The 54,077-nt window shown below is 67.4% G+C and carries 56 protein-coding genes, 2 tRNA genes and 1 riboswitch (2 of these 59 only partly in view); of the genes, 34 read left to right on the top strand and 24 right to left on the bottom strand.

Annotated features, from left to right (window positions below):
* The 3 genes from C2U31_RS10015 to C2U31_RS10005 form a co-directional block, all read right to left on the bottom strand.
* On the bottom strand, positions 1 to 540 hold the 5' portion of the coding sequence (locus C2U31_RS10015; RefSeq protein WP_103272715.1) for a ParA family protein. It extends 336 nt beyond the left edge of the window; only the first 540 of its 876 coding nucleotides appear in the window; its start codon is at positions 538 to 540; the stop codon falls past the left edge of the window.
* 42 nt (positions 541 to 582) lie between these two features.
* Positions 583 to 795 carry an AlpA family transcriptional regulator gene (locus C2U31_RS10010; RefSeq protein ID WP_011347600.1) on the bottom strand — a complete coding sequence of 71 codons (213 nt, stop codon included), beginning with the start codon at positions 793 to 795 and terminating at the stop codon, positions 583 to 585.
* A 118-nt stretch (positions 796 to 913) separates the two neighbouring features.
* Positions 914 to 1,669 (bottom strand): hypothetical protein, encoded by a 756-nt coding sequence (locus tag C2U31_RS10005; RefSeq protein ID WP_103272714.1) that lies wholly within the window; start codon positions 1,667 to 1,669, stop codon positions 914 to 916.
* 29 nt (positions 1,670 to 1,698) lie between these two features.
* On the opposite strand from C2U31_RS10005, the gene C2U31_RS30480 reads away from it, so the two are divergent.
* Positions 1,699 to 1,839: a hypothetical protein gene (locus C2U31_RS30480; protein ID WP_158658331.1), complete on the top strand. Its 141-nt coding sequence runs from the start codon at positions 1,699 to 1,701 to the stop codon at positions 1,837 to 1,839.
* 711 nt (positions 1,840 to 2,550) lie between these two features.
* On the opposite strand, the gene C2U31_RS10000 is transcribed toward C2U31_RS30480, so the two are convergent.
* Entirely contained in the window at positions 2,551 to 3,549 is a 999-nt protein-coding gene (locus C2U31_RS10000) for a GntR family transcriptional regulator (protein ID WP_158658330.1), read from the bottom strand.
* A gap of 196 nt (positions 3,550 to 3,745) precedes the next feature.
* On the opposite strand from C2U31_RS10000, the gene C2U31_RS09995 reads away from it, so the two are divergent.
* From C2U31_RS09995 to C2U31_RS09935, 13 genes are all read left to right on the top strand, one after another.
* On the top strand, positions 3,746 to 4,429 hold the full coding sequence (locus C2U31_RS09995) for an amino acid ABC transporter permease (protein ID WP_103272712.1): 684 nt from the start codon (positions 3,746 to 3,748) through the stop codon (positions 4,427 to 4,429).
* A gap of 43 nt (positions 4,430 to 4,472) precedes the next feature.
* Positions 4,473 to 5,117: an amino acid ABC transporter permease gene (locus C2U31_RS09990; RefSeq protein ID WP_103272711.1), complete on the top strand. Its 645-nt coding sequence runs from the start codon at positions 4,473 to 4,475 to the stop codon at positions 5,115 to 5,117.
* Between the two features lie 34 nt (positions 5,118 to 5,151).
* On the top strand, positions 5,152 to 5,880 hold the full coding sequence (locus C2U31_RS09985; protein WP_103272710.1) for an amino acid ABC transporter ATP-binding protein: 729 nt from the start codon (positions 5,152 to 5,154) through the stop codon (positions 5,878 to 5,880).
* A 39-nt stretch (positions 5,881 to 5,919) separates the two neighbouring features.
* On the top strand, positions 5,920 to 6,717 hold the full coding sequence (locus C2U31_RS09980) for a transporter substrate-binding domain-containing protein (protein WP_103272709.1): 798 nt from the start codon (positions 5,920 to 5,922) through the stop codon (positions 6,715 to 6,717).
* Between the two features lie 21 nt (positions 6,718 to 6,738).
* Complete coding sequence (locus C2U31_RS09975; RefSeq protein ID WP_103272708.1) at positions 6,739 to 8,292, top strand: UxaA family hydrolase; 1,554 nt, start codon at positions 6,739 to 6,741, stop codon at positions 8,290 to 8,292.
* Between the two features lie 29 nt (positions 8,293 to 8,321).
* Positions 8,322 to 9,248, top strand: a complete 927-nt coding sequence (locus tag C2U31_RS09970) for a dihydrodipicolinate synthase family protein (protein ID WP_103272707.1) — start codon at positions 8,322 to 8,324, stop codon at positions 9,246 to 9,248.
* 172 nt (positions 9,249 to 9,420) lie between these two features.
* Complete coding sequence (locus C2U31_RS09965; protein WP_103272706.1) at positions 9,421 to 11,631, top strand: TonB-dependent siderophore receptor; 2,211 nt, start codon at positions 9,421 to 9,423, stop codon at positions 11,629 to 11,631.
* A 23-nt stretch (positions 11,632 to 11,654) separates the two neighbouring features.
* Complete coding sequence (locus C2U31_RS09960; RefSeq protein WP_103272705.1) at positions 11,655 to 12,338, top strand: Fe2+-dependent dioxygenase; 684 nt, start codon at positions 11,655 to 11,657, stop codon at positions 12,336 to 12,338.
* A 238-nt stretch (positions 12,339 to 12,576) separates the two neighbouring features.
* A tRNA-Gly gene (locus tag C2U31_RS09955) sits at positions 12,577 to 12,652 on the top strand.
* A gap of 54 nt (positions 12,653 to 12,706) precedes the next feature.
* A tRNA-Cys gene (locus C2U31_RS09950) sits at positions 12,707 to 12,780 on the top strand.
* Between the two features lie 101 nt (positions 12,781 to 12,881).
* Entirely contained in the window at positions 12,882 to 13,220 is a 339-nt protein-coding gene (locus C2U31_RS09945; protein WP_369869784.1) for a hypothetical protein, read from the top strand.
* Position 13,221: 1 nt separating this feature from the next.
* Complete coding sequence (locus C2U31_RS09940) at positions 13,222 to 13,848, top strand: DUF2946 family protein (protein ID WP_103272703.1); 627 nt, start codon at positions 13,222 to 13,224, stop codon at positions 13,846 to 13,848.
* Positions 13,845 to 14,276 carry a hypothetical protein gene (locus C2U31_RS09935; protein WP_103272702.1) on the top strand — a complete coding sequence of 144 codons (432 nt, stop codon included), beginning with the start codon at positions 13,845 to 13,847 and terminating at the stop codon, positions 14,274 to 14,276. The genes C2U31_RS09940 and C2U31_RS09935 overlap by 4 nt, the downstream gene beginning before the upstream one ends.
* Before the next feature lie 3 nt (positions 14,277 to 14,279).
* Here the strand turns inward: C2U31_RS09935 and C2U31_RS09930 are convergent, their stop codons facing one another.
* Positions 14,280 to 14,681, bottom strand: coding sequence for a DoxX family protein (locus C2U31_RS09930; RefSeq protein ID WP_103272701.1), 402 nt, complete (start codon positions 14,679 to 14,681; stop codon positions 14,280 to 14,282).
* A gap of 130 nt (positions 14,682 to 14,811) precedes the next feature.
* On the opposite strand from C2U31_RS09930, the gene C2U31_RS09925 reads away from it, so the two are divergent.
* The 5 genes from C2U31_RS09925 to C2U31_RS09905 are packed head-to-tail and all read left to right on the top strand — an operon-like array spanning position 14,812 to position 18,986.
* Entirely contained in the window at positions 14,812 to 15,741 is a 930-nt protein-coding gene (locus tag C2U31_RS09925; protein ID WP_233772717.1) for a LysR family transcriptional regulator, read from the top strand.
* A 10-nt stretch (positions 15,742 to 15,751) separates the two neighbouring features.
* Positions 15,752 to 16,333 carry an NUDIX hydrolase gene (locus tag C2U31_RS09920; RefSeq protein WP_103272700.1) on the top strand — a complete coding sequence of 194 codons (582 nt, stop codon included), beginning with the start codon at positions 15,752 to 15,754 and terminating at the stop codon, positions 16,331 to 16,333.
* Complete coding sequence (gene aat / locus C2U31_RS09915; protein WP_103272699.1) at positions 16,330 to 17,100, top strand: leucyl/phenylalanyl-tRNA--protein transferase; 771 nt, start codon at positions 16,330 to 16,332, stop codon at positions 17,098 to 17,100. Before C2U31_RS09920 ends, aat begins: the two co-directional genes overlap by 4 nt.
* Positions 17,101 to 17,153: 53 nt before the next feature.
* Positions 17,154 to 17,891: an arginyltransferase gene (locus tag C2U31_RS09910; protein WP_103272698.1), complete on the top strand. Its 738-nt coding sequence runs from the start codon at positions 17,154 to 17,156 to the stop codon at positions 17,889 to 17,891.
* Positions 17,892 to 17,939: 48 nt separating this feature from the next.
* Positions 17,940 to 18,986, top strand: coding sequence for a quinone-dependent dihydroorotate dehydrogenase (locus C2U31_RS09905; protein WP_103272697.1), 1,047 nt, complete (start codon positions 17,940 to 17,942; stop codon positions 18,984 to 18,986).
* Positions 18,987 to 19,165: 179 nt separating this feature from the next.
* Here the strand turns inward: C2U31_RS09905 and phaP are convergent, their stop codons facing one another.
* Complete coding sequence (phaP, locus tag C2U31_RS09900) at positions 19,166 to 19,744, bottom strand: TIGR01841 family phasin (RefSeq protein WP_103272696.1); 579 nt, start codon at positions 19,742 to 19,744, stop codon at positions 19,166 to 19,168.
* 378 nt (positions 19,745 to 20,122) lie between these two features.
* Here phaP and C2U31_RS09895 point away from each other — a divergent pair, with 378 nt between their 5' ends.
* Positions 20,123 to 21,100: a tripartite tricarboxylate transporter substrate binding protein BugD gene (locus C2U31_RS09895; protein ID WP_103272695.1), complete on the top strand. Its 978-nt coding sequence runs from the start codon at positions 20,123 to 20,125 to the stop codon at positions 21,098 to 21,100.
* Between the two features lie 116 nt (positions 21,101 to 21,216).
* Here the strand turns inward: C2U31_RS09895 and C2U31_RS09890 are convergent, their stop codons facing one another.
* From C2U31_RS09890 to C2U31_RS09880, 3 genes are all read right to left on the bottom strand, one after another.
* Positions 21,217 to 22,080: an IclR family transcriptional regulator gene (locus C2U31_RS09890; RefSeq protein ID WP_103272694.1), complete on the bottom strand. Its 864-nt coding sequence runs from the start codon at positions 22,078 to 22,080 to the stop codon at positions 21,217 to 21,219.
* A gap of 167 nt (positions 22,081 to 22,247) precedes the next feature.
* Entirely contained in the window at positions 22,248 to 23,063 is an 816-nt protein-coding gene (locus C2U31_RS09885; RefSeq protein WP_103272693.1) for a molybdopterin-binding protein, read from the bottom strand.
* A gap of 50 nt (positions 23,064 to 23,113) precedes the next feature.
* Complete coding sequence (locus C2U31_RS09880) at positions 23,114 to 23,914, bottom strand: EI24 domain-containing protein (RefSeq protein WP_103272692.1); 801 nt, start codon at positions 23,912 to 23,914, stop codon at positions 23,114 to 23,116.
* A 64-nt stretch (positions 23,915 to 23,978) separates the two neighbouring features.
* Here C2U31_RS09880 and C2U31_RS09875 point away from each other — a divergent pair, with 64 nt between their 5' ends.
* Positions 23,979 to 24,362: a thioredoxin family protein gene (locus tag C2U31_RS09875; RefSeq protein WP_103272691.1), complete on the top strand. Its 384-nt coding sequence runs from the start codon at positions 23,979 to 23,981 to the stop codon at positions 24,360 to 24,362.
* A 130-nt stretch (positions 24,363 to 24,492) separates the two neighbouring features.
* Here C2U31_RS09875 and C2U31_RS09870 read toward each other — a convergent pair whose 3' ends face one another.
* The 3 genes from C2U31_RS09870 to C2U31_RS09860 form a co-directional block, all read right to left on the bottom strand.
* Entirely contained in the window at positions 24,493 to 25,953 is a 1,461-nt protein-coding gene (locus C2U31_RS09870; protein WP_103272690.1) for a DEAD/DEAH box helicase, read from the bottom strand.
* A 392-nt stretch (positions 25,954 to 26,345) separates the two neighbouring features.
* Positions 26,346 to 26,681 carry an AzlD domain-containing protein gene (locus C2U31_RS09865; RefSeq protein ID WP_103272689.1) on the bottom strand — a complete coding sequence of 112 codons (336 nt, stop codon included), beginning with the start codon at positions 26,679 to 26,681 and terminating at the stop codon, positions 26,346 to 26,348.
* Positions 26,678 to 27,382, bottom strand: coding sequence for an AzlC family ABC transporter permease (locus C2U31_RS09860; RefSeq protein WP_103272688.1), 705 nt, complete (start codon positions 27,380 to 27,382; stop codon positions 26,678 to 26,680). The genes C2U31_RS09865 and C2U31_RS09860 overlap by 4 nt, the downstream gene beginning before the upstream one ends.
* Before the next feature lie 344 nt (positions 27,383 to 27,726).
* Between C2U31_RS09860 and C2U31_RS09855 the strand changes: the two genes are divergently transcribed.
* The 4 genes from C2U31_RS09855 to C2U31_RS09840 all read left to right on the top strand — a co-directional run bounded on the left by C2U31_RS09855 (position 27,727) and on the right by C2U31_RS09840 (position 30,540).
* A complete protein-coding gene (locus tag C2U31_RS09855) occupies positions 27,727 to 28,647 on the top strand; it encodes a branched-chain amino acid transaminase (RefSeq protein WP_103272687.1) in 921 nt (306 codons plus the stop codon).
* A gap of 86 nt (positions 28,648 to 28,733) precedes the next feature.
* Positions 28,734 to 28,955 (top strand): zinc-finger domain-containing protein, encoded by a 222-nt coding sequence (locus C2U31_RS09850; protein WP_103272686.1) that lies wholly within the window; start codon positions 28,734 to 28,736, stop codon positions 28,953 to 28,955.
* 43 nt (positions 28,956 to 28,998) lie between these two features.
* On the top strand, positions 28,999 to 29,421 hold the full coding sequence (locus C2U31_RS09845) for a nuclear transport factor 2 family protein (protein WP_103272685.1): 423 nt from the start codon (positions 28,999 to 29,001) through the stop codon (positions 29,419 to 29,421).
* An 18-nt stretch (positions 29,422 to 29,439) separates the two neighbouring features.
* Positions 29,440 to 30,540, top strand: coding sequence for a YheT family hydrolase (locus C2U31_RS09840; RefSeq protein ID WP_103272684.1), 1,101 nt, complete (start codon positions 29,440 to 29,442; stop codon positions 30,538 to 30,540).
* Here the strand turns inward: C2U31_RS09840 and C2U31_RS09835 are convergent.
* Positions 30,537 to 32,045, bottom strand: a complete 1,509-nt coding sequence (locus tag C2U31_RS09835; protein WP_369869759.1) for a M48 family metalloprotease — start codon at positions 32,043 to 32,045, stop codon at positions 30,537 to 30,539. The genes C2U31_RS09840 and C2U31_RS09835 overlap by 4 nt on opposite strands.
* Before the next feature lie 72 nt (positions 32,046 to 32,117).
* Between C2U31_RS09835 and galU the strand changes: the two genes are divergently transcribed.
* Positions 32,118 to 32,969, top strand: coding sequence for a UTP--glucose-1-phosphate uridylyltransferase GalU (gene galU / locus C2U31_RS09830; protein ID WP_103272682.1), 852 nt, complete (start codon positions 32,118 to 32,120; stop codon positions 32,967 to 32,969).
* A gap of 49 nt (positions 32,970 to 33,018) precedes the next feature.
* On the opposite strand, the gene C2U31_RS09825 is transcribed toward galU, so the two are convergent.
* From C2U31_RS09825 to C2U31_RS09805, 5 genes are all read right to left on the bottom strand, one after another.
* Complete coding sequence (locus tag C2U31_RS09825; RefSeq protein ID WP_103272681.1) at positions 33,019 to 33,888, bottom strand: cytochrome c oxidase assembly protein; 870 nt, start codon at positions 33,886 to 33,888, stop codon at positions 33,019 to 33,021.
* 97 nt (positions 33,889 to 33,985) lie between these two features.
* On the bottom strand, positions 33,986 to 35,101 hold the full coding sequence (locus C2U31_RS09820) for a porin (RefSeq protein ID WP_103272680.1): 1,116 nt from the start codon (positions 35,099 to 35,101) through the stop codon (positions 33,986 to 33,988).
* Positions 35,102 to 35,150: 49 nt separating this feature from the next.
* On the bottom strand, positions 35,151 to 37,949 hold the full coding sequence (gene mgtA / locus C2U31_RS09815) for a magnesium-translocating P-type ATPase (RefSeq protein WP_103272679.1): 2,799 nt from the start codon (positions 37,947 to 37,949) through the stop codon (positions 35,151 to 35,153).
* A 501-nt stretch (positions 37,950 to 38,450) separates the two neighbouring features.
* Positions 38,451 to 38,783 carry a hypothetical protein gene (locus C2U31_RS09810; RefSeq protein WP_103272678.1) on the bottom strand — a complete coding sequence of 111 codons (333 nt, stop codon included), beginning with the start codon at positions 38,781 to 38,783 and terminating at the stop codon, positions 38,451 to 38,453.
* 504 nt (positions 38,784 to 39,287) lie between these two features.
* Positions 39,288 to 40,292: a sodium:calcium antiporter gene (locus tag C2U31_RS09805; RefSeq protein ID WP_103272677.1), complete on the bottom strand. Its 1,005-nt coding sequence runs from the start codon at positions 40,290 to 40,292 to the stop codon at positions 39,288 to 39,290.
* 97 nt (positions 40,293 to 40,389) lie between these two features.
* Positions 40,390 to 40,540: riboswitch (yybP-ykoY riboswitch) on the bottom strand.
* 192 nt (positions 40,541 to 40,732) lie between these two features.
* Here C2U31_RS09805 and C2U31_RS09800 point away from each other — a divergent pair.
* Positions 40,733 to 42,076, top strand: a complete 1,344-nt coding sequence (locus tag C2U31_RS09800; RefSeq protein ID WP_103272676.1) for an aminopeptidase P N-terminal domain-containing protein — start codon at positions 40,733 to 40,735, stop codon at positions 42,074 to 42,076.
* A 9-nt stretch (positions 42,077 to 42,085) separates the two neighbouring features.
* Here C2U31_RS09800 and C2U31_RS09795 read toward each other — a convergent pair whose 3' ends face one another.
* Entirely contained in the window at positions 42,086 to 42,550 is a 465-nt protein-coding gene (locus C2U31_RS09795; RefSeq protein WP_103272675.1) for a TM2 domain-containing protein, read from the bottom strand.
* Positions 42,551 to 42,621: 71 nt separating this feature from the next.
* On the opposite strand from C2U31_RS09795, the gene C2U31_RS09790 reads away from it, so the two are divergent.
* From C2U31_RS09790 to ruvA, 6 genes are all read left to right on the top strand, one after another.
* Complete coding sequence (locus C2U31_RS09790) at positions 42,622 to 43,785, top strand: UbiH/UbiF/VisC/COQ6 family ubiquinone biosynthesis hydroxylase (protein ID WP_103272674.1); 1,164 nt, start codon at positions 42,622 to 42,624, stop codon at positions 43,783 to 43,785.
* A 125-nt stretch (positions 43,786 to 43,910) separates the two neighbouring features.
* Positions 43,911 to 44,936 (top strand): tRNA dihydrouridine synthase DusB, encoded by a 1,026-nt coding sequence (gene dusB, locus C2U31_RS09785; protein ID WP_103272673.1) that lies wholly within the window; start codon positions 43,911 to 43,913, stop codon positions 44,934 to 44,936.
* A 36-nt stretch (positions 44,937 to 44,972) separates the two neighbouring features.
* The gene (locus C2U31_RS09780; protein ID WP_006217670.1) at positions 44,973 to 45,212 is read left to right on the top strand and encodes a helix-turn-helix domain-containing protein; all 240 of its coding nucleotides are present in this window, start codon (positions 44,973 to 44,975) and stop codon (positions 45,210 to 45,212) included.
* A gap of 105 nt (positions 45,213 to 45,317) precedes the next feature.
* Complete coding sequence (gene purH / locus C2U31_RS09775) at positions 45,318 to 46,907, top strand: bifunctional phosphoribosylaminoimidazolecarboxamide formyltransferase/IMP cyclohydrolase (protein ID WP_103272672.1); 1,590 nt, start codon at positions 45,318 to 45,320, stop codon at positions 46,905 to 46,907.
* Entirely contained in the window at positions 46,907 to 47,452 is a 546-nt protein-coding gene (ruvC, locus tag C2U31_RS09770; protein ID WP_103272671.1) for a crossover junction endodeoxyribonuclease RuvC, read from the top strand. Before purH ends, ruvC begins: the two co-directional genes overlap by 1 nt.
* A 96-nt stretch (positions 47,453 to 47,548) precedes the next feature.
* The gene (gene ruvA / locus C2U31_RS09765) at positions 47,549 to 48,121 is read left to right on the top strand and encodes a Holliday junction branch migration protein RuvA (RefSeq protein WP_103272670.1); all 573 of its coding nucleotides are present in this window, start codon (positions 47,549 to 47,551) and stop codon (positions 48,119 to 48,121) included.
* 27 nt (positions 48,122 to 48,148) lie between these two features.
* Here the strand turns inward: ruvA and C2U31_RS09760 are convergent, their stop codons facing one another.
* The 5 genes from C2U31_RS09760 to C2U31_RS09740 all read right to left on the bottom strand — a co-directional run bounded on the left by C2U31_RS09760 (position 48,149) and on the right by C2U31_RS09740 (position 53,753).
* The gene (locus C2U31_RS09760; protein WP_103272669.1) at positions 48,149 to 49,060 is read right to left on the bottom strand and encodes a complex I NDUFA9 subunit family protein; all 912 of its coding nucleotides are present in this window, start codon (positions 49,058 to 49,060) and stop codon (positions 48,149 to 48,151) included.
* Between the two features lie 81 nt (positions 49,061 to 49,141).
* Positions 49,142 to 50,119 (bottom strand): threo-3-hydroxy-L-aspartate ammonia-lyase, encoded by a 978-nt coding sequence (locus C2U31_RS09755; RefSeq protein WP_103272668.1) that lies wholly within the window; start codon positions 50,117 to 50,119, stop codon positions 49,142 to 49,144.
* Between the two features lie 86 nt (positions 50,120 to 50,205).
* The gene (gene ruvB / locus C2U31_RS09750) at positions 50,206 to 51,279 is read right to left on the bottom strand and encodes a Holliday junction branch migration DNA helicase RuvB (protein ID WP_103272667.1); all 1,074 of its coding nucleotides are present in this window, start codon (positions 51,277 to 51,279) and stop codon (positions 50,206 to 50,208) included.
* 87 nt (positions 51,280 to 51,366) lie between these two features.
* Positions 51,367 to 52,902 (bottom strand): ATP-binding protein, encoded by a 1,536-nt coding sequence (locus C2U31_RS09745; RefSeq protein WP_103272666.1) that lies wholly within the window; start codon positions 52,900 to 52,902, stop codon positions 51,367 to 51,369.
* 149 nt (positions 52,903 to 53,051) lie between these two features.
* Positions 53,052 to 53,753, bottom strand: coding sequence for a response regulator (locus tag C2U31_RS09740; protein WP_103276329.1), 702 nt, complete (start codon positions 53,751 to 53,753; stop codon positions 53,052 to 53,054).
* A 229-nt stretch (positions 53,754 to 53,982) separates the two neighbouring features.
* On the opposite strand from C2U31_RS09740, the gene C2U31_RS09735 reads away from it, so the two are divergent.
* Positions 53,983 to 54,077, top strand: partial view of a fimbrial protein gene (locus tag C2U31_RS09735; protein ID WP_103272665.1) — the 5' portion only. 1,243 nt of this gene lie beyond the right edge of the window; the window shows 95 of its 1,338 coding nt (coding positions 1-95); the start codon lies at positions 53,983 to 53,985; its stop codon lies beyond the right edge, outside the window.

Here is a 54,077-nt window from a genome sequence, read left to right as displayed (position 1 = left end):
CGGTGGCGGCTCGATGCCGAGGTGCCGGTACGGCGCGATGTCTTCAAGCAACTGCATGGTGCCGCGCCGCAGCTCGCGCGCCGCGAGGATTTCCGGGGTCACGGGCGACAGCGCAACGTCGGAGGCGAGCACCGCCATCTCCAGCAGCACCGAGCGCGCGCCCTGGGTGTCGATCAGCACCAGGTCATAGAGGGGAGCCAGGACCGGCAGCAGGTGCCGTAGCCGCAGGCGCCCATCCGGCGCGTGCAGCAGCAAGGTGTTCAACTCGCCCCGGTGGTCGTTGGACAGCACCAGGTCCAGGCCCGAAATGATTGTGCGGGACACGAGCTGGCCGAGGTCGCGCTCGTTGAAGGCCAGCAGCTCATAGATGCCACCAGGCGCACGGTGTCCCAGTTCGTAGTAGGACGACAAGGTGGGCTGCACGTCGAGATCGAGCAGCAGCACGCGCAGCCCCGCGTCGGCGACGAGCCCGCCCAGGTTCGCGGCCGTGGTGGTCTTGCCGACGCCACCTTTCGTTGAAATGATGGATACAACCTGCATGGCGTTCTCCGTGTGAGGATGGAAGGTCCGCGGGAGAACGGGTCAGGCCCGGTTGTTGACGCGCTCGGCGATCCACTGATCGATTTCGATGGAATCCCAGCCGACGGCGCGCACACCCAGGCGCAGCGCCTGCGGGAACTGGCGCTTCTTCATCAGGTTGTAGATGTGGGCACGCTTGAAGCCGGACTTCGCTTCGACTTCTTCCAGACGCAGAATGCGGCGCTCGTTGGGTGGCAGTACAGGTGTTTGCGACATGGCGGTCACTCCTGAACGCTCAGTGGCGTTTGTTGGCGTGACCTCTATTCAATAGACACGGCTGCGGAAAGACATTGCAAATGCAATCTCCGCGACTGCACATACAAGCTGGCAATCCTCAGAGCGTGGCGCTATGCAGCCTGCGCCTGGCCGTGGCGAACTTGCCGTTCAACGTCCGCTCGGCGATCCCCATGACGCCGTGGTGATGGGCGACCAGTGCGCTGACCACAGCCTCCTGCGTCTTGAAGCTGGAGTACGGCGTGCCCGAGGGCGACTGGCCGAGCATCAGCTCCAGCATGCCCCCGATGATGTTCAGGTAGGTGGCCTCGGCCCGATCGCTGATCGGGCACTGCGCGCAGGCGGGAATCACCGTGGACTGCTTGAGCAGCGCGTCGTGCTTGTCCTGCAGCTCGCGAAGTTGGCGCTTGGACTGTTCCAAGGCGGATTTCAGGGCGAGCTGCTCAACCAGCATGGCTTGCCCAGTCTCCAGCGAGATGAAGGGATGGGTGATGCGCTCGCTGCGGGAGAAGAGAAAGCCTGGTCGCTGTTCGGGGTAGTGCTGTCGCATCCAGCGCTTCAGATCGACATGGCGGACGGTGAGATCGAGAGAGTCGATCAGTTCGGTGTCGTGCGTCGTGATGCCGTCCCGCCCGAAGGGCAGCTCCCCATTGAGGATGCCGTCATAGATGCGTTCGGTGTACAGCCGCAGTTCGCCCCAGCGTGGGCAGTCCAGCGAAAGTGGCAGGTTCCGGGGCGACGAAATCGAGGCCAGGATCACCTGCTCGTACCGCAGCAGCCCGGCCCAGCGGATGGACGCTTCGATCGGGCGATAGAACACCTTTGATGTAGGTGCATCATTCTTGTTCTCGTGCATGCTCCGTCTCCTTCCAGGAGAAGAACTACATGGCCGACTCCTTTGCCACCGACCTCATGGCCGGCGTGTTGTCTGTGCAGGAAGCGCCCCCCGAGGGCGGCTTCGTCATTGGGCTTGAGTACCTCTTACGAGTCGGCGCTACTGGTAGCCCTTGTGTGCTCGATGTGTAAAAATTCATCGACTAGAAGGTCGAGCATCAGGACGCAGGCTCGACAGTGACGCTCACGCTATCAGGGTCGTAAGAAGTTGCGGCCCCTGCAAAACCGTCTGGGTATGGCCTGATATGCCAACGGTCTCAAGGGGCACGAAGCGGATGGCAATCGTCATCCAACGTCCAGCCGGACGCAGCGAATGCGCTCCCGTCATGCTCATCCCGGCATCCTGATATATCCATAAAGAATCGCGCGCCGACGCACCATGGCTAGGGTGTGCGTTCTTCCGGCGTGGCTTGCGCAGATGGGCGCCGCGATGCGCGGTGCGCGCCTTACCACGGTGGCATCCGAACTGCCCCGACATCGGAAACCTGCTGCCTAGTCGGCATCGCGGTGAAGATGCGGAAGCAGAGAACGGGATATGGATGGCTAGTTCGAGTCCACGCGGATGGTGATGTGCGGGGTGCGGGTCTGGTGCGCGGAGTGTGCGTCTTTGGACGTCGATGGATTTCTTTGGACGAACTTGTTGCCGGGGACGAAAAACAAGGCTACAATTGAGGTCTTCGCTGGCCACCTCGGCGAAGAAAGTGTTCGGGAAACAACGACTTACGCGCTTAGTAAACGTCTCGTCTCCCGCTCCAACATCCGATCCGCAGATTTCCACCGGAGTCTGCGCATCATTGAAAAAAGGGCCTGCCGGCCCTTTTTTCATTTCCGCGCGATCCCTCTTCACGCGAGATAAGGCAGCCTCGGCGCGGGCACGCGCTCCTGGACCAGGCGCACGCGTTCGACGATCTTCAGGCACGACGCTTCCAGGTGGCGCCGCAAGGCCTCTTGCGCCTGCCCCGTTTCCCCACGCGCCAGCGCTTCCAGCACGTCCAGGTGCTCCTGCATGAACGGATCTTCATTGGGCATGGGCGCGGCGGCGCCCAGCACGTGCTTGCTCAGCGTCAGGACGCAGCGCGTGCGCTGCAGGCTTTCGACAATGCTGTCGTTGGGGCAGCGGCCGATCAGCGCGACATGCAAATCATGTTCCAGCCCGTCCAGCTCGGCTCGGGTCAGGCGCGGATAGCGCGCCTTGGCGCGTCGCAGCCGTTGCGCCATCACGGCAATCTCTTCGGCGGACGCGTCGGCGGCCGCGGCGGCCAGCGCGGCGGGCTCCAGCAGCCAGCGCAGCTGATAAAGGTTGCGGATGCGCCGCTCGTCCAGCGGCGTGACGATCCAGCGCTGGCGCTCGTCCTTGCCCACCAGACCCAGCCCTTCAAGCCGCAGCAGCACATCGCGCGCGGCGGTCCGACCGACCCCGAAGTGCCGCGCTAGCTCGACTTCGTTGAGCCGATAGGCGCCGAACACCGACAGATGGACCACGTCGTGCTCGACCGCGTGGTAGATGTGTTCCCAGCCCTGCGCCTTGCGCACGGGTTCGCTCTCATCGCCCATTCCCAGCATCCCGGGCGTCAGCGGCTGCCGCAAGGGCGTCTCGGATGCGCCGCCCGCCAGCATGCCCCGGCCGTCGAACCGCGCAACCAATCCTTCGTTTTCCAACTCGCGCAGCGCCTGGCGCACGGGGTTGCGCGTGACCCCCAGCAATTCGGACAACGGTCCCTCTAGCAACACCATGCCCGGCGGCAGCGCGCCGCCGGCCAGCGCCTGGCGCAACAGGTCCGCGATACGGGCATAGAGAGGCGTGCTGGCGGGCGTTCCGGGCAAGGAGGATTCGGTGGACATGAACGTATTCGTGGACGGCTTCACTGGTATGCATCGGTTGTGCATCAGACCAAATCGTAAGACAAGCACGCACCCGATATGAAGCAGCTAGGGAAAACGATAGCGCTTATTGCCGACATTGATCGTTTATATTTTTGATCATTGCCGGCAACAACCCTTTATCGACTCCGAGCGCGAGCCTTCCGGGCGGGAAATCATGGACTACGACTTCGACTTCAGCTTCCTGTCCACGCATTGGGATGCCTTCCTGGCCGGCGCGCGCTCGACGGCGCTCATGTCGCTGGCGACGATCGCGCTGGGATTCCTGGCGGGCGCGCTGTTGGCCGTGATCCGCACACAAGGGCCGCCGGCGGCGCGCCGGATCGTCACGGCCTACGTGGATGTGATCCGCAACACGCCGCTGGTGATTCAGGCCTTCTGGCTGTTCTTCGGCCTGGCCTCCCTGCAGGTGCGCATTCCGGCGGTTGCAGCCGCGGTCATCGCCCTGGTGATCAACGTATCCGCGTACACCACGGAAATCCTGCGGGCGGGCATCGAGTCGATTCCCCGCGGCCAGATCGAGGCCGCGTCCTGTCTGGGCATGAACCGCTGGAAGGTCCTGCGCCTGGTGGTCCTGCCCCAGGCGGTGGAACGCATGTACCCGGCGCTCGTCAGCCAGTTCGTGCTGATGCTGCTGGCGACCTCGATCATGTCCCAGATCTCCGTCGAGGAATTGACGTCGGCCGGCTACAGCGTCCAATCCGAGACATTTCGCGGGTTCGAGATCTACCTGGTCATCGCCCTGGTCTATCTCTGCCTGTCCTGGCTGCTGCGCCTGCTGATGGCCAGCCTGGCCCGCGCGGCGTTCACCCGGCAACGCCGGCTTGGCACGCCCCTGTAGCGCCCCACGGCAGTCATCCATCCCCCTCCTGCGGAGTCGGCACATGCTGGGCATTTCCTTCGAACAATTGCGCTTCATCCTCCATGGCGCGGGCTGGACGCTGCTGCTTTCGCTCATCGGCTTCGCCGGCGGCGCGCTGCTGGGACTGCCGCTGGCGCTGTTGCGCAGCCGCGGCGCGCGCCTGTGGCGCGCCGCGACGGGCGCGCTCATCCAGCTGGTGCAGGGCATTCCGCTGCCCGTCCTGATGTTCCTCTGCTATTTCGGCATCAGCATCGCCGGCTATGACCTGCCCAGCCTGGCGGCGGCGGGCCTGGCGATGACGCTGTATTCGGCCGCTTTCCTGGCGGAAATCTGGAAAGCCTGTATCCAGGCCGTCTCGAAGACGCAGTGGGAAGCCGCCGAATGCCTGGCGCTGCGCCCGCTGCAATGCGTCCGGCATGTGGTGCTGCCGCAGGCGGCGCGCATCGCGGTGGCGCCCACGGTGGGGTTCCTGGTGCAGATCGTGAAGAACTCTTCCTACGCGGTGGTGATCGGCTTCTTCGACCTGACCTACTCCGCGCGCGTCATCAACAACTCGACCTTCGAGCCCTTCGCGGTGTTCAGCATCGCGGCCATCCTGTACTTCGCCATCTGCTACCCCCTGTCGGCGCTCTCGTACCGGCTCGAGAAACGCCTGCGCCGCGCCTAGGCGTCGGACTGAAAAAAATCAGGAGACAGATCCCATGAGCGACATTGTTTGCTTCAAGCAGGTCCGGAAGTCCTTCGGCGATGCCCAGGTATTGAAGGGCGTCAGCTTTTCCGTCGCCCCGGGCCAGGTCGTGGCGCTGATCGGCCGCAGCGGCTCGGGCAAGACCACAGCGCTGCGCTGTATTAACGGGCTGGAAACAATCCAGGACGGCCAGCTGCATGTCTGTGGCCGGGCGCTGGAGCGTGGCGGCCATGACCTACTGGCGCTGCGCCAGGAAGTCGGCATCGTCTTCCAGGCCTACAACCTCTTTCCCCACCTGACCGTGCTGCAGAACGTCAAGCTGGCGCCCTGCAAGGTCAAGGGCCTGCCGGACGCGCAGGCCGATGCGCTGGCCGTGCAGGTCCTGGACAAGGTAGGCATGCGGGACCGCGCCCACTACTACCCAGAGCAATTGTCCGGCGGACAGCAGCAACGCGCGGCGATCGCCCGCTCGCTGGCCATGCAGCCCAAGCTGATGCTGTTCGACGAGGTCACCTCGGCGCTGGATCCGGAGCTCACCGGCGAAGTCCTGCGCGTGATCGAGTCGCTCGCCGCCGAGGGCATGACCATGGTGCTCGTGACCCATGAAATGGCGTTCGCCAGATCTGTGGCCGACCAGATCCTGTTCATGCACGACGGCGTCGTCTGGGAGCACGGAGACGGCCGCATGCTCGATCAGCCTCGCACCCCCGAATTACGGCAGTTCATTTCCAGCGGCCTCTAGCCCCGCCACCCATCCCGCCATATCCATAGGGAGAATCCCATGAAAATCCTGTCCCGGCTGCTTTCCGCGCTCGTCGCATCCAGCCTGCTCCTGGCCAGCGCCGGCGCCTGGTCCAACACGCTCGAAACCATCAGGCAACGCCAGAAGATCCTGGTCGGCGTCGACATCAGCGCGCCGCCCTACGGCATGCTCGATGAGCAGGCGCGTCAGACGGGGTCGGACGTCGAGGCGGCGCGCTTGCTCGCCAAGGATCTGGGCGTGGCCCTGGAGATCGTGCCGGTGAACGGCCCGAACCGGGTGCCCTATCTGCTGAGCCGCAAGGTCGACGTGGTGCTGGCCTCTTTCTCGATCACCGAAGAGCGCAAGAAGGTCGTGGCGTACTCGGAGCCCTACGGCGTCGTGCCCGTGCTGGTGGCCGGCCCCGCCTCGGTTTCCGTCGCCAGCTTTGCCGACCTGCGCGGCAAGACCATCGCGGTGACGCGCGGCACCACCAGCGACCAGGAGCTGAGCCGCGGACTGAAGGATGTGTCCGGCGCGAGAATCGTCCGCTACGAGGACGATGCCACCACCAATACCGCCGTGGCCACGGGCCAGCAGGACTTCCTGGTCGGCGCTCCCAGCGTGCTGCTCGCGATCAGGCAGGCCAACCCGGCGCGCGACATCGTGCCCAAGTTCACCGCCACGGCCTATCCCTATGCGGTGGGTCTGCGCAAGAACGAGCCCGAGCTGAAAGCCTGGCTGGACGGCTGGGTTGCCGCGAACCTGAAGAACGGCGCGTTCAACGAGATCTATCAACGCTACTTCGGCATGCCCTTGCCTGCGGACATGCAGCGCTGAGCCACCCCGGGGAAACACAACATGCCCAGCAACGATACCGCCCCCTTGAAACCGGCGCGCGTCATCCGCCTGCATCCGCGCGACGACGTGGTCGTGGCCCTGGACCAGCTGATCGCGGGCGTCTACGTCGCCAGCGAAGCGGTGACCGTTTCCGGATTGGTTCCGCCCGGCCACAAGATGGCGACGCGGACGCTGGCCGCCGGCGAGCCGGTCCGGCGCTATGGCCAGATCATCGGCTTCGCCAGCCAGCCGATCAGTCCGGGGCAGCACGTGCACAGCCACAATTTGAGCATCGGCGATTTCGTGCGCGACTACGCCCACTCCGCCGAAGCGCGCGCCACGACGATGGCGGCCGAGCCCGCCACGTTCCTGGGCATCCCCCGGGCCGACGGCAGGATCGCCACGCGCAACTACATCGGCATCCTGACCAGCGTGAATTGCTCGGCCACGGTGGCGCGCGCGATCGCCGATCACTTCCGGCGCGACATCCATCCCGAGGCCCTGGCCGACTACCCCCATGTCGATGGCGTGGTCGCGCTGACCCATCACAGCGGCTGTGCGATGGACGCGCAGGGCGACGGCCTGAAGATGCTCCAGCGCACGCTGGGCGGCTACGCCTGCCATCCCAACTTCGCCGGCGTGCTGATCATCGGGCTGGGTTGCGAAACCAATCAGATCCCGCGCCTGCTGGCCACGCAGGGTCTCGCCGAGAGTCCGGGCCTGCGGACCTTCACCATCCAGGACAGCGGGGGAACCGTCCACACGATCCGCAAGGGAATCGAGCAGGTCCGGGAGATGCTGCCCCAAGCCAATGCCGTGCGCCGGCAGGCCGTGCCGGCCAGCCACCTGCGGCTGGGCCTGCAATGCGGCGGATCGGACGGTTATTCGGGCATCTCGGCCAACCCGGTCCTGGGCGCTGCGGTGGACCTGCTCGTCCAGCATGGCGGCACGGCGATTCTTTCCGAGACGCCGGAGATCTATGGCGCCGAACACCTGCTGACCCGGCGCGCGCAGACGCCGGACATCGGGCGCAAGCTCATCGAACGGATCCGTTGGTGGGAGGACTACTGCGCCCGCAACGGCGCCTCGATGGACAACAATCCCTCGTCCGGCAACAAGGCCGGCGGCCTGACCACGGTGCTGGAAAAATCGCTGGGCGGCATCGCCAAGGCCGGCTCCACCAACCTGGTCGAGGTCTACCAATACGCCGAACCCGTGCGCGCGCAGGGCCTGGTCTTCATGGATACGCCGGGCTATGACCCGGTCTCCGCCACCGGCCAGGTCGCGGGCGGCGCCAATCTGATCTGCTTCACCACCGGACGCGGCTCCGCCTATGGCTGCGCGCCGGCGCCCTCTTACAAGCTGGCCACCAACACCGCCCTGTGGCGCCGGCAGGCCGACGACATGGACCTGAACTGCGGCGATGTGCTGGACGGCACCCGCGGCATCGCCGAGCTGGGCGCGATTCTGTTCGAACAACTGCTGGCCACCGCTTCCGGCGCGCCGTCGCGCAGCGAACGCCATGGGTATGGGCAACAGGAATTCGTGCCCTGGCAGACCAGCGTGATCACCTGACCCTCTCCATCCTCCCTGATTGGAATCCCATGAGCCTCTCCCATCCTCCCCGCCATCGCGGCCTCTACCCCGTCGTGCCGACGATCTTCAACGAAGACGGCAGCCTGGACCTGGACAGTCAGCGCCGCTGCGTGCAGTTCATGATCGACTCCGGCGTCGATGGCCTGTGCGCGCTGGCGAACTATTCGGAGCAATTCCTGCTGGCCGACGACGAACGCGAGATCCTGACGCGGCAGATCCTGCAATGCGTGGACGGCCGCGTGCCCGTCATCGTCACCACCAGCCACTTCAGCTCGACGGTCTGCGTCGAGCGCAGCCGGCGCGCCCAGGACATGGGCGCCGCCATGGTGATGGTCATGCCGCCCTATCATGGCGCGACGTTCCGGGTCGGCGAAGCGCGGATTTACGATTTCTACGCGGTCCTGTCCGATGCGCTGCGCATTCCCATCATGATCCAGGATGCGCCCGTGGCGGGAACGCCGATGTCGCCCGCCTTCCTGGCGCGCATGGCCCGCGAAATCGAGCAGGTGTCGTATTTCAAGATGGAAACGGCGGGCGCGGCGGCGAAACTGCGCGAACTCATCCAGCTGGGCGGCGAGGCCATCGAAGGCCCCTGGGACGGCGAGGAAGGGATCACGCTGCTGGCCGACCTGGACGCCGGCGCCACCGGATCCATGACGGGCGGCGGCTACGCCGACGGCATTCGCCCGATCATCGACGCCTATCGCGCGGGGGACCGGGACCAGGCCTATGCCCATTACCAGGCCTGGCTTCCCCTGATCAACCATGAGAACCGGCAGGCGGGCTTTCTGGCGGCCAAGGCCCTCATGAAGGAAGGCGGCATCATCCGCTGCGACGCGCCCAGGCATCCCTGGCCCGCCCTGCATCCCGAAACGCGCAGGGGCCTGCTGGACATCGCCCGTCGGCTGGACCCGCTCGTGCTGCGCTGGGCCTGATAGCGGGCTGGGCGATCTCGGGGATCATCCTGTGGACGGCAAGCGTCCTCGGGAGGCTACGCGGCGCCTGGCTCATATATTTCCTTCACGAATAGGACTTATCCGATTGCAACGCAGGGCTTGATAAATCTTTAATAGAAATGGAAACCATTCCTATTCAAAGGATTTCATCATGACCTCGCCGCACATCCGTTCCCGCGCCCTGCCGCCCCGCGCCAGCCTCTATTCCGCCTTCGCTGCCGCGACCGCCGCCACCCTGGCCGCGCCGGCCTATGCCCAGGGCGCCGCCGACGGCGGCACGAGCGTGCAGTTGGCGCCGGTCACGGTCAGCGGGCAGGCGGTCACGGGTTCCAAGACCGACGTTTCCGGATCGGCCAAGTACGCCGTTCCGCTGCTGGACGTGCCACAGACCATCACCGTGGTGCCGCGCCAGGTGCTCGACGAGCAGAACGCGCTCAGCCTGAAGCAAGCCCTGTCCAATGTCTCGGGCATCACCTTCAACGCGGGCGAAGGCGGCGGCGGTTCCGGCGACTCGATCAACATCCGCGGTTTCAGCGCCAACGCGAACATGCAGGTGGACGGCCTGCGCGACAGCGCGCAGACCAGCCGCAGCGACCTCTTCAACCTCGAATCGGTGGAAGTCATCAAGGGGCCCAACTCGGTCTTCGGCGGCTCGGGCACCACCGGCGGCAGCATCAACATGATCAGCAAGCTGCCCAAGTCCACGGACGCCACCGAAATCGCCGCGCGCCTGGGCACCGACCGCTACAAGCGGCTCACGGTCGACACCAACCAGACGCTGGGCAGCGAAGGCTTCGCCGCCTTCCGCCTGAACCTGATGGCCCATGGCAACGACGTGCCCGGCCGCGATCAAATCTACAAGCGCCGCTGGGGCGTGGCGCCTTCGCTGACGCTGGGCATGAACGGACCGACGCGGCTGACGCTGAGCTTCCTGCACCAGACCGACGACAACCTGCCCGATTTCGGCGTGCCGGCGCTCTATGGCAAGCGACTCGACGGCGTCTCGCGGGAGTCCTATTTCGGCTGGCGCAACCTGGACAAGGAGAAGATCCAGTCCAACGCGCTCACCGCCAAGCTCGAGCACGACTTCTCGGCGGACCTCAAGCTGCAGAACCTGACCCGCTATTCCAGCCTGAGCCGTGACACGACCGTATCGGCCTCGCACGTGGATCTGCGCGGCATGCGGCCGGGCTACTACAAGCCGGCGGGCCCGCAGGGCTATGGCCGCGATTCCACCACCGAAATGTGGGTCAACCAGACCAACCTGACCAGCAAGTTCGACACCTTCGGGCTGGGCCATACGCTGGTGACGGGTTTCGAGATCTCGCGCGAAACCTATGACCGCACGACCTACTCCTACAACATCAACCGCTACTATCCCGCGGGCGGCTTCGAGCTGTCCCGGCCGCCCGGCCGCTGGGACGGCCCCACCAGCAGGAGCGATTCCGCCCGCAACAAGACCAGCCTGGACACCAAGGCGCTCTATGCGATGGACACCATCGCGCTGGGCCGGATGTTCGATGTCAGCCTGGGCCTGCGCTACGACTGGATCGACGCCGCATCGTCCAGCCGCCCCGTCGGCGGCGCGCGCCTGGACGTCGACAGCGCCGACCGCAAGCTCAGCACGCGCGTCGGCCTGACGTTCAAGCCCGCCGAGAACGGCCGCATCTATGTGGCCTACGGCACGTCCTTCAACCCGTCGGCGGAATTCCTGGTCACCACGGGCGGCGGCCTGGATGCCAGGAACAACAGCCTGGCGCCGGAAAAGAACCGCACGGTCGAGTTGGGCACCAAATGGGAGCTGCTGGACCAGCGCCTGGCGCTGGGCGGCGCGCTGTTCCAGGTGGACAAGACCAATGCCCGCGAAACGCTGGCCGACGGCAGCTACCTGCTCGCCGGCGCCCAGCGCGTGAAGGGCCTGGAGCTGAACCTGTCCGGCAAGGTCACGCCGCAGTGGGACGTGTACGCCAACTACACCTACATGGACAGCGAAACGCGCAAGTCGACCACGCAGCCGCTGCGCGTGGGCCGCGCCCTGGGCAACACGCCGCGCAACTCCTTCAGCCTGTGGACCACCTATGCCCTGCCCGGCGGCTGGACGGTCGGCTACGGCGCGCGCGCCGTGGGCACGCGCAACGTCACCTCGCAGGGCGACGGCAAGCTCGACGCCTACTGGATCCACAGCGTGATGGCGTCCTACGACGTGAACCGCAACCTCAAGCTGCAGCTCAACGTCGAGAACCTGGCCGACAAGGCCTATGTCGAACGCGTGCGCCAGGTGGCAGGCAGCGAGTCGCGCTCGTCCGCCATCGAGTACGGCGACGGCCGCTCGGCCATGCTGTCGGCGATCTACAAGTTCTAGGCAGCACACGGGAAGCCGCGACGATGATCGTCCATGTACCCGGCGTGCTGGACGCCGGCCAGCTCGCAAGCTGCCAGCAACTGCTGCTGCGGGCGGACTGGCAGGACGGCCGCGGCACGGCCGGCTTCCAGTCCGCCCTGGTGAAGAACAACCTGCAGCTGCCGGCCGATTCCGCACTGGGGCTGCAGGCCGCCGCGCTGATCGACCAGGGTCTGGCCCGCAACCCGCTCTTCATGTCGGCCGCGCTGCCGGCGCGCATCTTTCCGAAGCTGTTCAACGTCTACGGCGAAGGCCAGTCCTTCGGCCTGCATGTGGACAACGCCATCCGCTATCCGCCCGGCGCGGCCTCCGGCATCCGCACCGACCTGTCGGCCACGCTGTTCCTGTCCGAGCCGGACAGCTACGACGGCGGCGAGCTGCTCATCCAGGACACCTATGGCGAACATGCGGTCAAGCTGCCGGCGGGAGACATGGTGCTGTATCCCGCCGGCAGCCTGCATCGGGTCACGCCGGTGACGCGCGGCATGCGCCTGTGCTCGTTCTTCTGGATCCAGAGCATGATCCGCGACGATGGCCAGCGCGGGCTGCTGTTCGACCTGGACGGCGCCATCCAGGATGCCGGCCAGCAGCTGGGCGCAGGCCACGGCGTGGTGGTCCGCCTGACCGGCGCGTACCACAACCTGCTGCGCCGCTGGGCGCATCCCTAGCGCCCAGCATAGACCTCTCCAAAGCCCCCGGGCGCCGCCGACGCCGGCCACGCAGGTCGGCATTAGGCGGCGCCCACGCTCCGGCTGACCGCCATCTTGCGCCCGCCTTGCCACTTTCACGCACACGTCCCGAAATCTGTGTATAATCGCTGTCTTTGGTGAATGCCAGTGCGCAGCAAATCGCGAATAGCGGCCTGCGAACAATGAACGGCAAGCATCAAAATGCAGCAATGCAAACGCGGGAGTAGCTCAGTTGGTAGAGCGCAACCTTGCCAAGGTTGAGGTCGCGAGTTCGAGACTCGTCTCCCGCTCCAAATACAAAAAGGAAGCAACGGCCATCCCGAGCTTCCTTTTTTCTTGCAAGTGCTGGCGCAATGGCAGAGTGGTTATGCAGCGGATTGCAAATCCGTGTACGTCGGTTCGATTCCGGCTTGCGCCTCCAGCATCTTTCCCCCTTCCCCCCGAGCATCTGGTTACCCATCCCTACCTCCGGTCAGGCGGATGATTGCTATGGTGTCGCCGTTTTCCACTGACGACACGACCATGCACAAGCACACGGATCCCCGCTCGCCGAATGAGCGCCGCCCCACCGCATCGATCTGGGCGCTGTCGGCCGCCGCGCTGATCGCCCTCTCGCCTCTGTCGGCCGAAGCCGGCGACAAGCATCATCACCGCTACAAGCGCGGGGAATACAAAGAGAAGTACTGGGACGGCGCCTGCAAGGTCGAGCGCAAATGGAAGCGCAACGGCGACTACAGCGAAAAGCGCAAGTGCCGGGACGACTATGCTTATGGCTACGCGCCGCAGCCAGCCATAGTTCCCATGATGCCGGTCGCGCCCGCGATCGTGATCAACCCGCCCCCCATCGTGATCAGGCCCTGAGATGGATCAATCGGTGAAAGACGCCATCGTCCGCTGGCCCGACGTGCCGGCGGCGTACGGCTGGCTGTCGCTGGACGCGCGCGGCCGCTGGCGCTTTCACCCGCAGGGACTGTCCGCGCAGGGCGGACCCGGCGAATCCATCACCAATTCCCAGATCCTGGATTTCATCGGCCGCAACTACGCGCACGACGACGCCGGCCGCTGGTTCTTCCAGAACGGGCCGCAACGCGTCTACCTGCGGCTGGACGCGGCGCCATACGTGCTGCGCCTGGACGATGCGGGCCGGGCCCTGCTGACGCATACGAACCAGCCGGTCACGGCAATCAGCGCCTGGTGGCTGGATGACGCGGGCAGCCTGTATGCCGTGACGCCCGCGGGCCCCGGCATCGTGCTGGACCGTGATCTGCCGGCGCTGCTGGACCAATTGCGCGCGCAAGACGGCGCCCTGCTGCTGGACGCCCTGGCCGAACTGACACCTGGACAGCCGCCCCTGATGGTTGAATGCGCGGCTTATGGTCGGGCGCTGCTACGCATGGCGGCGCGAGCGGACCTGCCGCCGATCCTCGGTTTCGAACCCGCCGCGCCCGCAGCGGCAACCGCACGCTCACCCGGCGACAACTCCACATGACCAGCCTGCGCGATATTGGCCTGTCCCAAGGACTGGTCGACCATCTTGCCGCCGATGACCAAAGCGGCCCGTTTGGATATCGATGCCAGCCCGCCCACTACTGGAAATCCTCGCCCATCGCCGAGCGCGATATCGTCGCCTTATGGGAAAGCGGCACCGTTCTCAACTATTTCGATCAGGCCAGGCGCCGCTTCGAGCAGTGCTCGCTTGAGGACATCGACGCGCCCTGGCATTCCTTCACATCCCTGCAGGGCGCCCTGGCCGTTCTGTTCATCACCGGGTACGAGGATGAGCTGAGCGACGAGGTCCTGCGCGACTACGCCCGCAGCTTCGATTTCCGACATATCGAACGGATGCTGGCCGAGGTGCCGCAAGCCCCGGAAGCGTACGAACACTGGCGCCAGACATTCCCGGTCAGTTGCGCCTGACACTCAGCCTCGGCGGCCCGGCTTGAGCGCGAGCTTGCCATCACCCAGCAGCGCCAGCACGGCCGCCGCCACGGTCAGGAAGATCGGGTATTCCCAGCCGCCGCCCGGATTGCCGAAACCCCAGCCGTTGCCGAAGTGCACGGTCGACGCGACGAACAGCTGCACCACCGCGATGGCGGCGACCCAGCGCGGCCACACGCCCAGGATCAGCAGCACGCCCGCGGCGACTTCGAAAATGGTCACGGGATAGGCCAGCCAGCCGGCGAAACCGATCTTGGCGAAGAACTGCGCCGTGCCCGGCAGCGTGTACACCAGCAGCTTGGTCAGGCCGTGGGCCAGGAACATGACGCCCAGCGCCACGCGCAGCAGCAGCGCCGCATAGGGCGCGGTACGGTTATCGATCATTGCGTTCTCCTTGTCTGGAACATGAATCGCCCAGGACGGGAAGATTCTTGATGGGCGCCATTTTTGCGATTCCTAAAACAAAGATAAACATGCAAAATCGCAAATTATTGTTCCCAAAAAGGAAACAATCTTGGATACGCATACCGCCATGCAGACCTACGCCAAGGTCGTGGAACTGGGCTCATTCGCCGCCGCCGCGGACAAGATGGGCCAGGCCCGCTCCGTGGTGACGCGTCAGATCGCCTATCTGGAACAGAAGTACGGCGTGCGGCTGCTCAACCGCACCACCCGCAAGCTCAGCATGACGGACGCCGGACGCGCCTTCTATGAACGCGTGCGCCCGATACTGGCCGAGGTGGCGGACCTGGAGCAGGCCCTGCAGGCCGAAGGCCAGCGTCCCAGCGGCCGGCTGCGCATCAGCGCCCCGGTATCCTTCGGCATCCTGCACCTGGGGCCGGCCATCGCCGAGTACCTGCAGCAGTACCCGGACGTGGTCATCGACCTGGACCTGAACGACCGCGTGGTGGACCTGGTGGAAGACGGCTACGACGTGGCCGTGCGCATCGGCCCATTGCAGGACTCGTCGCTGGTGGCGCGGCCACTGGCGCCACAGCGGCTGCTGGTCTGCGCCTCGCCCGACTATCTGCGCCGCCACGGCACGCCGGCCACGCCCGAGGACCTGAAGCAGCACCGCTGCCTGCACTATGCCTACGCCAGCACCGGCAATGAATGGCATTTCGAGAAGGACGGACAGCTGCGGCTGCTGCGCGTGAACGCGGCGCTGCGGGCCAACAACGGCGACGTGTTGCGCACCGCCGCGCTGGCCGGGCATGGCGTCATCCTGCAACCCGATTTCCTGGTTGGCGACGACGTGCGCGCCGGGCGGCTCACCGAGATCTTGACCGACTACGTCAATACCTCGATCACCATGTACGCCGTCTATCCGCACCGCCGCTTTCTGTCCCCGAAAGTCCGTTCCTTCGTCGAGCATCTGGAGGCGCGTTTCGCCGCGCCCCGACCAGTGCCTGCCCCGGGCGCAGCGAAGCGCCGCAGCCGGTAGAATCCTGTCCATGACCGCAAAATCGCCCATCGAATATTTCCCCGCGCCGCGCCGGGCGCGCTTCTGCAGCCAATGCGGTTCGCCGGTGAACCGCCGCGTGCCCGAAGGCGACAACCGCGAGCGCGACATCTGCGACCATTGCGGCGCGATTCACTACCAGAATCCCCGGCTGGTGGTCGGCACGGTTCCGGTCTGGGAAAACCGCGTGCTGCTGTGCCGGCGCGCGATCGAGCCGCGCTACAACACCTGGACGCTGCCGGCGGGCTTCATGGAACTCGGCGAAAGCACCGCGCAGGGCGCGGCGCGCGAAACGCTGGAGGAATCCGGCGCCCGCATCGAACTGGGCGAGATCTACACCATCATCGACGTGCCGCAGATCGAGCAGGTGCATGTGTTCTACCTGGCGCAGGCGCTGGGCCCCGAGCTGGATCCCGGCCCCGAAAGCCTGGAAGCGCGCTACTACGACGAGGCCGAGATCCCGTGGGACGATCTGGCCTTCCGCACGGTGTCCAGCACCCTGCGCCGCTACTTCGAAGACCGCAAGCATGGCGCCTTCGGCCCGCATCACTACACCCTAGAATCGCACCGTTGAAGCTGCCCTGGCTCGCCGCAGACACGCCGTTTCCGCCCGCGGAGTTCGCGCTGACGGAACCGGACGGCCTGCTCGCGGCCGGCGCCGACCTGTCGGTGCAGCGCCTGACCCAGGCCTATTCCAGCGGCATCTTCCCCTGGTACTCGGAAGGCGAGCCCGTGCTGTGGTGGAGCCCGGATCCGCGCATGGTGCTGGAGTGCGCGCATTTCTCGCCCTCGCACTCGCTGCGCAAGCTGCTGCGCCAGATCGCGCGCGACGAGCACGCGGCCACGCCGCGCGTGCAGGTGCGCGTGGACACGGCCTTCGCCGAGGTCATGCGCCAATGCGCGGCGCCGCGCGACGGGCAGCCCGGCACCTGGATCACCGCCGCGATGCAGGAAGCCTACCTGGCCTGGCATCAGGCCGGCGTCGTACACAGCATCGAAACCTGGATCGACGGCGAACTGGCCGGCGGCCTGTACGGGATCAGCCTGGGGCGCATGTTCTACGGCGAATCCATGTTCACCCGCAGCACCGACGCCTCCAAGATCGCCCTGGCCTACCTGGTGCGACACCTGACGGCGCAAGGCGTGGCGCTGATCGACTGCCAGCAGCAGACCCACCACCTGGCCAGCCTGGGCGCCCGCCCGATCGCGCGTTCGAAGTTCCTGCAACACGTGCGCGCCGCCACCGCGCAGCCGTCGCTGGCCTGGACGCCCGGCTGGCTGGACAGCGCCGGCATGCTGCATCCGCTCGCCCGCAAGGACGAGCCGGAATCCGCCGCTTAAGCGTTAATATGTAGCCGTCCCACGCGGGCCCGCCCGCGCATCCCGGGCATCCCATGAGCCAGCTAAAAGAATTACCCTTCTCCACGCTGCAGTTCTACGCGACCGCTCCCTACCCTTGCAGCTATCTGCCGGGTCGCCAGGCCCGGTCGCAAGTGGCTGCGCCCGGCCACCTGATCAACGCCGGCACGTATTCCCAGCTCGTCGAGCAGGGCTTTCGCCGCAGCGGCCTGTTCACCTACCGTCCCCATTGCGACAACTGCCAGGCCTGTGTGCCGGTGCGCGTGGACGCCGCGGCCTTCGCACCCAACCGCAGCCAGCGCCGCGCCTGGCGCGACCACCAGCCGCTGCAGTCCTTCGTGGCCGAGCTGGCCTGGTCGCCCGAGCATTACCGCCTGTACACGCGCTACCAGCAGGGCCGCCATCCCGGCGGCGGCATGGACGAGGACAGCCGCACCCAGTATGCACAGTTCCTGCTCACCAGCCGCGTCAACACGCGGCTGGTGGAATTCCGCGATCCCGCGGGCGCGCTGGTGATGGTGTCCATCATTGACGTGCTGGACGACGGCCTGTCCTCGGTCTACACCTTCTACGATCCGGACGTGCCCGGCAGCCTCGGCACCTACAGCATCCTTTGGCAGATCGAGCAGTGCCGCACGCTCAACCTGCCCTGGCTGTACCTGGGCTATTGGATCGCCGAAAGCCGCAAGATGTCCTACAAGGCCAGCTTCCACCCCGCGCAGTTCCTGGTGGACGGGCAATGGCGGGACGGCCCGCCGGCGCCGACGGCCTGAGCGGCGGCGGCGGACGGGCCGCCTCAAGACAAATTACAATCCCGCCTCATGTCTATCCTCTTCCACGCCTATCCCCTGGCCCGCCCGGCGCTGTTTGCCATGGACGCGGAAACCGCCCACGAAGTCACCTTGTCCGGGCTGCAACGCGCCTATGAGTGCGGTGCCACGCGCAAGCTGCTGCACGCGCAGCCGCAGGCGCCGACCACGCTGATGGGCATGCGGCTGGCCAATCCCATCGGCCTGGCCGCGGGGCTGGACAAGAACGGCGCCTACATCGACGCGCTCGGCAACCTGGGTTTCGGCTTCATCGAGGTCGGCACCGTGACCCCGCGCGCGCAGCCCGGCAACCCCAAGCCGCGCATGTTCCGCCTGCCGCGCGCCAATGCGCTGATCAACCGGTTGGGCTTCAACAACCAGGGCCTGGACGCCTTTCTCGCCAACGTACAGCGCAGCCAGTGGCGCAAACAGGGCGGCATCCTGGGGCTGAACATCGGCAAGAACGCCGACACGCCCATCGAGCGCGCCGCCGACGATTACCTGATCGGCCTGGCAGGCGTGTATCCGCACGCCGACTACGTGACGGTCAATATTTCCTCGCCCAACACCAAGAACCTGCGCGCGCTGCAGGGCGGCGACGAGCTGTCAGCGCTGCTGGCCCAGCTGGCCGACAAGCGCAAGGCGCTCGAGGACCAGCATCAGCGCCGCGTGCCGATGGCCGTGAAGATCGCCCCGGACCTGACCCAGGAGCAGATCGACGCCATCGCCGACACGCTGCCGCGCCACGGCATCGATGGCGTCATCGCCACCAACACCACGCTGTCGCGCGATGCGGTCGCGGGCATGGCCCACGCCGAGGAAGCGGGCGGCCTGTCGGGTGCGCCCGTGCACGAGCTGTCGCTGGCGGTGATCCGGCGCCTGAAGGAACAGTTGGGAAGCCGCATGGCCATCATCGGCGTGGGCGGCGTGCTGTCCGGCAAAGCGGCCCAGGAAAAGATGCAGGCCGGCGCCGACGCGGTGCAGCTCTACACCGGCCTGATCTATCGCGGCCCGGCGCTGGTGGGCGAATGCGTCAAGGCGGTCGCCGGCGCGCGCTGAGCGACCCGCGATCCCGGCCTGCACGGGCCGGGGCCTCGCCCCTCTCTTGGGCCGAAGGCACGCAAATCGCAGGCAAAAAAAGGGGCCACCCGATGGGTGGCCCTAATTCCAGCTCTGCTCTGTCACTCAACAGTACTACATTACTGCGGTTTGCGCACCAGGCGCGCGCCTGAAAAGACTCAGGCGCTGCGACGGCTGCGGCTGGCAACCTTGGTGGCGGCATCGGCGGCATCCGAGGCAGCCTTGAAGGTCGCGTTGGCGGCGGCATTCAGGTTCGACTCGGCGACTTCGGCGGCCTGCTTGGCGGCCTTGGTCAGCGAATCGTAGGCGCTGGTCGCGGTGGCCAGCGAGGACTTGATCAGGGCGACGGCGCTTTCCGAGCCGGTCGGGGCGTTCTTCGAGAAGTGCTCGACGGCTTCGCTCAGCTGCTGCTGGCCTTCGGCGATCTGCTCTTCGGTCAGCTTGACCAGCTTGCCTTGCACGCCGGCGACGATATCGTACACGTGCTTGCTGTAGGCCAGGGCCTTTTCGGCGCCCGGTTGCAGCAGGCCGGTGGCGAACGCGGCGGCTTCCTGCGGATCCTTGACTTCAGCGGCTTGCTGCGACTTCTGGGCGACTTCGTCCAGGGTGGCCTTGACGACCTTCAGGTTCAGCTCGACCAGCTTTTCGAAGCCGGAGAAAACGACGGCCTGGGCGGCGACGAAAGTATTGACGCTGGCCTTTTGGCGGTCCAGAACTTGTTGCGGAATGGCGCTCATAGAATGCTCCTAGGTGTTCAGCCGGAATACCCGGCAAATCAGGATGGTGTCTGCGACGAGATGGAACGTGCGCGGAAACTGGTACTACAAGCTACCGCCGGCGCGTTTGATGCACTGCACAATTGACATTCTAGAGACCGAAAAAAACTTGTCAAGCAAATTTTGTGCAACGCAACAACCATTTGCACTTTAACAGTGCACGCCTGTGTCCCGGTTTGATCCAGCACAAGCTTTTCCCATGACTCGGGAAATACCGGACATGACGGCGTATCAATTCTTTTCTACACTGTTTGCACGCTGATGACATACAGAACCCTACTAATAGTCAGCGACTTATAAAGAAATACGCAGCAAGAAAAAACCTGCAACGGAGACTCCATGACCCTCATCCCCCGCACGCTTTCGGCCCTGCTCGCGGCCGCTGCCATGGTTACGGCCGGCGCCGCCCAGGCGGAATATCCGGAACGCGCCATCAACATGGTGGTGCCTTTCGCCGCAGGCGGGCCGACGGACAACGTGGCGCGCTCGCTCGCCGAAGCCATGCGTCCGACGCTGGGCCAGACTGTCGTGGTCGAAAACAAGGGCGGGGCCGGTGGCACCATCGGCACCACCCAGGTGGCGCGCGCCCAGCCTGACGGCTACTCGGTGCTGCTGATGCACGCGGGCTTCTCGACCGCCCCCTCGCTGTACAAGAACCCCGGCTACGATCCTTACAAGAGCTTCGAGCCCATCGGCCTGGTGGTCGATGTGCCGATGACCATCATCGCCCGTTCCGACTTCCCGCCCAACAACATCCAGGAGCTGGCCGAGTACGTCAAAAAGAACAAGGACAAGGTCTCGCTGGCCAACGCCGGCATCGGCGCCGCCAGCCATCTGTGCGGCACCATGCTGGTCGAAGCCCTGGGCGTGCAACTGCTGACCATCCCCTACAAGGGCACGGCCCCGGCGATGAACGATCTGCTCGGCAAACAGGTGGATCTGCTCTGCGACCAGACCACCAACACCACCCAGCAGATCAATGCCGGCTCGGTCAAGGCCTACGCCGTCACCAGCCTGCAACGCGTGCCCACGCTGTCCAAGCTGCCCACCATGGACGAATCCGGCTTCAAGGGATTCGAGGTCGGCATCTGGCATGGCATGTGGGTGCCGAAGGGCACGCCCAAGCCCGTGGTCGACAAGCTCATCAAAAGCCTGCAGGCCGGTCTGGCCGACCCCAAGTTCCAGGACCGCATGAAGCAGCTGGGCGCCACGGTGCTGACCAGCGACGCCACCCCGCAGGCGCTGGACGCCAAGGTCAAGCAGCAGGTGCCGCAGTGGGCCGAGCTGTTCAAGAAGGCGGGCGTCGAGCAGCAATAAGCCGCGTCACCCGCCAAAAGAAAGCCCCCTTTCGCAGGAAAGGGGGCTTTTTTGCAGGCCGCTGATTCGCGCCGGGGCAGACGCTCTTGAAGGCGCGGCAAGCCTGCCGCGCAGGCTCAGCCGCGCAATGTCTCGGCCTGCAGACTCAGTCCATTGGCGCCGCCCGAGACCGGCGGTTCGTAGCCCAGCGCCTCGGAAATGCTGGCGGCGGTATCCACCAGCGACTTGATCCATTCATCCTGCAGGCGCTCGGCCGGCGCCGAGATCGACAGCCCCGCCACCAGCTTGCCGGTATCGTCGAAGATGCCGGCGGCGATGCAGCGCACGCCCAGCTCCAGTTCCTCGTTGTCGCGCGCGTAACCGTGGCGACGCACCAGGGCCAGTTCGCGCTCCAGGCGCTCCAGGTCGGTCAGGCTGTTGCGCGTGTGCCCGGCCAATCCGGTGCGCAGCGCGTAGGCGCGGACCTGGCGGGTGTCGCCGGTGGACAGGAACAGCTTGCCGGTGGACGTCAGGTGCAGCGGCGCGCGGCCGCCGATGGCGCGCACCACCTGCATGCCGGAACGCTCGCTCCAGGCCCGCTCGATGTAGACGATCTCGTCGCCCTGCTGCACCGACAGGTTGATGGTCTGGCCCGTGAGCTTGTGCAGCGAGCGCATCGCCGACACCGCCGCCTCGCGCACGTTGAGCCGTCCCTTGACCAGCGACCCCAGTTCCAGCAGGCGCATGCCCAGCTGGTACAGGCCGTTGTCCACCCGCTCGACGTAGCGGCCCACCACCAGGTCGTTGAGGATCCGGTGCGCCGTGGACGCGTGCAGCCCGGTCGTGGCCGACAGCTCTTTCAGCGTGACGGGGTCGGGCTGGGCGGCCAGCGCATCAAGCAGCCGCATGGCGCGGTCGATGACTTGTATGGCGATGGGATGGCTAGCGGCGCCGTCACTATCGGCGTCCAGGGCGTTGCGGGGTGTCGGGAGACGGGACATAGGAAGGAGTTGGTGGCTTATGGCCGCGCCGCCGAAAGAGACCGGCCTTGCGGCAACGCAGCAAACAGTTCTTTCCCGTATTGTGAAATTTACCGGGGCATTTGGCAATGGGTTTTTTGAACTGAATAAAAAGGGTCGCCCCCATTTTATTCAGCCCTTCGTCAAGCTCAGGCCGCGGCCGGCGGCTCCAGCTTGCCGCCCAGCCGCAAGACCTCGGCCCTGAGGAAAGCCAAGGCTTGCGCGGCGGCCTCGGGTTCGCCCTTCACGCCCAGGTCGATATGCGGCGCGCCGCCAGCCTCGCCCACGCTGGGCAGGCTGAACGCCCGTACACCCGGCCAGCGCGATTCGACGGTCTGCATCGCCGGCGTGATGCGAGACTCCGGCATGCGGAAAACCAGGAAGGAATGCTCGACATGGCTGCGCTGATGCTGCATTGCACGATAGCGCGTGTCCAGCGTCCATTCGAGCATGGGCCAGGCCATGACGGGAAAGCCCGGAACGAACGAGTGGTCGCGGATGAAGAAGCCGGGAATGCGGTTGTAGGGATTCGGCACGATCTCGCAGCCTTGCGGGAACACGCCCATCTGCAGGCGCTGCTGGTTCTCGGGCGTGCTCATGTCGGCCGTGCCCTGCCCCTTGGCCGCCATCTCGGCGGTGCGCAGCGCAATGGCTTCCTCCGCTTCGGGATGCAGCGCCAGCGGCAGGTCCAGCGCGGCCGCCGCCGCCTGGCGGGTATGGTCGTCCGGCGTGCCGCCGATGCCGCCGCAGGACAGCACCACATCGCCGGAGGCGAAGCTGCGTCGATAGGCGGCCGTCAGCGCATCGCGATCATCGGGCAGGAACTCCGCCCAGCCCAGCTGCATGCCACGCGCGGACAGCAGTTCGACGACTTTGGAGAAGTGCTTGTCCTGTCGGCGCCCCGACAGGATTTCGTCTCCGACGATGATCAGGCCAATACGGCGGGCGGCGGGTTCTGCGGCCATGTCCAGTTCCAGGTGTGAGGATCGAATGATGTGAAGATCGCGCGCCGCGCTCAGACGTCGATGACGCGCTCTTCGCGCAGGCGTTTGAGCGCCTCGAGCCCGTAGTGCGCATTGACCAGGGCCGAGAACACCGGCAGGATGATCCACGCCGGCGGCAGCAGGTTCAGCAGCGAACAAATCAGGCCGATGACCCAGAAACCGCCGTTGTGGCGCTGGATCAGCAGGCGGCGCTCGGCCGGGCTGGCATGCTCGACGATGGCGTCCACGCGCATCATGCGCGAAAACGCGAAGGCCCACCAGAAAACCGGCAGGATCAAGGCCATGGGCGGCACCAGCCACAGCGGCAGCGTCAGCAACCAGCCGGCGGCGAAGGCGGCCGACACCCACACGGCGTTCCAGACGCTGACCGCCGTGGAATGCCTGCCTTGCAAGGCGAGTCCGGCGTATTCCCGATGCCCCACGTGGCGCAGCACCAGCGGCATCACGAACACGGCGGCGATGGCCAGGCCCAGGATGCCTGAAACGGGCAGCAGGATGGCCGCGGCAACCACCGGAGCCAGGTAGATCTTCAGCGAGAACAGCCCCATCGCCACCAGCCACTCGTCGGTGCGGTTGACGAAGTCCCAGTGCGACGCCTCCATGCGCAGCCAGTCCGTGAGCGGCGTCCAGAACAGCCAGAGCAGCAACAGGGCGCCGACCAGGGCGATCAGGAATGGCAGCAGCACCGCGAACAGCATGGTCGGATGGCACTGCGACACGAGCGCCCGCTTGAAGGCCAGTCCAACTCCAGCGGCGCTGCGGGAAAAGCGGCCAGGCTGAGGCGTGTCAAAGTCGGTGCGCAAGGCGGTCATGAGGCGGGCAAATGGTGATGAGCATCCCGGGTATGATAGGTCAAACCCGCCTAGCTTCGCTCGTATGCCCCTACTCGTTCCCGGTACCGATCTTGCCGCTCTGCGCACGCGCCTGGGCGCGGCGCCCGACACCTGGCTCATCGCCTGTTTCTGCGCCGCCTGGTGCGACACCTGCGAGCAGTACAAGCCCAAGCTGCTGGCGCTGGCCGAGGCCATGCCCGAGCGCGTGTTCGCCTGGATCGATATCGAGGAGCACGCCGAACTGCTCGGCGACGAGGAAGTCGAGAACTTCCCCACCCTGCTGGTCCAGCTCGGCGACCGCGTGCTGTTCTACGGTCCGATGCTGCCGCACATCGGCCATCTCGAACGCCTGCTTGCCAGCCTGGACGCAGGCAGCGCCGCCATCACGACCGGCCTGCCCGACCTGCCAGCGCTGCTGACGGCCTGAACTGACGGCCTGAGACCGGCCACATGAAAAAGGCGCCCGCGAGGCGCCTTTTCTTGTGGCCAGCCCGATCAACCGCGCGGGTCGCAAGCTGAACCGGCTGACGGACGTCGGAATCCGCCGACGCCCCGCCTCAGGGCTTGCGGCTGCCGCCGAGCAGCACGGCGACCTGGCGCTTGGCGCCGTTCGACTTGACTGGCGCGTCCTTTTCGGGGGCGGGCCCGGCGGCCGACGGCTCGTAGGGCTTGAGGAAGAAATCGTCCACGGGCTGGCGCGGCGCGGAATACGACGAGCGGCGCTCGGATCCACGCTCGGACGAACGGCCGCGATCGCCACGATCGCGTCCTTCGCGACCCTCGCGCGGCGAGCCGCGCTCCTCGCCACGGCCATGGCTGCGGGCGATCAGGTCGGCGGGCACGTCCAGCGTACCGCGCGGCACTTCGCGCTTGATCAGCTTCTCGATGTCGAGCAGGAAGCGCTCTTCTTCCGCCGTGAACAGCGCGATGGCTTCGCCCGACGCGCCCGCGCGGCCGGTACGGCCGATACGGTGCACGTAGTCTTCGGCGTTGTACGGCAGGTCGTAGTTGATGACGCAAGGCACGCCGGCCACGTCCAGGCCGCGCGCGGCCACGTCGGTGGCCACCAGCACTTCCAGATCGCCGGCCTTGAAGGCTTCCAGCGCCTTCATGCGGTCAGCCTGGGTCTTGTCGCCGTGGATGGATTCGGCCTTCACACCATCGCGTTCGAGCTGGCGGGCCAGGCGGGCGGTGCCGATCTTGGTGTTGGAGAACACGATGACCTGCTTCAGGCCGCGCGACTTCACCAGGTGCACCACGGCCGCGCGCTTGTTGTCGCCCGACATCTTGTAGGCGATCTGCGTGATGGTGTTGGCGGTGGCGTTGCGGGCGGCGACCTCGATCTCGACCGGCTGGTTCAGGTACGAGCGGCCCAGCTTGCGGATTTCGTTGCTGAAGGTGGCCGAGAACAGCAGGCCCTGGCGCTGCGCGGGCAGCAGGCGGATGATGCGCTCCAGGTCGGGCAGGAAGCCCATGTCCAGCATGCGATCGGCCTCGTCCAGCACCAGGATGCCGACCTGACCCAGGTTCACGTTCTTCTGTTCCACGTGATCCAGCAGGCGGCCCGGCGTGGCGACCAGGATTTCGCAGCCACGGCGCAGCGCTTCGCGCTGCGGACCGATGTCCACGCCGCCGAACACCACGGCCGAACGCAGCGGCGTCTGCTTGCTGTAGCGCTTGACGCTTTCGTACACCTGGTCCGCCAGTTCGCGCGTGGGCGTGAGGATCAGCGCGCGCACCGGGTGCCGCGCGGGCGAAGCGCTGGCGTTGGCCAGCGGCATCAGGCGGTGCAGGATGGGCACGGTGAACGCGGCGGTCTTGCCGGTGCCGGTTTGAGCGGCGCCCATGACGTCGCGCCCCTCGACCACGACCGGAATCGCTTGCGCCTGGATCGGCGTGGGCTTGGTGTAGCCGGTTTCGGCGATGGACTGCAGCAGCAGGGGATGCAGGCCGAAATCGGCAAACGAAGGCGCGGGGGCCTCGGCGGCGGGTGCTACGGATTGAGTGGAGTCAGTCATCAGGGTTAGGCAGATACCGGGACCAGTGAAAAAGAACAAAACGAGAGTGCATGGGCACTGCCGTGCATACGCATCGGGACAACCGGAACACGCGCCACGCTCGCGCGGCCACGCGCGAATTGCCGCGGCGCGCAAGGCGCCGCGAGCGATCCGCATCCTGCCTTGCAGGCCAGGCGGCGCATTCTGGTTTCGATACTTATGAGGGCAGTACCAGGCCCGGATTGCTGTGGATAACTCGAATTTTAGCGCAGCCGGCCCGGCGCACGCGCAAAGCAGGTCGCCGAATGCCCGGAGCGACTGGAAAACCGGCGCGGCGGGTAGCTCCGATCAGGCAAAATCGTCCACCTGATGGACAGTAAGCGACCAATCGGACGAATTCCGCTTCGGAGGACTCAGCCCGCCAGCCAGCGCAGCCCCCAAAGGACCAGCATGCCGACGATGATGACCAGCACCGCGCTGCGCGTGCGCAGGAACACCAGCACCGCCAGCACGCCCGCCACCAGCTTGTAATCGAACACCGGCCCCAGCCCTGCTTTCCAGGGCAGCAGGTCGGGCACCACGATGGCCGTCAAGGCGGCCGCCGGCGCATAGCGCAGGGCCCGCCGCACGTTGTCGGACAGCGGAACATAATCGCCGAACAGCATGAAGCCGGCGCGCGTGATCACGCTGCACACGGTCAGCAGCAGGATCGCGCAATAGACATAGATCTCGGAGGGCCAGAGCGTCATGTGCGCGCCTTGAAGAAACGTTCGGCCCACATGCCGGCGACCACGCCGGTGATCACGGCCGCTGCCAGGCCCAGCCGCAGCGGCAGGGTCTGCCCGACCCAGGCGACCAGTCCGGCCGCCAGCATCGACACCAGCATGGGCTTGGAATTGGCCAACGGCACGGTGATGGCCAGCAGCGCCAGCACGGCGGCGAAATCCAGCGACCAGGTCGCGGGCACCATGGTGCCCAGGTAAATGCCCACGATGGACGAGGTCTGCCACACCAGCCAGCCCGGCGCCACGGTGCCGATGAAGTACCAGAGCTGCTCGCGGGTGCCGCGTTCGGCCGCGTCGCCGAAACGCGGCATGAACAGCACGAAGCCCATGTCGGTGGTGAAGTAACCCAGCCCCAGGCGCTTGGGCCAGGACAGGTGGCGGAAATAGGGCTGCAGCGCGGCGCCAAAAATGAGGAAGCGCAGGTTGACCACGCAGCCGGCGGCGAAGATCAGCCACAACGGCGCGCCGGTGGCGATAAGCGGCAGCGAGGTCAGCTGCGCCGAACCGGCGTACAGCAGCAGCGTCATGGCCAGGGCCATGGATTCGGTGAGGCCCGACTTGACCATGGCCACCCCGGTGACCAGGCCCCAGGTCGCGGTGGCGATCAGGGCCGGCACGATGGCCTGGACGCCGGCGCGGAAGGCGGCGACGCGTTCTTGCCGCACGAGGCGGGGGTCTTCAGTTTGCGCTGAAGGAAGCGCTGGTTCAGAGGACAATGGCTGGCCCCTGGCGATTCGGACAGGACGACATGACTGCTCTAAGGGATGGAAAGCGGCGGCGGCCCGCCTGAAGTCGCGTCCGCGCGGCGGCGGATCCAGGCGCGAACGAGGCGTATTGTAACCTCGCTGCTTGATACAATGACGCACTTCCGCGAGCGCCGCTTGCGGCCTCCCGTCATCGCGCGGGACGCCCGCCGGCCCAAGTCGGAGCTATCGTGCGGCGCCGACCGCCGCGCGGCGTCAAAAGCGCTTCCGGGCGAAAACGGCGCGCACTAAGATGGGAGCAGACCATGTCGATGGCGGATCGTGACGGTTTCATCTGGTACGACGGCAAGCTGGTGCCGTGGCGTGACGCGACGACGCACGTCCTGACGCACTCCCTGCACTACGGCCTGTCGGTATTCGAGGGCGTGCGCGCCTACGACGGCGAGCTCGGCACGGCCATCTTCCGCCTGCAGGACCACACCAGGCGCCTGTTCAACTCGGCGCACATCTACCAGATCCCCATGCCCTTCGACCCGGACACGGTCAACGAGGCGCAGCGCCAGGTCGTGCGCGAGAACCAGCTCAAGTCCTGCTACCTGCGCCCCCTGGTCTTCTACGGCCCCGAGAAGATGGGCGTGTCGCCCAAGGGTGCCCGCGTGCACGTGGCCATCGCCGCCTGGCCCTGGGGCGCCTACCTGGGCGAGGAAGCGCTGTCCCAGGGCATCCGCGTCAAGGTTTCCTCCTTTGCCCGCCAGCACGTCAACGTGACGATGCCGCGCGCCAAGGTCGCGACCACCTACGCCAACTCGATCCTGGCCAATACCGAGGCCCTGCAGGACGGCTACGACGAAGCCCTGCTGCTGGACACCGACGGCTTCGTGGCCGAGGGCTCGGGCGAAAACCTGTTCCTGGTCAAGGACGGCGTGCTCTGCGAGCCGGAAATCGCCTCGGCCCTGACCGGCATCACCCGCTCCACCATCCATGCGCTGGCCGCCGACCTGGGCCTGCGCGTCGTGACCAAGCGGCTGACCCGGGACGACGTCTACATCGCCGACGAGGCTTTCTTCACCGGCACCGCCGCGGAAGTCACCCCGATCCGCGAGGTCGACAACCGCAAGATCGGCGCCGGCAGCCGCGGCCCGGTTACCGAAGCGCTGCAGAAGGCCTACTTCGACGTGGTGCATGGCCGCAACCCGAAGTACCATCACTGGCTGAGCAAAATCTGATTCGCGCGGCCTTGTTAATTTCCCGCAAGGCCGCATCATTACCACCCACCCAGCCGTCCCACGGTTCTTTTATTTCAGGAATACCCATGACCGCCGCTTCCCCGGCCGCCGTCTCCAGCGCACAACACGAAGTGATCGAAGTCGGCGCCGAAGACCTGCCCGTCTTCTGTCCCGGCCCCAAGGCTCCGCTGTGGAGCATGCACCCCCGCGTCTTCCTCGACGTGGCCCGCACCGGTTCGGCCCGCTGCGCCTACTGTGGCGCCGAATACCGTCTGAAGCCGGGCACGGTGCTGCACGGCCACCACTGAGAGCCGGCCGCGCCCTTCTTCCTCACGCCAACCGCCACGACCTATGTTCGCCACGCCAGACGAAGCCGAGCACGCGTTCTACGAAGCCCTGGAACAGGCGGACTGCGTCCGCTTGATGCAAGTCTGGGCGGACGACGAGGAAATCGTCTGCATCCATCCGGGCGGCCTGCGCATCGTGGGCCACTCGGCGGTGCACGAATCCTGGCAGCAGGTGCTGGCCAACGGCCCGCTGCACATCCGCCCTCTGCGCCCGCTGGTCATGCAGAGCATGATGTGCGCGGTGCACGTGCTGGTGGAACAGGTGGCGGTGCGCACGCGCGAAGGCACGCAGTTCGCCAACTGCTACGCGACGAACATCTATCACAAGGGGCCCACCGGCTGGCGCATGGTCATGCACCATGCCTCGCCCGCCCCCACCGAAGCGGGTGTGCTCGACTTGCACGACGTACCCGACATGCTGCACTAGAGACCGGGTGGATTTTTGTTGGCCGCTGCTCGTTTTGACACAACGCCCTGCCCTGTTCCCTCGTGGCTGCCCGGAGGCGACAGCCAAACCGTCTACGCCGCCCTGTTCGCGCAATACCATCGCATCGCCTTCGTGCGCGACCGCGTGGAAACGCCGGACACGGACTTCGTGGACTTCGACTGGACCGGGCCGGGCCTCTTTCCGCACAAGGCCGCCGACGGCGCGCCCGTGAGCGGCCAGCGTCCGGTCGCCAACGGCAGGACCGCCGCCGCCCGCTGGATGACCGACGCGGACTGGAAATCCCTGCCGCACACACCTGACACGCCGGCGCTAGTGCTGTTCCACGGACTGGAAGGCGGCAGCAACAGCCGCTACGCGCAGTCGATCGCGCATCATTTCCGGGCGCGCGGCTGGATCGTGGCCATCGCCCATTTTCGCGGCTGCTCCGGCACGCCCAACCGCCTGGCGCGCGCCTACTATTCCGGCGACTCGGCCGAGGTCGGTTTCCTGCTGGAGACCGTGCGCAGCCGCATCCCGCACGCCCGCTGGCATGCCGTGGGCGTGTCGCTGGGCGGCAACGCGCTGCTCAAGTACCTGGGCGAGCACCATGAGGACACGTCCTGGCTGACGGCCTGCGCCGGCGTCTCGGTGCCGCTGGACCTGGTGGCCTGCGGCAAGACCCTGTCCACCGGCCTCTTCAACCGGAAGATCTACACCGGGCATTTCCTCAAGACGCTCAAGAACAAGGTGCTTGAAAAGGCGCATCGCTACCCGGGCGCCATCGACGTGATGCGCATCGCGCACGCGCGCGACCTGCGCGACTTCGACGACGCCTATACCGCGCCCATGCATGGGTTCCGCAACGCGCTGGACTACTGGACGCGCGCCTCCAGCAAGCCCTGGCTGCCGCGGATCACCGCGCCCACGCTGGTGCTGAACGCGCTGAACGATCCGTTCATCCCGGCCAGCGCCCTGCCCAAGCCCGAGGAATGCTCGGCCAACGTGCTGCTGCACCAGCCCGCCGACGGCGGCCACGCCGGTTTCCCGACCGGCGCCTTTCCGGCGCACCTGAACTGGCTGCCCCAGCGCCTGGGCCGCTTCTTCGAAACCGGCCTCTAGCCGGATTTGAATCGCTCCAGCAGCTGCCGTTCTTCGGCGAGCTTGTCCCTGACTTCCTTGATCTGCACGTCGATCTGCGACTGCTCGTAGAAGTCGGAAGACATCCCGCGCGCCTGCTGCAACTGAGACTCCGCCGCGGCGAAAGCGCCGATCTGCGTGTAGTAGCGGGCCATGTCGCGGCGCGCCTGCACCGGCTTGCCGGTGCGTTCCTGGCTCTGCGCCAGCATCTGATAGAGGCTGGGTTCGTCCGCGCCCCATTGCCGGATCTTGCCGCGCAGGTAGTCCTGGGCCTCGGCGTGGCGGCCACTATTCTGCAGCGCCTGGGCATAGGCGATGCCCAGCGCGCGCCGGTCAGGCCAGCGCTTGGACGCGGCCTGCGCCAGCTCCAGCGCGCGGGCATTGTCCTTGCGGGCCAGCGCGATATCCACGCTCAGCTTGGCCAGCTGCGGCGACGACCGTCCGTCTTCCGAGGCCAGGGTCCAGTTGCGCTCCGCCTCGGCCAGGCTGTTGCGCTGCAGGGCCTGCAAGGCCAGGCCATAGTAGGCCGCCGACTTGCGCACGCCGGACAGCGCCCGGGCCTCGTCCTGCAGCTGCTGCGCGGCCGAGCGCAGGCTGACCGCGTCGCGCCCCTGCACCACGCGCATCTTGGCGCGGATGTACCAGAAATCATCGCTGTCCACGTGCCGCGTCGGCGGCTGCGAGCGCGCCCGATTTTGCACGTCGGACATGCGCTCGATGGACAGCGGGTGCGTGCTGGCCCAGGAACCGCCGCCCATGCCCTCGTTCAGGCGCGAGGCGTTCATCAGCCGTCCGAACATGTCGGACATGCCCTGCGGGTCGTAGCCCGCCTTGGTCAGCATCTGGAAACCGGCGCGGTCGGCCTCGCGCTCGGCATCGCGCGAAAAACCCAGCTGGCGGTTGATGGCGGCGGCCTGGCCGAACGCGGCCACGCCCATCGCCAGATTGCCGCCACCGCCAGCCAGCGCCGCCAGCAGCGCGCCGGCCAGGCTGGCCAGCATCACCATGCTGTTCTGGTTCTGCTGGGTCATGCCACGGGCGATATGGCGCTGCACCACGTGGCCGATTTCGTGCGCCAGCACGGCGGCCAGCTCGGACTCGCTGGCCGAGGCGACGATCAGTCCGGTATTCACGCCGATGAAGCCGCCAGGCATGGCGAACGCATTGATCTCGGGATCCCGCACGCCGAACATTTCCACTTCGGGCACGGCGCCCGGCGAATACGCGGCCAGCTTGCGTCCCATGGTGGTCAGGTACTGGCTCAGCTCGGTGTCGTCCACATAGGTGGGGTCGCGCCGCCCTTGCGACATGATGGCCTCGCCCAGGCTGCGTTCCAGCATCGGGGAAAGCTCGGCCGACGACGCCGCGCCCATGGAAGGCAGCCCGACGGGCTGGGCATGGGCCGCCAGCGGCAGGGCCTGTAAGACCAGCGCAGCGCTGAGCGCCGCGCTGACGCCTTGTTTCGCAATCGAGCAAATGGAGGACATGTTCCTGCGTTTCATAAGCCTATGATAGCGATCAGCTTAAAATGTTTCACCGTTTCCCCATGCGAGGTTTCAATGCGTCCCGTCCGTAAAGCCGTTTTTCCCGTTGCCGGCATGGGCACCCGTTTTCTGCCCGCGACCAAGGCGATGCCCAAGGAAATGCTGCCCGTCGTCGACAAGCCCCTGATCCAGTACGCGGTGGAAGAAGCCGTGGCCGCCGGCATCACGGACCTGATTTTCGTCACCGGGCGCAACAAGCGGGCCATCGAGGATCATTTCGATTCCGCCCCTGAACTCGAATCCGACCTGGAAAGCAAGGGCAAGCACGAGCTGCTGGCCATGGTGCGTGGCATTCTACCCGCCCATGTGAACTGCCTTTACATTCGCCAATCGGCCCCGCTGGGCCTGGGACACGCCGTGCTGTCGGCGGCGCCGGCCGTGGGCGACGAGCCCTTCGCCGTGCTGCTGGCCGACGACCTGATCGACGCCGACACGCCCGCCATGAAGCAGCTGGTCGACATCGCCGTCGCGCAGAACGCCAGCGTGCTGGGGGTGCAGGACGTGCCGCGCGAAGACACCCGCAAGTACGGCATCGTCGCGACCCAGGACGGCGACGCCCGCGCCAACGGCCGCACCGAGCGCGTCACGCATATCGTTGAAAAACCCGATCCGGCGGCCGCCCCATCCACGCTGGCGGTGGTGGGCCGCTATGTGCTGGAAGCGGCCATTTTCGATCACCTGCGCTCGACCAAGATGGGCGCCGGCAACGAAATCCAGCTGACCGACGGCATCGCGTCGCTGATGCGCGAGCGCGCGGTCTATGCGCACCGCTACGACGGCACGCGCTACGACTGCGGCAGCAAGGCCGGCATGTTCCAGGCCACCGTGGCGCTGGGACGCAAGTACCACGGGCTGATTCCGGAGTAGGCCACCGCCGGTTCGGGACGAAACGGACTGATTCCGCTGAATGGCCGGATCAGGCCGAGACGGCGCGGGCCTTGGCCCGCGCCCGCGCATCGCGATCGGCCTTGCGCAGCCGACCCTTGGCGGACAGGCGCATCAGGGTGCCCAGCGCCACCATCAAGCCCACCACCTCCACCAGCGCGGCCGGAATCCACATGGTCAGGCCGCCGATGGTCTGGTCGGTCTGCGCCGACATGGCGACGGCGCGGCCGCACAGTTCGAACAAGGGATAGAGGTCGCTTTCGGAGAAGGCGATGACGGCCCCCGCCACCATCTGCGGCGCCATGGTGATGATGGGCGAAATCACGCGGCCGCCTGGCGACATGGCCGCCGGCGGGCTGGGACGCCGGTCCAGGATCAGGTTCCAGTACATGAAACCGCTGATCACCACCGACCAGTTCATCAGCCGGTACAGGCGCCAGTCCAGCATGGAATAGAACTGCACCGACGGCAGCAGCCAGACCAGCACCAGGAACACGAACAGCGCGGGCACGAAGATCTTGTTGGTCAGCACCGCCACCGTGGCGCGGCCCAGGCCGGTGCGCAGGAAGTCGCGCAGCCGCAGGCGCCAGGCCATCGGCAGCCCGGCGCGCATGACCTGTCCGGGAAAGGCCGCCATCACCAGTAGCGGCCCCAGGTGATGCAGCACCAGGTGCTGGGCGCGATGGATGAAGAACATGCGCTCGGCGTAGTAGTCGAGCCGGGTATGCATGGACAGGTACAGCAGCACCATCCCCGACCAGAAGTACACCTGGCGCGCCAGCGTCACGTGATGCACCCGTTGGCCGCGCACGAACAGCACGATGGCCACGATGAACGAAGCCACCAGCGTGGGAGAGAACTCCCAGGGTACGAGCCACTCAAGACTGTCCATGCATGCCATCCGGAAGACCGCGGGGAAAGGCCGGCCCGGCGCCAGGCGCCGGGCCGCTGCTCACCGCCGATTGTAGTGGACGCCCGAAGGAGCGTCCCTCCCGGCATCAGAAACGGTGCGTCACGCCCATGGCGTAGCGGGTGGTATGGGAATTGCCGGGGTCGAACTGGTTGTCCAGCGTGTAGTTCGACGCATAGCCGGCGAATGCATAGACCGTGGTGCGCTTCGACAACGCGTAGGTATACCCCAGCGTCATCAGCTGCGCCTTGCGCGCGGTCATGCCATCGGCCCATTGCCAGTCCGGCTTGGCCAGCGACCATTGGGCCAGCACGGTGCCTCGCCCAAGCGGCACGCTCACGCCAAGCAGCCAGGCGTTGACCGTGCCGCCGGCCGCGAAGGCGGCGGGCCCGAGGTTCTGTCCCAGGTTGTCCGGATCGCCGCCGTCCAGGCCGACGTAGCCGTTGCGCTGGCGCGACCAGGCCGCCGACACCTTCAGCACCTCGAAGTCATAGGAGGCGCCCAGCTGCAGCGCCTGCGGCCGGCCCTGAACGCCCTGGAGCGGCTGGGCCAGTCTCATCTGGTCCCAGGTCGCCACGGCAAGCAGCGGGCCATCCTCGTACTTCAGGCCCAGGCTCAGCGCGCGGTTGTTGGCGTTGGTGCGGAATTTCCCCTGCGCGTCGGCATCGAAGGAATAGCCGATCCCGGCCTGCCAGCCCTGCCACTCCGGCGTGTAGTAGTTCACCAGGTTGCTGAACTGGTAGTTGTCCGAGGCCTTGAAGGTGGCGCCCATGCCCATTTCCTTCCAGGACGCGATCTCCAGCGCGTTGCCATAGGTCTTGCCCACGGTGTACTGGCGGCCCAGGCGCAGCTCGCCCAGATCGTCATGCCCCAGCCCGACCCAGGCGCCATAGTTGAACAGGCTGCGGTCATCGGCCTGCCGTCCCGTGGATGGATCGAAGCCGTTTTCCAGCTGGAAGCGCGCGCTCCAGCCGTCTCCCAGGTCTTCCCTGCCCCGCAGGCCCCACAGCGAATCCGTCAGGCCGCCATTGAGCATGCCGCTGCGGCTGCCCACGCCGGACACGTTCGTGACGGCCACGCCGGCGTCGACCACGCCGTAGATCTGGACCTCGGTGCCGGACAAGGCGGCTACGTCGGCCCGGGCGGCCAGGGGGCTGGCCAGGCCGGCCGCCGTCAACGCCGCGCAAATGTAGTACTTCTTCATGCATTTCTCCCGACTGCGCCGCGGGCCTTGCCCGCGGCATCGAACCGACTCATTGCCACCCGTACTTGCGGACCCAGATACCCTTGAGCAGCTGCGTCAGCACGCAGTAGCTCAGCAGGATCCCGGCCAGCCAGGGGAAATAGCTCCACGGCAGCGCCTGCAGCTGGAAGTATCCGGCCAGCGGCGAGAACGGCAGGAACAGGCCCAGGCAAACCACCGCCAGCGTCATGACCATCAAGGGCCAGGCGGCGCGGCTCTGCAGGAACGGAATCCGGCGCGTGCGGATCATATGCACGATCAGCGTCTGCGACAACAGGCCCTCCACGAACCAGCCCGACTGGAACAGCGTTTGATGCTCGGGCGCATTGGCCTGGAATACATACCACATCAAGGCATACGTGGCGATGTCGAAGACCGAGCTGATCGGGCCGAAGAACACCATGAAGCGGCCCAGGCCGTCCGGATCCCATTGCTGGGGCTTCTTCAGCAATTCCTCGTCGACATTGTCGAACGGGATAGCGGTCTGCGAGATGTCGTACATCAAGTTCTGCAGCAGCAGATGGATCGGCAGCATGGGCAGGAACGGCAGGAAGGCGCTCGCCACCAGCACCGAGAAGACGTTGCCGAAGTTCGAGCTGGCCGTCATTTTCAGGTACTTGAGCATGTTGCAGAAGGTCTTGCGGCCTTCGATGACCCCATCTTCCAGCACCATCAGGCTCTTTTCGAGCAGGATGATGTCGGCGGCCTCCTTCGAGATATCCACGGCCGAATCGACCGAAATGCCCACGTCGGCCGCGCGCAGGGCGGGCGCATCGTTGATGCCGTCGCCCATGAAGCCCACGGTATTGCCCTGCGCCCGCAGGCTGCGCACGATGCGTTCCTTGTGCGCCGGCGTCAGGCGGGCAAAGACGTTGGCCTCGCGCACCGCCACGGCCAGCTGCGCATCGGACATGGCCTCGACCTCCGCGCCCAGCACCACCTTGCGGACCTCGAAACCGACTTCGCGGCAGACTTTCTGCGTCACCAGCTCCACGTCGCCGGTCAGCACCTTGACCTCGATGCCCGATTCCTTCAGCGCAGCCAGGGCGGGCGCGGTGGATTCCTTGGGGGGATCCAGGAAGGCGATGTAGCCGACCAGGATCAGGTCGGACTCATCGGCCACCCCGTAGGCCTGCTGAGTGGGCGGCAGCTCTTTCACGCCGACGGCGATCACGCGCAGGCCGTCGCGGTTCAGGTCGGCCGTGACCTTGCGGATGTCGGCGCGGCGCGCATCGGTCAACAGCTGCACCTCTTCGCCCACGCGCAGGCGGGTGCAGGCCGACAACACCTCCTCCAGCGCGCCCTTGCAGATCAGCTCATGGTGTTCGCGGCCGTTCTCGACCTCGTTCACCACCACCGACATGCGGCGACGCGCGAAGTCGAAGGGAATCTCGTCGACCTTGCGGTAGCTCGCCGCCAGATTCAGCTTGCGCTCCACCTCGGCGTGCCGCAGCACCGCCACGTCCAGCAGGTTCTTCAATCCGGTCTGGTAGTAGCTGTTCAGGTAGGCGTAGGCCAGCACGTCGTCGCTGACGGCGCCGTACACATCGGTATGGCGTTCCAGCACGATGCGGTCCTGCGTCAGCGTGCCGGTCTTGTCGGTGCACAGCACGTTCATGGCGCCCAGGTTCTGGATGGCGTCCAGGCGCTTGACCACGACCTTGCGCCGCGACATCCGCACCGCCCCCTTGGCCAGGGTGGCGGTGACGATCATGGGCAGCATCTCGGGCGTCAGCCCCACGGCGATCGCCAGCGCGAACAGCAGCGCCTCGAGCCAGTCGCCCTTGGTGAAGCCGTTGATCAGCATGACGATGGGCGCCATCACCAGCATGAAGCGGATCAGCACCCAGCTGACGCGGTTGATGCCCTGCTGGAACTGGGTTGGCACGCGCGCGGTCTGCGTGACGCGTCCGGCGAGCTGGCCGAAGTAGGTGTCGGCGCCGGTGGCCACGATCAGGGCGGTGCCCGAGCCGCTGACCACGTTGGTGCCCATGTAGGCCATGTTCTCCAGTTCCAGCGAATTGGCCGTCTCGACGCGCTGCGTGGCGCTCTTCTCGACCGGCAGCGATTCGCCCGTCAAGGCCGCCTGCGCCACGAACAGGTCCTTGGCGGTCAGGATGCGGCAATCGGCAGGGATCATGTCGCCCGCGGACAGCAGCACCACGTCGCCGGGCACCAGGTCGGCCAGCGGCAGCTCCATGCGGCGCGAGCCGCTGGCGTGCGGCGCCACGCCCAGCGCGCGCCGGACCTCGCTCTCGGAGGGATCGCCGGCGTCGCTGCGCAGCACGGTCGCCGTGTTCTGCACCATCGCCTTGAGCGCCTCGGCGGCGCGGTTGGAGCGACGCTCCTGCGCGAAGCGCAGCAGCGTGGAAATGACCACCATCGAACCGATGATGATGACGCCGCGCCAGGACTGGTCGTCAGGCTCGGCCATCCAGACATCGGTGACCCACGACAGCGAGGCCAGCGCGGTCAGCAGCAGGTTGAAGGGGTTGCGGTACGAGTACCACAGGTGGACATACCAGCGCAGCGGCGCTTCGTGGTCGACCTCGTTGCGGCCATGCCGTTCACGCGCGGCGCTGGCCTGGGCTTCGCTCAGGCCGCCGGCGCGGCTGCCGAAACGCTGGAACAGCGTCTCCGTATCCTGACCGGACAGTTCCAGCATGCGGCGGTTGGCGTGGCGGGCCGCGTCGGGCGGCACGGCGGCCACATCGCCGCCGCGCTCCAGCATGGGCGAGCGGCGGAAATGGCGCCCGGTACGTCGCGCTCGGGCGGCGGATGAGAAGAATGACTTCAGGAACGTCAACATCGGAGTGCTCCGGTTGTTTGTTTTCTTGTCCCGCGCAGCGTCCGGGGAAGAATCCCCGGGGAACGGCGCAACCGCGAAGAAGGACGCGGCGCGGGAGCTTTTTCTGGGAGACACGGACGACAGGCTGCGTGCCTGGCACGGGCGTGCGCGGCCGCGGCCAGCGGGCGCAGGCCGTCGATCCGCCGCGTACGGGCGTGTTCAAGCACCGGAGCAATGTGGCCGGTGTCCGGATCGCGTCAAGAAGCGCGCCGGGTGCGGAAAACGGAAAGGGAAGCGAGCGGAAGAATCGGTGCCGGCGGATCGGGCGGACGCTGGGTAAGCCAGGCCGGGGATTCAGTGCTGCGGGTTCCGTACGGACCAGGATGCGTCTGGCCGGTCGGCTCGCAGGGAGTGGACGGGTCAGACAGGCATGCCGGCGCCGCGCGCGGGGCGCAATCGAGGCTCGGGGTCTAAGGCACTAGGCATGATTTCTCCTGTGGGTTGACGGGCAGCCGCGGGCGTTCAGGCCGCCAGCGGCTGGACGCCGAAATGCACGTGGCGCACGGCGGGGTTGGCGCTCAGGCGACGGGCCTGGGACATCAGTTCGCCGCGCAATTCGGGGGGGCAGTTGACGGTGATGCAGGCCGACGCCATGCCGGGATCCGAGCCCTGGTCGATCTGCACTTGCGAAACATCCAGGCCGGCGGCGCTGAAGTCCAGGCAGATCTGCTTGCGCAGGGAACCCAGTTCATCGCGCGGACAAATGACCGTCAGCCGCGACGTGCCGCGGCGGCGGCCCTGGGCGGTGGCGCGGTCCACGCCGGCGCGGCGCAGGAACAAGTCGAAGAAACGCATGGCGACCTCCATTGCAAGAACGGCGGAGCGGCTTCGCGAACATGCGCGCACGCGCCGCGCTCGGCGGCCGGACACGATGGACGTGCGCGAACGCGGGCGCTGCGGACGAGCGACGGTTCTGGCGGTTTACGTTGGGGAGATGCCCGGCAAGCCGTGGGCTTGCGCGTTGGTCCGGGCGGACGCCTGGACCTTGGGATACGCCGCAACCTGTTCAACAGGCGCGGCAGACGGAGTGCTGCGTGATCCTGTTAAACAGCGGTGTCGATGCAAGATCGACTTTCGCCGGAATCGGTATTCACGAAGACTGCTCCTGGGATGGATAACGGGCGCAATTTTACGCGGGTTTCCACTGATGGACAACACTTTGGTCGCGTAAAGGGCACAAAAAAGTGGAATCCGCGCGCATTCCACCGCAGCGCGCCGCGGCCTCGATCACGGGCATGGCTGCCGCGCCATGATGGCGCGGCAGCCACCGTCCTCCGACAGAAGCGCGCTGCGCCGTCCTCACGCGTAGAAGTGCCAGCCCAGGTAGATGGCGAACAAGGCGTAGAAGCCACCCGCCGCCGACAGCACCGGCACGGTGATGCCGGAAGAGCGGAAGCGCAGCCACAGCAGGCCGATGGACAGCATGGTGAACAGGCCGGCCGCGAGCAAGGGGGCGTCCAGCAGCCAAGGCGTCATGAAGATGCCCAGCGCGCTGGGAATGGTGGCCTGGATCATCATGGCGCCCGAGATGTTGGCCAAGGCCAGCCGCTCTTTACCCTGGCGCACCCAGATCAGCGCGTTCATGATTTCCGGCAGCTCGGTGGCGACCGGCGCCAGCAGCAGCGCCGCCAGGTGCGGCGAAGCGCCCATGGCCACGCCCAGCGTCTCGATCTGGTTGACGAACACATGCGACGCGCCGGCGATCACCACCAGCGCCAGCACCGTCTGCGTGATGGCCCAGGACAGCGCGGGATCCGTGTCGCGGGGGCGCAGCTTGAGCGGCTCCAGGTCTTCGCTGGCCAGGCTTTCCTCGTCATTGCTCAGCTCGCGCTTCACATAGAGGCCGTAGGTGACCAGGAACAGGATGCCCAGCCAGGGCTTCCAGGCGAAGGCCAGCAGCCCCAGCCCGACCTTGAAGACGAAGATGCCCATGAACCAGGCCTGGTCGCGGGCCAGTCTGCGCTGGTCCGCGTTGATACAGTCCAATTGCGTCGCGCGGCCACGGTGGGCGCGCCACAGGGCCAGGCCGACGACCGCGTAGGCCAGCGTCGCCAGTACCAGCGGACCGCCCATCGCGGCGCCCACGCCGATGTCCTTCTGCTCTGGGGTATCGCCGAACACGACGGCCATGAAGGTCACGGCGCTTTCCGGCAGCGCGGTGCCGAAGGCGGCGAGCACGGTGCCCGTCGCGGTGGCGCCCAGCTCGAACCGGTGGCCGACCCACTCGACGCCATTGACGAAGTACTCGCAGGCGAAATAGATGACCGCCGCGGACAGGAAAAACAGGAACAGGGTGAGCAACATGGGAGCGAATGCGGCCGGACGAGCGGATACCGATGGCACGACGCTGCCGCTCGCCCGGCCAGGGGTGAACGCAACGCGGCCAAAGGTCTCGCCTGGCAGTTCCATGTGGCGGGCGCGCCGCGAGCATGGAAACCGTCAGCGCCATGGGGTTCCAGCGGTTGCTCCGCAACCTGAACCACCAAGTTTGTTGACGCTGACTCCTTTGGGGAACAAAGGATGGCTACTCCCCAATGACTGAGCCGCGATTGTAGCAGCCCGCCGGCCGCGCGGGCGGGAATTTCCGCACAGGCGGCGCGGACGCTCCGCGCGACCGCGCGAGCGCCGCCCAGCCGCGTTAAAGTGGAAGTCAACGCAGCCTGCGTCCAGGCATCCGAGCCGCCCGCCGCCGCATGCCGCTTCCCGACAAACGCCACCCGCGGGGCAGTGCGCCCCGGCCGCCCATGAGCCTGCCGCCCGACGATATCGCCCCCTATGCCGCCCGCCGCCACCGCCTGATGGAACGCATGCGCGCGGCCGGCGGCGGCATCGCCGTGCTCGCCACCGCGCCCGAGGCCATCCGCAACCGCGACGCCGAATATCCCTACCGGCACGACAGCGACTTCTTCTACCTCACCGGCTTCACCGAGCCGGAGGCCTGGCTGGTGCTGATCGCCGGCGCCACCGACCGCGCGCTGCTGTTCTGCCGTCCGCGACATGTCGAGCACGAGATCTGGGAAGGCAAGCGCTTCGGCCCGGAAGCCGCCGCCGAACGCTTCGGCTTTGACGACGCCCATCCGATCGACGCGCTCGACGAACTGATGCCCACGCTGCTGATGGACCAGCCCACGCTGTACGCGCCGCTGGCGGGCAACCGGCGCGCCGACGGCCGGCTGCGGCGCTGGCTGGCCGCCGCCCGCGAATCCGGACGCGGCGGCCGCCTGCCGCCCGAACGGCAGCAGGACGTGGCCCCCATTCTGGCGGAGATGCGGCTGATCAAGGACGCCACGGAGATCGCCGCCATGCGCCGCGCCGCCAAGATCTCCGCCGGCGCTCACGCCCGCGCCATGCGGGCCGCCCGCGCCGGCATGCGCGAGTACGAGCTGGAAGCCGAGCTGTTGTATGAATTCCGGCGCCAGGGCGCGCAGTCGGTGGCCTACAACAGCATCGTGGCGGCCGGCGCCAACGCCTGCGTGCTGCACTACCCGGCGGGTGACGCCGTGCTGCGCGACGGCGACCTGGTGCTGATCGACGCCGGCTGCGAGGTCGACAGCTATGCCAGCGACATCACGCGCACCTTTCCCGTGAACGGACGCTACAGCGGTCCGCAGCGGGCGCTGTACGACCTGACGGCCGCCGCGCAGGACGCCGCCGTGCAGGCCACGGCGCCGGGCCGATCCTGCAACGATTCGCACGACGCCGCCGTCCGGGTATTGGCCCAGGGCATGCTGGACCTGAAGCTGCTGAAGGGATCGCTGGACGGCGTGATCGAATCCGGCGCCTACAGCCGCTACTACATGCACCGCACCGGCCATTGGCTGGGCCTGGACGTCCATGACGTGGGCGACTACCGCCAGCCCGGCCCCGCGCAGGGCGGCGAGCGTCCCTGGCGCGCGCTGCAGGCCGGCATGATGCTGACCATCGAGCCCGGCATCTATGTGCGCCCCGCCGACGACGTGCCCGAGGCCTACTGGAACATCGGCATCCGCATCGAGGACGACGCGCTGGTCACGGACGAGGGCTGCGAACTGATCACCCGCGGCGTGCCGGTGCAGGCCGGCGAGATCGAGGCGCTGATGCGTGAATAGGCGCGGCGGCTACAGCACGTAGCCGTCCAGCCAGCCCATCGCCACCCAGACGTACACCACCACCATGGCGATGGCGAACATGGCCACGATCGAGCCGATCAGGCAGGCGCTCAGCGCCACCAGGACCGGCCCCCAGCCCGTCGCCGACGGGCGGCCCAGATCGGGGTTGTAGCGCCGGTCGAATTTCTCGTCGGACATGAGCGAGAAGACCACGCTCTCGACGAAGCCGTCGATCATGGGAATGAACAACAGGAAGAAAGCCGGGTTGTCGTACCAGACCGGATAAAGACTGAAGGCGCCGGCCAGCGCCAGCGCGGCGTACAGGCTCACCGCCCAGGCATGGCGGCGGCCGAGATACCACCAGTGCGCGCCCGCCCAGCCCAGGAAGCAGGCCAGCAGGCCGACCGCGACCTTGCCCCGCGGCCGGCGCGGGATTGCAGCGGAAATCGAAGAAGTAGCCTGAGCCTGCGTCATGTCATCGCTCCTGTGGCGTGACCGCGCACGCCGCCTGCCGGCGATTGTAGTGGACGGTTAAACTTCCGCACATGACTGCTTCCGCCTTCGACATTGCGATTCTCGGCGCCGGCCCCGTCGGCCGCGTCCTGGCCCTGATGCTGGCTCGGGTGGCGCCGGATCCGGCCCGCATCGCGCTGCTGCAAGGCACGGCCCCCGCCTCCACGGCGGACGCCGCGCCCGCGGCCGATCCTCGCGTGCTGGCCATGAACCACGGCAGCCGCGTGCTGCTCGAATCGCTGGACGCCTGGCCGGAACGCTCGGCCGACATCCGCAGCATCCATGTCTCGCAGCGCGGCCGCCTGGGCCGCAGCCTGATCCGCCATACCGACTTCGACGTGCCGCAACTGGGCAGCGTGGTCGGCTATTCGGGCCTCTACGCCCGGCTCGAAGCCCGCGTCGCCCAGTGCGGCGTGACCCTGCTGTCGGGACCGCCCGCCCGGATCCTGGAGCAGGACGCCGACGGCGTGCGCGTCGCCCAGGGCGACACCGAATTGCGCTGCCGGGTGGTGGTGCAGTCCGACGGCGCGGGCGGCGAGGACCTGCGCCGCGACTACGGCCAGCACGCCGTGCTGACCACGGCGCACGCCGCCCTGCCGCGCCCCGGCTGGGCCTGGGAGCGCTTCACGTCCGAGGGGCCGCTGGCCCTGCTGCCCCATCCGCACACGCCCGAAGCCCATTCCGTGGTCTGGTGCAGCACGCCGCAACGCGCCGCCGAACTGGCCGCGCTGGACAACGCGGCCTTCTCGCGCGCGCTGAGCGCCGCCTTCGGCGACCGCCTCGGCCGCCTGTCCAGCCAGGCGCCGCGTCACGTTTTCCCGCTGGCGCTGAGCGCCCGCCGCGCCCAGGTGCAAGGGCGCGTGGCGGCCATCGGCAATGCCGCCCAGACCCTGCACCCGGTGGCGGGCCAGGGCCTGAACCTGGGCCTGCGCGACGCCGCCCGGCTGGCGCAGGCGCTGGGCGCCTGGCTGCCAGGCCCGGACGCCAGCCCTGCCCCGGCGCTGGCCGAGTTCGCCGGCGCGCGCCAGTTCGACCGCCTGATCACCGCCGGCCTGACCGACCTGATGCCGCGCGTGTTCGCCACCGGCCTGGCGCCGGTGGAACATGCCTGCGGCCTGGCGCTGCTGGGCCTGGACCTGGCGGCGCCGCTGCGCGCGCCGCTGGCCCGGCATCTGCTGCAGGGATTCCGGGCCTAGCCCGGCGCCGGCCGCCACGATCCGGCCCTGGAAAGGGGCCGCGCTCTGCCTCGTCCGCCCAGGCTTGTTACCAAGCCGTTGCCGGACAAAAAAGAGGGTTCGATCAGGCCGGTTAAAATGTGACCATGCGCATCGGTCCCTGGACTCTCCCCAACAACGTACTGGTCGCGCCCATGGCGGGCGTGACCGATCGGCCTTTCCGGCAGCTTTGCAAGAAGCTGGGGGCCGGCTATGCCGTGTCCGAAATGGCGGCCAGCAACCCCAAGCTGTGGGACAGCGTCAAGACCTCGCGCCGCCTGAACCACGACGGCGAGATCGCCCCCATTTCGGTCCAGATCGCCGGCGCCGACCCGGCCATGATGGCCGAGGCCGCCGCTTTCAACGCGGCCCGGGGCGCCAAGATCATCGACATCAACATGGGCTGCCCGGTCAAGAAGGTCTGCAACGTGGCCTCCGGCTCGGCGCTGCTGCGCCACGAAGACCTGATCGTCCGCATCCTGGACGCCGTGGTGGCCGCCTGCGCGCCGCTGGGCGTGCCCGTCACGCTCAAGACCCGCACCGGCTGGGACCGCGAGAGCCGCAACGCGCTGCGCGTGGCCCGGCTGGCCGAGAACGCCGGCATCGCCGCCCTGACCCTGCACGGCCGCACCCGCGCCGACCTGTACACCGGCCATGCCGAATACGACACCATCCGCGCGGTCCGCGCGGAGCTGAAGATCCCGCTCATCGCCAACGGCGACATCGACTCGCCCGAGAAAGCGAAACACGTCCTGGATTACACTGGCGCCGACGCGGTGATGATCGGACGGGCGGCCCAGGGCCGTCCCTGGATCTTCCGCGAAATCGACCACTACCTGCGCACGGGCGAAAAACTCGCCCCGCCCTCCTATGGGGAAATGCGCGAGCTGCTGCTCGAACACCTCGACGACCACTACCGCTTCTATGGCGAGCACACCGGCGTACGCACGGCGCGCAAGCATATCGGCTGGTATCTGGAAGGCCTGCCGGACGCGGACTCGTTCCGCGACCGCATGAACCTCATCGACAACACCCGCGACCAATGGCGGGCGGTGTCGGAATGGTTCCTCGCACTATCGAACGACGGCGACCGCAATCCGGCGCCGGCCGTTCAAGCCCTGCTGGCGGCATGACCGCCTCAACACCAACATAAAAATATCTGTACTCCGATGAGCAAGAAAGATGTCCTGGAAGAATGCGTGCGCGCCAGCCTGGAGCGCTATTTCGAAGACCTGGGTGAATCCGAGCCTCACGACATGTGGGACATGGTGATGCGCTGCGTTGAGCGCCCGGTGCTTGAAGTGGCGCTGGAACGGTCCGGCGGCAACCAGTCGCGGGCATCCGAAATGCTGGGCATCACGCGCAACACGCTGCGCAAGAAGCTGCTCGCCCACAACATCCAGGTATAGATCCCCACGCCAGCGGACGGCCCGCCCGGCACGGGCCGCCCCCTTCCAGATTTCCCATCCAGTACCCGAACGAGAAAGGCGCCCGCGCCCCACTCCGCCCTCACCATGAAAATCGAAACCGCCCTGCTTTCGGTGTCCGACAAGACCGGCATCGTTGAATTTGCCCGCGCCCTGGCCGCGCGCGGCGTGCGCCTGCTCTCGACCGGCGGCACCGCCAAGCTGCTGGCCGAATCCGGCCTGAACGTCACCGAGGTCGCCGCCCACACCGGTTCGCCCGAGATCCTGGACGGCCGCGTCAAGACGCTGCATCCGAAGATCCACGGCGGCCTGCTGGCGCGCCGCGACAGCGCCGAGCACATGGACACCATCAAGGCGGCGGGCATCGACCGCATCGACATGCTGGTGGTCAACCTCTACCCGTTCCGCGAAACGGTCGCCAAGCCCGGCTGCACCTTCGCCGACGCGGTCGAGAACATCGACATCGGCGGCCCGGCCATGCTGCGCGCCGCCGCCAAGAACCACGGCACCGAAGCCGGCGGCGTGACCGTGGTCATCGACCCGGTGGACTACTCGCGCGTGCTGGGCGAAATGGACAAGGGCGGCAACACCTCCTACGGCCTGCGCCTGGAACTGGCCGGCAAGGTCTACGCCCACACCGCCGCCTATGACGGCGCCATCGCCGCCTACCTGAGCAGCCTGGCCGAAGCCGAACCCAAGCAGGACGCCGCCCCGGCCCGCAACGAATGGCCGGGCACGCTGACGCTGCAGGTCAAGCAGCAGCAGGCCCTGCGCTACGGCGAGAACCCGCACCAGACGGCGGCCTTCTACGTCGATCCGCAACGTCCGGCCGGCCTGCTTGGCAATTACCGCCAGCTGCAAGGCAAGGAACTGTCGTACAACAACATCGCCGACGCCGACGCGGCCTGGGAATGCGCGCGCAGCTTCGAGGCGCCCGCCTGCGTCATCGTCAAGCACGCCAACCCCTGCGGCGTGGCCGTCGCGGCCAACACGCTGGGCGCCTACCAGCAGGCGTTCAAGACCGACCCGACCTCGGCCTTCGGCGGCATCATCGCCTTCAACCGCCCGGTCGACGCCGCCACGGCCGAAGCCGTCAGCGCGCAGTTCCTGGAAGTGCTGCTGGCGCCGGCCTATGACGGCGCGGCGCTGGCCATCCTGGCCGCCAAGAAGAACGTGCGCGTGCTGGAAGTGCCGATGGGCGCCGGCCAGAACGCCTTCGACGTCAAGCGCGTGGGCGGCGGCTGGCTGGTGCAGACCCCGGACGCCTATAACGTGCCGCGCGACGCGCTCAAGGTCGTGACCAAGCGCCAGCCCACCGAACAGGAAATGGACGACCTGGCCTTCGCCTGGAAGGTCGCCAAGTACGTCAAGTCCAACGCCATCGTGTTCGTGGGCGGCGGCATGACGCTGGGCGTGGGCGCCGGCCAGATGAGCCGCATCGACTCGGCCCGCATCGCCTCGATCAAGGCCGAGAACGCCGGCCTGACGCTCAAGGGCTCGGCCGTGGCGTCGGACGCGTTCTTCCCGTTCCGCGATGGCCTGGACGTGGTGGTGGCGGCGGGCGCGACCTGCGTGATCCAGCCCGGCGGCAGCGTGCGTGACGATGAAGTCATCGCGGCGGCCGACGAGCACGGCATCGCCATGGTGCTGACCGGCACCCGCCACTTCCGCCACTGATGCGCATCCTCGGCATCGATCCCGGCCTGCGCCGCACCGGCTTCGGCGTGGTCGATGCCGACGGCATGCGCCTGCGCTACGTCGCCAGCGGGACCATCGTGGTCCCGCCGTCGCTGGCGCTGTCCGAACGCCTGAAGGTCATCCTGGACAACCTGCGCCAGGTGGCGCAGGAAACCCGGCCGGACGTGGCCGCGCTGGAAATCGTCTTCCTGAACACCAACCCCGCCTCGACCCTGCTGCTGGGCCAGGCGCGGGGCGCGGCGCTGTGCGCGCTGGCCGACAGCGCGCTGGCCGTGCACGAATATACCGCGCTGCAGATCAAGAAAGCCGTGGTCGGCACCGGCCGCGCCGCCAAGGAGCAGGTGCAGATGATGGTCCAGCACCTGCTGTCCCTGGACGGCACGCCGGCCCCCGACTCGGCCGACGCGCTGGCCTGCGCCATCTGCCACGCGCACGCCGGGCCGCTGCAGGACAAGCTCGGCCGCCTGGGCGCGACGCTGGGCGGCGGCCAGACCCGGCTGCGCAACGGCCGCCTGGTCGGCTGAGCCGCCCCGCCCTCCCGCGGCCCGCGCCGCGCGTATAGAATCCCCGCATCCCGCCGCGCATCCGCGCGGCTCCACTTTTCACGCCATCTTCCCGCCATGATCGGACGCATCACCGGAACCCTGATCGAGAAACTGCCGCCCACCGTCTGCGTGGACGTCAACGGACTGGGCTACGACATCGACGTGCCCATGAGCACGCTGTACGCGCTGCCCGAGAACGGCGCGCGCGTCACGCTCTACACGCACCTGACGGTGCGCGAGGACGCCCACATCCTGTATGGCTTCGCCACGGCCGGCGAACGCAGCGCCTTCCGCGAGCTGATCAAGGTCAGCGGCATCGGCGCGCGCACCGCGCTGTCGGTGCTGTCCGGCCTGTCGGTGGCCGACCTGGCCCAGGCCATCACGCTGCAGGAATCCGGCCGCCTGACCCGCGTGCCGGGCATCGGCAAGAAAACGGCGGAACGCCTGCTGCTGGAAATGCGCGGCAAGCTCGGCGCCGACATCGGCGCCCAGGCGCATGCCACGCCCGACAATCAATCGGACATCCTGAACGCGCTGCTGGCGCTGGGCTACTCGGAGAAGGAGTCGCTGTCGGCGCTGAAGACGCTGCCCGAAGGCGTGGGCGTGTCCGACGGCATCAAGCTGGCGCTCAAGGCGCTGGTGCGCTGACATCGCGACCCGCGCCGGCGGCGGGCGCTACAGATAGCTGGGCGCCACCGTTTCCAGCCCGGTCGGCACCACTCGCAGCTCGGGCGCCATCGGTCCGGAACAGACGTTATCGCTGCGCAACGAATCCAGGTTGTCGCGCGACATCAGCGGCTCGCCGGGCAGGCATTCGAAAAACAGCGCCTGCAGGCGGCCCAGGCCCATCGGCATGGGCCAGACCTGACGCGGATGCCCGCTCCAGGCGGCGCACAGGCGCACGATCTCGCCCAGCGTATAGACCTGCGGTCCGCCCAGCTCATAGGTCTTGCCGCAGGCGTGCGTGTCGTCCAGCGCCGCCGTCATCGCGGCCACCACGTCGCCCACATAGACCGGCTGCATGCGCGCGTGCGCGCCCGCCAGCGGCAGCACGGGCAGCCAGCGCGCCAGGCGGGCGAAAAGGTTGGTGAAATTGTCATCCGGGCCGAACACCACGGACGGACGGAAGATGGTCCAGCCGCCGTCGCGCCAGCCTTCGAGCTCCTTGCGCACGGCGGCCTCGCCATCGCCCTTGGAGCGCTGGTACATGCTGGCGCCGGCGGAATCGGCGCCCAGCGCGCTCATGTGCAGCAGGCGTCGCACGCCCTGCCGCCGGCAGGCCTGCGCCACCCGCTGCGGCAACGTCACGTGCGCACGGGCGAAATCGGAGCCATAAGGCTTGCCGGCCTTGCCGTGCAGGATGCCGACCAGGTTGACGGCGGCGTCACAGCCGCGCAGCAGACGGTCCAGCGTGGCGTCGTCGTGGACGTCGTCGGCCGTGAGCGTGACGCCGGGCAGGATCTGCAGATCCCGCCCGCGGCCATAGCTACGGGTGGGCACCAGGATCTGGTGCTGTCCGCCGCCGGAAAGCCGGGCGACCAGGCGACGGCCGATGAAGCCGGTGCCGCCGATGACAAGGATACGCATGAGCAGCCCCTGTTCGTCAGGATTCAGCCCGATTCTGCCTTGCGGTCAACGCATCCGCAAGGGCGCGCCGGCGTTGAAAAATCAAATGGAGAGCAGTTTGGCGTAGGCCGGCAGGTCGACGTTGCCGCCGCTGATGACGATCCCCACGCGCGCGCCGCGCACCGGCACCACGTTCTGCAGCACGGCCGCGGTGGACAGGCAGCCGGTCGGCTCCACCACCATCTTCATCCTTTCGGCGAAGAACTTCATGGTCGCCACCAGCTGATCGTCGGTCACGGTGACGATGTCGCGCACGTACTTCTGGATGAGCGGGAAGGTCAGGTTGCCCAGGTGGGTCGTGGCGGCGCCGTCGGCCAGGGTCTTGGGCGCGGGAATTCGGACCACTTCACCCTTGCGCAGCGATTGCTGGCCGTCGTTGCCGGCCTCGGGCTCCACGCCGTAGACCAGGCAGCGCGGGCTCAGCGCATAGGCGGCCAGCGCCGATCCGCTCAGCAACCCGCCGCCGCCCAGGCAGACGAACAGGTAATCCAGCTCGCCCACTTCCTCAAACAGTTCCTTGGCCGCCGTGCCCTGCCCCGCGATCACGTCCTCGTGGTCATAAGGCGGGATCAGCGTGGCGCCGGTCTCGGCCTGGATGCGGCGGGCGATTTCCTCGCGGTCCTCGGTGTAGCGGTCGTAGGTCACGATCTTGCCGCCGTAGCCCTCGGTGGCGGCGCGCTTGGCCGCGGGAGCGTCCAGCGGCATGATGATGGTGGCCTGCACGCCCTGCATGCGCGAAGCCAGCGCGATGGCCTGGGCGTGGTTGCCGGACGAGAACGTCACCACGCCGGCGGCGCGCTGCGCCGGGGTCAGGCGCGCGATGGCGTTGTAGCCGCCGCGAAACTTGAACGCGCCCATGCGCTGGAAATTCTCGCACTTGAAGAACAGCGAGGCCCCGGCGATCGCGTCGGCGGTGGCCGAGGTCAGCACGGGCGTGCGGTGCGCGTGGCCGGCCAGGCGCTCGCTGGCGCGGACGATATCGTCGTAGCTGGGGAGATTCGTGGGCAAATCAGGCTGCATGGGACGGGTCCTCAGATCGCGGGGGTCGAAACCCTGGGATCATATACCTGCCCGGACCGTCCCGCCGCGCGGCCGGCCCGCCACGGCTACTTGCCGAACAGATCCCCGCTACCGCTGGCCGCGCCGGCAGGCGGCGTCAGCCCGAGATGACGCCAGGTGGTCAGCGTGGCGGTGCGGCCGCGCGGCGTGCGCTGCAGATAGCCGTGCTGGATCAGGTAGGGCTCGATCACGTCCTCGATGGTGTCGCGCTCTTCGCCGATGGCCGCCGCCAGGCTGTCCACGCCCACCGGTCCGCCGTCGAACTTGTGGATGATGGCTTCCAGCAGCTTGCGGTCCATCAGGTCCAGCCCTTGCGGATCGACTTCCAGCATGGCCAGGGCGCGGCCCGCCACGTCGGCGTCGATGGTGCCGCGCGCCTTGACCTCGGCGTAATCGCGCACGCGCCGCAGCAGGCGGTTGGCGATGCGGGGCGTGCCCCGGGCGCGGCGCGCGACCTCGGCGGCGCCGTCCGGCGTGATTTCGGCGTTGAGCAGGCCCGCGCTGCGCGTGACGATGTGGCCCAGGTCGGCGGCGTTGTAGAACTCCAGCCGCGAGACGATGCCGAAGCGGTCACGCAACGGATTGGTCAGCATGCCGGCGCGGGTGGTGGCGCCCACCAGCGTGAAGGGCTGCAGGTCCAGCTTGACGCTGCGCGCGGCGGGGCCCTCGCCGATCATGATGTCGATCTGGAAATCCTCCAGCGCCGGGTACAGGATTTCCTCGACCACGGGCGACAGGCGGTGGATCTCGTCGATGAACAGGACGTCGTTCTTTTCCAGGTTGGTCAGCAGCGCGGCCAGGTCGCCGGGACGCTCCAGCACCGGGCCGGAGGTCTGGCGCAGCTGCACTCCCATTTCATGCGCGATGATGTGGGCCAGCGTGGTCTTGCCCAGGCCCGGCGGGCCGAACAGCAGCACGTGGTCCAGCGCCTCGCCGCGCTTGCGAGCGGCGGCGATGAAGATCTCGAGCTGTTCGCGCGCGCGCTGCTGGCCGACGTACTCCTGCAGCGCCTTGGGCCGCAGGGCGCGCTCGATGGATTCCTCGTTGGGCGACGCGGGCTGGGGCGCCACGATGCGGGCGGCGTCGGGACGGGAGGAGAGCGAATCGGACTGGATGGCCATGGTGCGGAAACGGCTAGGGACAATGCAACGAGCATCGTACCGTAGATGGCCCGGCCGGGCGCGCCACCCCGTGGACGGATCCGCCCACTAGGCGGCTTCCGACAGGGGCAGGCGCACGCGCACGCACAAGCCGCCCGAGTCGGCCTGACGCAATTCCAGCGAGCCGCCGTGGGCGCGGGCGATGGCCTCGGCCAGCGCCAGCCCCAGGCCCACGCTGCCGGTGCGGGTGCGGGCGTCATCCAGGCGGCTGAAGGGCCGCAGTGCCTCGCGGCGGCGCTCGGGCGCGATGCCCGGCCCGTGGTCGGCCACGTCCAGCACCGCGTGGCGCCCCTCCCGGTGCAGGCTGACGTCGACCGGGGGTGCGCCGTGGTTCAGCGCATTACCGATCAGGTTGTCCAGCAGGCGGCCCAGCGCGACGGCGTCCGCCTGCACCACCAGGGCCGGATCCTCGACGCCGTGCAGCCGGATGTCGGTGCCCGCGCCCTGCCAGGCGCGCACGCGCTCGCCCAGCCAGTCCTGCAGCGCCATGGACGCATACCGGTAGGCCGCCGGATCGGTGCCGCGCACGAAGCCGATGAACTGGTCGACCATGTGCTGCATGTCCTGGAGATCCGCGCGCAGGCCGTCCTTGAGCTTGGAATCGTCGGCCAGCTCGATGCGCAGCCACATGCGGGACAAGGGCCCCTTCAGGTCATGCGGCAGTCCGGCCAGCAACGTGCGCCGCACGGAATCCGATTCGGCCAGCGCGTCCAGCATGGCGTTGAAACGCTCGCCCAGCGCCCGGGTCTCGGTCGGACCGGCGGGATCCACGCGTTGCGGCTGTCCGGCGGCCAGGCGGTCGGCGGCGTCGGCCAGGCGCGTGAGCGGACGCGTGATGTGCCAGGAAAACCCGACTGCCAGCAACAGCAGCAGGCCCAGGCCGCCCAGCCAGGCCGCGGCCAGCGGCGTCGACACGGGCGGGTCCAGCCGCTCCAGCGGGATCACCAGCCATTCGCGCAGGCGCGGCACGTCCTCGCTGTCGGAATTGGGCGCCAGCGAAATGAAGATCTCGGGCGTGGGGCCGCGCGACAGGGCCACGCGCGTGCCGTCGTTCAGGCGTTCATTGAGCTGCTGCACCAGTCCACGCAGGTCGCGGCGGACATCATCGACCTCGGACCGATAGGGCGAGCCGCCTTCGCGGCGGTCGAGCATGCGCTCGGCCGCGCGGGCGGCGGAGCGTTCCTCGTCTTCCTCGCGGGTCATGTCCCCCGGCGCGCGCGGCACGGGCGTGGCGTTGACCGGCGGCGGCCTCGGCCCGCCCCGGGGCGGCGGCGGATGGCGGCCGCCGAAGCGCTGCAGCCGCGCCTCGACCGGCAGCACCCGCGACCACAGCCGCCACTGGTTCTGCGAGGCCGCGCGCACGAATTCCGCGCGCTCCTCGGCCGGCACCTGCGAAACGGCCGCGCGCAAGGTGCGGATCGTGGTCACGATATAGCCGATGGCCACGTCTTCCATGAACTTGTGGCGGAAGTACGTGACCGTGACCAGCGTGGCGGCCTGCGTCAGCAGCACCGCCCCCAGGATCAGCAGAATCAGCCGCGCACGCAAGGAGCGCGGCACCAGGAACCCAAGAGAGAATCGCATCACTTATCCAAACCGCCGCCACACCAAATACTACCCAACCAGGCAATGCCGCCCCCCCGACCAGGGCAGCGCGGATCCGGCTCCGCCGGTCCGCAGCTGCGCCCCCTAGAGGGGGAAGCGCGCAGCGCTTCGGGGGTGGGCTTCATCCACTATGGGGAAAAGCGGTAGCCGATGCCCCAGACCGTCTGTATCCAGCGCGGCTGCTTGGGATCGGTCTCGATCACGCGGCGCAGCCGCAGGATGGCGATGTCGATGGCCCGGTCGTTGCGCTCGCCGCCATCGTCGTCGCGCGCCAGCGCCAGCAGGCGCTCGCGCGACAGCGGCTTGCCGGCGTTGCGCACCAGCGCCTCGAGCAGATTGATTTCGCCACCGGTCAGCTTGACCACCACCTGCTCGCGCGACAGCTGGCGGGTGGCGGGATCGAACACGAAGGGGCCGAAAGCGACCGGCGCATCCTTGGTCAATGCGGACGGACCGCGCTTGCGGCGCAGCACGGCCTCGATGCGCGCCAGCAATTCGCGCGGATCGAAGGGCTTGCCGACATAATCATCGGCGCCGGCCTCCAGGCCGATGATCCGGTCCACCGCCTCGTCGCGCGCGGTCAGCAGGATGACGGGGATGTCTTCGCCCTGCTCGCGCAGCCGGCGGCAGGCGTCGGCGCCGTCGCCGCCGGGCAGCATCCGGTCCAGGACCAGCAGGTCGGGCGCATAACGGGTGATGCGATTGGCCAGGTCGCTGGCGTCCGGCGCCAGCAAGGTGTCGTAGCCGTGCCGGTTCAGGTAATCGGCCAGCAATTGCCGCAACGCCGGGTCGTCATCGACAACCAGCAATTTGGTGTGGGGATTTTCCATGGATGCCATAGTGGGCCGCTCCGCGCCCGGCCGCAAGAGCCAGGAAATCATCTGAAATATACCCGTTGCACGACGTTTGCCGAATTTACCTGGTCTTTCCATGCGCCGGCAGCGCCGGCCGGACAGGCGCAGCCCCGGACGTAAAATAGGTTCCGCTTGCAGCCGCTGGTCCGGTTTTATAAGAATCGTTTACAGATATGGCGGCGCGCATTTTCTACACTGCATGTCTATGGCCGTTCCCGCACCCTGGCGCGGGCGGCTGTCGTGTGTCGCGCTGACGGCGGCTTGCGCCTGCCCGCTGGCGCCGGCCGTCGGCGGTCCGCT

The organism is Achromobacter sp. AONIH1, assembly GCF_002902905.1.
Lineage (GTDB): Bacteria > Pseudomonadota > Gammaproteobacteria > Burkholderiales > Burkholderiaceae_B > Achromobacter.
This window is presented reverse-complemented; position numbering and strand designations above follow the sequence as displayed.

What these genes read in the sequence shown, in the direction of transcription:
- C2U31_RS10010 (WP_011347600.1), bottom strand. Translation starts at nt 795, where the DNA reads ATGTCGCAAACACCTGTACTGCCACCCAACGAGCGCCGCATTCTGCGT.
- C2U31_RS10005 (WP_103272714.1), bottom strand. Translation starts at nt 1,669, where the DNA reads ATGCACGAGAACAAGAATGATGCACCTACATCAAAGGTGTTCTATCGC.
- C2U31_RS30480 (WP_158658331.1), top strand. Translation starts at nt 1,699, where the DNA reads ATGGCCGACTCCTTTGCCACCGACCTCATGGCCGGCGTGTTGTCTGTG.
- C2U31_RS10000 (WP_158658330.1), bottom strand. Translation starts at nt 3,549, where the DNA reads ATGTCCACCGAATCCTCCTTGCCCGGAACGCCCGCCAGCACGCCTCTC.
- C2U31_RS09995 (WP_103272712.1), top strand. Translation starts at nt 3,746, where the DNA reads ATGGACTACGACTTCGACTTCAGCTTCCTGTCCACGCATTGGGATGCC.
- C2U31_RS09990 (WP_103272711.1), top strand. Translation starts at nt 4,473, where the DNA reads ATGCTGGGCATTTCCTTCGAACAATTGCGCTTCATCCTCCATGGCGCG.
- C2U31_RS09985 (WP_103272710.1), top strand. Translation starts at nt 5,152, where the DNA reads ATGAGCGACATTGTTTGCTTCAAGCAGGTCCGGAAGTCCTTCGGCGAT.
- C2U31_RS09980 (WP_103272709.1), top strand. Translation starts at nt 5,920, where the DNA reads ATGAAAATCCTGTCCCGGCTGCTTTCCGCGCTCGTCGCATCCAGCCTG.
- C2U31_RS09975 (WP_103272708.1), top strand. Translation starts at nt 6,739, where the DNA reads ATGCCCAGCAACGATACCGCCCCCTTGAAACCGGCGCGCGTCATCCGC.
- C2U31_RS09970 (WP_103272707.1), top strand. Translation starts at nt 8,322, where the DNA reads ATGAGCCTCTCCCATCCTCCCCGCCATCGCGGCCTCTACCCCGTCGTG.
- C2U31_RS09965 (WP_103272706.1), top strand. Translation starts at nt 9,421, where the DNA reads ATGACCTCGCCGCACATCCGTTCCCGCGCCCTGCCGCCCCGCGCCAGC.
- C2U31_RS09960 (WP_103272705.1), top strand. Translation starts at nt 11,655, where the DNA reads ATGATCGTCCATGTACCCGGCGTGCTGGACGCCGGCCAGCTCGCAAGC.
- C2U31_RS09945 (WP_369869784.1), top strand. Translation starts at nt 12,882, where the DNA reads ATGCACAAGCACACGGATCCCCGCTCGCCGAATGAGCGCCGCCCCACC.
- C2U31_RS09940 (WP_103272703.1), top strand. Translation starts at nt 13,222, where the DNA reads ATGGATCAATCGGTGAAAGACGCCATCGTCCGCTGGCCCGACGTGCCG.
- C2U31_RS09935 (WP_103272702.1), top strand. Translation starts at nt 13,845, where the DNA reads ATGACCAGCCTGCGCGATATTGGCCTGTCCCAAGGACTGGTCGACCAT.
- C2U31_RS09930 (WP_103272701.1), bottom strand. Translation starts at nt 14,681, where the DNA reads ATGATCGATAACCGTACCGCGCCCTATGCGGCGCTGCTGCTGCGCGTG.
- C2U31_RS09920 (WP_103272700.1), top strand. Translation starts at nt 15,752, where the DNA reads ATGACCGCAAAATCGCCCATCGAATATTTCCCCGCGCCGCGCCGGGCG.
- C2U31_RS09910 (WP_103272698.1), top strand. Translation starts at nt 17,154, where the DNA reads ATGAGCCAGCTAAAAGAATTACCCTTCTCCACGCTGCAGTTCTACGCG.
- C2U31_RS09905 (WP_103272697.1), top strand. Translation starts at nt 17,940, where the DNA reads ATGTCTATCCTCTTCCACGCCTATCCCCTGGCCCGCCCGGCGCTGTTT.
- phaP (WP_103272696.1), bottom strand. Translation starts at nt 19,744, where the DNA reads ATGAGCGCCATTCCGCAACAAGTTCTGGACCGCCAAAAGGCCAGCGTC.
- C2U31_RS09895 (WP_103272695.1), top strand. Translation starts at nt 20,123, where the DNA reads ATGACCCTCATCCCCCGCACGCTTTCGGCCCTGCTCGCGGCCGCTGCC.
- C2U31_RS09890 (WP_103272694.1), bottom strand. Translation starts at nt 22,080, where the DNA reads ATGTCCCGTCTCCCGACACCCCGCAACGCCCTGGACGCCGATAGTGAC.
- C2U31_RS09885 (WP_103272693.1), bottom strand. Translation starts at nt 23,063, where the DNA reads ATGGCCGCAGAACCCGCCGCCCGCCGTATTGGCCTGATCATCGTCGGA.
- C2U31_RS09880 (WP_103272692.1), bottom strand. Translation starts at nt 23,914, where the DNA reads ATGACCGCCTTGCGCACCGACTTTGACACGCCTCAGCCTGGCCGCTTT.
- C2U31_RS09875 (WP_103272691.1), top strand. Translation starts at nt 23,979, where the DNA reads ATGCCCCTACTCGTTCCCGGTACCGATCTTGCCGCTCTGCGCACGCGC.
- C2U31_RS09870 (WP_103272690.1), bottom strand. Translation starts at nt 25,953, where the DNA reads ATGACTGACTCCACTCAATCCGTAGCACCCGCCGCCGAGGCCCCCGCG.
- C2U31_RS09865 (WP_103272689.1), bottom strand. Translation starts at nt 26,681, where the DNA reads ATGACGCTCTGGCCCTCCGAGATCTATGTCTATTGCGCGATCCTGCTG.
- C2U31_RS09855 (WP_103272687.1), top strand. Translation starts at nt 27,727, where the DNA reads ATGTCGATGGCGGATCGTGACGGTTTCATCTGGTACGACGGCAAGCTG.
- C2U31_RS09850 (WP_103272686.1), top strand. Translation starts at nt 28,734, where the DNA reads ATGACCGCCGCTTCCCCGGCCGCCGTCTCCAGCGCACAACACGAAGTG.
- C2U31_RS09845 (WP_103272685.1), top strand. Translation starts at nt 28,999, where the DNA reads ATGTTCGCCACGCCAGACGAAGCCGAGCACGCGTTCTACGAAGCCCTG.
- C2U31_RS09835 (WP_369869759.1), bottom strand. Translation starts at nt 32,045, where the DNA reads ATGTCCTCCATTTGCTCGATTGCGAAACAAGGCGTCAGCGCGGCGCTC.
- galU (WP_103272682.1), top strand. Translation starts at nt 32,118, where the DNA reads ATGCGTCCCGTCCGTAAAGCCGTTTTTCCCGTTGCCGGCATGGGCACC.
- C2U31_RS09825 (WP_103272681.1), bottom strand. Translation starts at nt 33,888, where the DNA reads ATGGCATGCATGGACAGTCTTGAGTGGCTCGTACCCTGGGAGTTCTCT.
- C2U31_RS09820 (WP_103272680.1), bottom strand. Translation starts at nt 35,101, where the DNA reads ATGAAGAAGTACTACATTTGCGCGGCGTTGACGGCGGCCGGCCTGGCC.
- mgtA (WP_103272679.1), bottom strand. Translation starts at nt 37,949, where the DNA reads ATGTTGACGTTCCTGAAGTCATTCTTCTCATCCGCCGCCCGAGCGCGA.
- C2U31_RS09810 (WP_103272678.1), bottom strand. Translation starts at nt 38,783, where the DNA reads ATGCGTTTCTTCGACTTGTTCCTGCGCCGCGCCGGCGTGGACCGCGCC.
- C2U31_RS09805 (WP_103272677.1), bottom strand. Translation starts at nt 40,292, where the DNA reads ATGTTGCTCACCCTGTTCCTGTTTTTCCTGTCCGCGGCGGTCATCTAT.
- C2U31_RS09800 (WP_103272676.1), top strand. Translation starts at nt 40,733, where the DNA reads ATGAGCCTGCCGCCCGACGATATCGCCCCCTATGCCGCCCGCCGCCAC.
- C2U31_RS09795 (WP_103272675.1), bottom strand. Translation starts at nt 42,550, where the DNA reads ATGACGCAGGCTCAGGCTACTTCTTCGATTTCCGCTGCAATCCCGCGC.
- C2U31_RS09790 (WP_103272674.1), top strand. Translation starts at nt 42,622, where the DNA reads ATGACTGCTTCCGCCTTCGACATTGCGATTCTCGGCGCCGGCCCCGTC.
- dusB (WP_103272673.1), top strand. Translation starts at nt 43,911, where the DNA reads ATGCGCATCGGTCCCTGGACTCTCCCCAACAACGTACTGGTCGCGCCC.
- C2U31_RS09780 (WP_006217670.1), top strand. Translation starts at nt 44,973, where the DNA reads ATGAGCAAGAAAGATGTCCTGGAAGAATGCGTGCGCGCCAGCCTGGAG.
- purH (WP_103272672.1), top strand. Translation starts at nt 45,318, where the DNA reads ATGAAAATCGAAACCGCCCTGCTTTCGGTGTCCGACAAGACCGGCATC.
- ruvC (WP_103272671.1), top strand. Translation starts at nt 46,907, where the DNA reads ATGCGCATCCTCGGCATCGATCCCGGCCTGCGCCGCACCGGCTTCGGC.
- ruvA (WP_103272670.1), top strand. Translation starts at nt 47,549, where the DNA reads ATGATCGGACGCATCACCGGAACCCTGATCGAGAAACTGCCGCCCACC.
- C2U31_RS09760 (WP_103272669.1), bottom strand. Translation starts at nt 49,060, where the DNA reads ATGCGTATCCTTGTCATCGGCGGCACCGGCTTCATCGGCCGTCGCCTG.
- C2U31_RS09755 (WP_103272668.1), bottom strand. Translation starts at nt 50,119, where the DNA reads ATGCAGCCTGATTTGCCCACGAATCTCCCCAGCTACGACGATATCGTC.
- ruvB (WP_103272667.1), bottom strand. Translation starts at nt 51,279, where the DNA reads ATGGCCATCCAGTCCGATTCGCTCTCCTCCCGTCCCGACGCCGCCCGC.
- C2U31_RS09745 (WP_103272666.1), bottom strand. Translation starts at nt 52,902, where the DNA reads ATGCGATTCTCTCTTGGGTTCCTGGTGCCGCGCTCCTTGCGTGCGCGG.
- C2U31_RS09740 (WP_103276329.1), bottom strand. Translation starts at nt 53,753, where the DNA reads ATGGAAAATCCCCACACCAAATTGCTGGTTGTCGATGACGACCCGGCG.